General features: G+C 63.6%; 54 protein-coding genes and 2 tRNA genes (2 of these 56 cut by a window edge). 29 read left to right on the forward strand and 27 right to left on the reverse strand.

Annotated elements, in window-relative coordinates:
• On the reverse strand, positions 1–1613 hold the 5' portion of the coding sequence (locus KF757_08755) for a hypothetical protein (GenBank protein ID MBX3323064.1). Its footprint begins 430 nt before the window's first position; the window shows 1613 of its 2043 coding nt (coding positions 1–1613); its start codon is at positions 1611–1613; its stop codon lies beyond the left edge, outside the window.
• 91 nt (positions 1614–1704) lie between these two features.
• On the opposite strand from KF757_08755, the gene KF757_08760 reads away from it, so the two are divergent.
• Positions 1705–2745, forward strand: coding sequence for an endonuclease/exonuclease/phosphatase family protein (locus KF757_08760; GenBank protein MBX3323065.1), 1041 nt, complete (start codon positions 1705–1707; stop codon positions 2743–2745).
• Positions 2746–2787: 42 nt separating this feature from the next.
• Positions 2788–3507 carry a fumarylacetoacetate hydrolase family protein gene (locus KF757_08765; GenBank protein ID MBX3323066.1) on the forward strand — a complete coding sequence of 240 codons (720 nt, stop codon included), beginning with the start codon at positions 2788–2790 and terminating at the stop codon, positions 3505–3507.
• A 35-nt stretch (positions 3508–3542) separates the two neighbouring features.
• Here the strand turns inward: KF757_08765 and KF757_08770 are convergent, their stop codons facing one another.
• Positions 3543–4688: an amidohydrolase family protein gene (locus tag KF757_08770; protein MBX3323067.1), complete on the reverse strand. Its 1146-nt coding sequence runs from the start codon at positions 4686–4688 to the stop codon at positions 3543–3545.
• A gap of 19 nt (positions 4689–4707) precedes the next feature.
• Here KF757_08770 and KF757_08775 point away from each other — a divergent pair, with 19 nt between their 5' ends.
• Complete coding sequence (locus KF757_08775) at positions 4708–5964, forward strand: glycosyltransferase (GenBank protein ID MBX3323068.1); 1257 nt, start codon at positions 4708–4710, stop codon at positions 5962–5964.
• Here KF757_08775 and KF757_08780 read toward each other — a convergent pair.
• Both KF757_08780 and KF757_08785 read right to left on the reverse strand, forming a co-directional pair.
• Positions 5961–6368, reverse strand: coding sequence for a hypothetical protein (locus KF757_08780; GenBank protein MBX3323069.1), 408 nt, complete (start codon positions 6366–6368; stop codon positions 5961–5963). The genes KF757_08775 and KF757_08780 overlap by 4 nt on opposite strands.
• Positions 6369–6431: 63 nt before the next feature.
• Positions 6432–7217: a hypothetical protein gene (locus KF757_08785; protein MBX3323070.1), complete on the reverse strand. Its 786-nt coding sequence runs from the start codon at positions 7215–7217 to the stop codon at positions 6432–6434.
• 112 nt (positions 7218–7329) lie between these two features.
• Here KF757_08785 and KF757_08790 point away from each other — a divergent pair, with 112 nt between their 5' ends.
• Positions 7330–9615, forward strand: a complete 2286-nt coding sequence (locus tag KF757_08790) for a choice-of-anchor B family protein (protein ID MBX3323071.1) — start codon at positions 7330–7332, stop codon at positions 9613–9615.
• A gap of 123 nt (positions 9616–9738) precedes the next feature.
• Entirely contained in the window at positions 9739–11643 is a 1905-nt protein-coding gene (locus KF757_08795; GenBank protein ID MBX3323072.1) for a redoxin domain-containing protein, read from the forward strand.
• Positions 11644–11648: 5 nt separating this feature from the next.
• Here KF757_08795 and KF757_08800 read toward each other — a convergent pair whose 3' ends face one another.
• From KF757_08800 to KF757_08820, 5 genes are all read right to left on the reverse strand, one after another.
• A complete protein-coding gene (locus KF757_08800; GenBank protein MBX3323073.1) occupies positions 11649–12668 on the reverse strand; it encodes a polyprenyl synthetase family protein in 1020 nt (339 codons plus the stop codon).
• Between the two features lie 6 nt (positions 12669–12674).
• Positions 12675–13541 (reverse strand): class I SAM-dependent methyltransferase, encoded by an 867-nt coding sequence (locus KF757_08805; GenBank protein MBX3323074.1) that lies wholly within the window; start codon positions 13539–13541, stop codon positions 12675–12677.
• Between the two features lie 67 nt (positions 13542–13608).
• A tRNA-Leu gene (locus KF757_08810) sits at positions 13609–13694 on the reverse strand.
• A gap of 48 nt (positions 13695–13742) precedes the next feature.
• The gene (gene kdsB, locus KF757_08815; GenBank protein MBX3323075.1) at positions 13743–14495 is read right to left on the reverse strand and encodes a 3-deoxy-manno-octulosonate cytidylyltransferase; all 753 of its coding nucleotides are present in this window, start codon (positions 14493–14495) and stop codon (positions 13743–13745) included.
• A gap of 6 nt (positions 14496–14501) precedes the next feature.
• Positions 14502–16022: a hypothetical protein gene (locus tag KF757_08820; GenBank protein ID MBX3323076.1), complete on the reverse strand. Its 1521-nt coding sequence runs from the start codon at positions 16020–16022 to the stop codon at positions 14502–14504.
• A gap of 104 nt (positions 16023–16126) precedes the next feature.
• On the opposite strand from KF757_08820, the gene def reads away from it, so the two are divergent.
• From def to KF757_08835, 3 genes are read left to right on the forward strand one after another with little or no spacing between them, the layout of a single operon-like run.
• Complete coding sequence (def, locus tag KF757_08825; protein ID MBX3323077.1) at positions 16127–16684, forward strand: peptide deformylase; 558 nt, start codon at positions 16127–16129, stop codon at positions 16682–16684.
• Positions 16685–16702: 18 nt separating this feature from the next.
• A complete protein-coding gene (gene fmt / locus KF757_08830; protein MBX3323078.1) occupies positions 16703–17683 on the forward strand; it encodes a methionyl-tRNA formyltransferase in 981 nt (326 codons plus the stop codon).
• Positions 17680–18252, forward strand: a complete 573-nt coding sequence (locus KF757_08835) for a hypothetical protein (GenBank protein MBX3323079.1) — start codon at positions 17680–17682, stop codon at positions 18250–18252. The genes fmt and KF757_08835 overlap by 4 nt, the downstream gene beginning before the upstream one ends.
• On the opposite strand, the gene KF757_08840 is transcribed toward KF757_08835, so the two are convergent.
• The 3 genes from KF757_08840 to KF757_08850 form a co-directional block, all read right to left on the reverse strand.
• Positions 18183–18839 (reverse strand): hypothetical protein, encoded by a 657-nt coding sequence (locus KF757_08840; protein MBX3323080.1) that lies wholly within the window; start codon positions 18837–18839, stop codon positions 18183–18185. The two genes, KF757_08835 and KF757_08840, sit on opposite strands and share 70 nt — an antisense overlap.
• A gap of 130 nt (positions 18840–18969) precedes the next feature.
• Positions 18970–20214, reverse strand: a complete 1245-nt coding sequence (locus tag KF757_08845) for a serine/threonine protein kinase (GenBank protein MBX3323081.1) — start codon at positions 20212–20214, stop codon at positions 18970–18972.
• A gap of 32 nt (positions 20215–20246) precedes the next feature.
• The gene (locus KF757_08850) at positions 20247–20783 is read right to left on the reverse strand and encodes a sigma-70 family RNA polymerase sigma factor (protein ID MBX3323082.1); all 537 of its coding nucleotides are present in this window, start codon (positions 20781–20783) and stop codon (positions 20247–20249) included.
• A 317-nt stretch (positions 20784–21100) separates the two neighbouring features.
• On the opposite strand from KF757_08850, the gene mutS reads away from it, so the two are divergent.
• Positions 21101–23806, forward strand: coding sequence for a DNA mismatch repair protein MutS (gene mutS / locus KF757_08855; protein MBX3323083.1), 2706 nt, complete (start codon positions 21101–21103; stop codon positions 23804–23806).
• 96 nt (positions 23807–23902) lie between these two features.
• Here the strand turns inward: mutS and KF757_08860 are convergent, their stop codons facing one another.
• Positions 23903–24436: a hypothetical protein gene (locus tag KF757_08860; protein ID MBX3323084.1), complete on the reverse strand. Its 534-nt coding sequence runs from the start codon at positions 24434–24436 to the stop codon at positions 23903–23905.
• 60 nt (positions 24437–24496) lie between these two features.
• Between KF757_08860 and KF757_08865 the strand changes: the two genes are divergently transcribed.
• The 3 genes from KF757_08865 to KF757_08875 all read left to right on the forward strand — a co-directional run bounded on the left by KF757_08865 (position 24497) and on the right by KF757_08875 (position 27714).
• Positions 24497–25585, forward strand: coding sequence for an aldo/keto reductase (locus tag KF757_08865; protein MBX3323085.1), 1089 nt, complete (start codon positions 24497–24499; stop codon positions 25583–25585).
• Between the two features lie 599 nt (positions 25586–26184).
• Positions 26185–26844, forward strand: coding sequence for a PEP-CTERM sorting domain-containing protein (locus KF757_08870; protein ID MBX3323086.1), 660 nt, complete (start codon positions 26185–26187; stop codon positions 26842–26844).
• A 219-nt stretch (positions 26845–27063) separates the two neighbouring features.
• Entirely contained in the window at positions 27064–27714 is a 651-nt protein-coding gene (locus tag KF757_08875; protein MBX3323087.1) for a PEP-CTERM sorting domain-containing protein, read from the forward strand.
• A gap of 78 nt (positions 27715–27792) precedes the next feature.
• On the opposite strand, the gene KF757_08880 is transcribed toward KF757_08875, so the two are convergent.
• The 4 genes from KF757_08880 to KF757_08895 all read right to left on the reverse strand — a co-directional run bounded on the left by KF757_08880 (position 27793) and on the right by KF757_08895 (position 31813).
• Positions 27793–29274, reverse strand: coding sequence for an extracellular solute-binding protein (locus KF757_08880; GenBank protein MBX3323088.1), 1482 nt, complete (start codon positions 29272–29274; stop codon positions 27793–27795).
• A gap of 11 nt (positions 29275–29285) precedes the next feature.
• Positions 29286–30140, reverse strand: a complete 855-nt coding sequence (locus KF757_08885; GenBank protein MBX3323089.1) for a carbohydrate ABC transporter permease — start codon at positions 30138–30140, stop codon at positions 29286–29288.
• A 2-nt stretch (positions 30141–30142) separates the two neighbouring features.
• Positions 30143–31048: a sugar ABC transporter permease gene (locus tag KF757_08890; protein ID MBX3323090.1), complete on the reverse strand. Its 906-nt coding sequence runs from the start codon at positions 31046–31048 to the stop codon at positions 30143–30145.
• Positions 31049–31123: 75 nt separating this feature from the next.
• A complete protein-coding gene (locus KF757_08895) occupies positions 31124–31813 on the reverse strand; it encodes a hypothetical protein (GenBank protein MBX3323091.1) in 690 nt (229 codons plus the stop codon).
• Between the two features lie 151 nt (positions 31814–31964).
• Between KF757_08895 and KF757_08900 the strand changes: the two genes are divergently transcribed.
• Together KF757_08900 and KF757_08905 are read left to right on the forward strand one after the other, a co-directional pair.
• Entirely contained in the window at positions 31965–33431 is a 1467-nt protein-coding gene (locus KF757_08900) for a POT family MFS transporter (protein ID MBX3323092.1), read from the forward strand.
• 130 nt (positions 33432–33561) lie between these two features.
• Positions 33562–33855: a PAAR domain-containing protein gene (locus KF757_08905; protein ID MBX3323093.1), complete on the forward strand. Its 294-nt coding sequence runs from the start codon at positions 33562–33564 to the stop codon at positions 33853–33855.
• Here the strand turns inward: KF757_08905 and KF757_08910 are convergent.
• A complete protein-coding gene (locus KF757_08910; GenBank protein MBX3323094.1) occupies positions 33842–34348 on the reverse strand; it encodes a GNAT family N-acetyltransferase in 507 nt (168 codons plus the stop codon). The genes KF757_08905 and KF757_08910 overlap by 14 nt on opposite strands.
• A gap of 32 nt (positions 34349–34380) precedes the next feature.
• Positions 34381–34872, reverse strand: coding sequence for a zinc ribbon domain-containing protein (locus KF757_08915; protein MBX3323095.1), 492 nt, complete (start codon positions 34870–34872; stop codon positions 34381–34383).
• 281 nt (positions 34873–35153) lie between these two features.
• Here KF757_08915 and KF757_08920 point away from each other — a divergent pair, with 281 nt between their 5' ends.
• Both KF757_08920 and KF757_08925 read left to right on the forward strand, forming a co-directional pair.
• Entirely contained in the window at positions 35154–36554 is a 1401-nt protein-coding gene (locus KF757_08920; protein ID MBX3323096.1) for a hypothetical protein, read from the forward strand.
• Between the two features lie 279 nt (positions 36555–36833).
• A complete protein-coding gene (locus KF757_08925; GenBank protein ID MBX3323097.1) occupies positions 36834–37346 on the forward strand; it encodes a hypothetical protein in 513 nt (170 codons plus the stop codon).
• A gap of 41 nt (positions 37347–37387) precedes the next feature.
• Here KF757_08925 and KF757_08930 read toward each other — a convergent pair whose 3' ends face one another.
• The 3 genes from KF757_08930 to KF757_08940 all read right to left on the reverse strand — a co-directional run bounded on the left by KF757_08930 (position 37388) and on the right by KF757_08940 (position 38735).
• Positions 37388–37858 carry a DUF1801 domain-containing protein gene (locus KF757_08930; protein ID MBX3323098.1) on the reverse strand — a complete coding sequence of 157 codons (471 nt, stop codon included), beginning with the start codon at positions 37856–37858 and terminating at the stop codon, positions 37388–37390.
• Positions 37859–37960: 102 nt separating this feature from the next.
• Positions 37961–38629, reverse strand: coding sequence for a DNA alkylation repair protein (locus tag KF757_08935; protein ID MBX3323099.1), 669 nt, complete (start codon positions 38627–38629; stop codon positions 37961–37963).
• Between the two features lie 32 nt (positions 38630–38661).
• Positions 38662–38735, reverse strand: a tRNA-Pro gene (locus tag KF757_08940).
• A 285-nt stretch (positions 38736–39020) separates the two neighbouring features.
• On the opposite strand from KF757_08940, the gene KF757_08945 reads away from it, so the two are divergent.
• The 4 genes from KF757_08945 to KF757_08960 all read left to right on the forward strand — a co-directional run bounded on the left by KF757_08945 (position 39021) and on the right by KF757_08960 (position 43701).
• Entirely contained in the window at positions 39021–40286 is a 1266-nt protein-coding gene (locus KF757_08945; GenBank protein ID MBX3323100.1) for a hypothetical protein, read from the forward strand.
• A gap of 51 nt (positions 40287–40337) precedes the next feature.
• Complete coding sequence (locus tag KF757_08950) at positions 40338–41651, forward strand: dihydroorotase (protein MBX3323101.1); 1314 nt, start codon at positions 40338–40340, stop codon at positions 41649–41651.
• Between the two features lie 449 nt (positions 41652–42100).
• Positions 42101–43528 carry a S8 family serine peptidase gene (locus KF757_08955; GenBank protein ID MBX3323102.1) on the forward strand — a complete coding sequence of 476 codons (1428 nt, stop codon included), beginning with the start codon at positions 42101–42103 and terminating at the stop codon, positions 43526–43528.
• Between the two features lie 11 nt (positions 43529–43539).
• Positions 43540–43701, forward strand: a complete 162-nt coding sequence (locus KF757_08960) for a hypothetical protein (protein MBX3323103.1) — start codon at positions 43540–43542, stop codon at positions 43699–43701.
• Positions 43702–43855: 154 nt separating this feature from the next.
• Here the strand turns inward: KF757_08960 and KF757_08965 are convergent, their stop codons facing one another.
• Positions 43856–44203 (reverse strand): hypothetical protein, encoded by a 348-nt coding sequence (locus KF757_08965; protein MBX3323104.1) that lies wholly within the window; start codon positions 44201–44203, stop codon positions 43856–43858.
• 69 nt (positions 44204–44272) lie between these two features.
• Between KF757_08965 and KF757_08970 the strand changes: the two genes are divergently transcribed.
• Positions 44273–44902 (forward strand): DUF4011 domain-containing protein, encoded by a 630-nt coding sequence (locus tag KF757_08970; protein MBX3323105.1) that lies wholly within the window; start codon positions 44273–44275, stop codon positions 44900–44902.
• Here KF757_08970 and KF757_08975 read toward each other — a convergent pair.
• The gene (locus KF757_08975; GenBank protein ID MBX3323106.1) at positions 44866–46341 is read right to left on the reverse strand and encodes a nitronate monooxygenase; all 1476 of its coding nucleotides are present in this window, start codon (positions 46339–46341) and stop codon (positions 44866–44868) included. The genes KF757_08970 and KF757_08975 overlap by 37 nt on opposite strands.
• Positions 46342–46969: 628 nt before the next feature.
• Here KF757_08975 and KF757_08980 point away from each other — a divergent pair.
• Entirely contained in the window at positions 46970–47482 is a 513-nt protein-coding gene (locus KF757_08980) for a hemerythrin domain-containing protein (protein ID MBX3323107.1), read from the forward strand.
• A 13-nt stretch (positions 47483–47495) separates the two neighbouring features.
• Entirely contained in the window at positions 47496–49529 is a 2034-nt protein-coding gene (locus KF757_08985) for a tetratricopeptide repeat protein (GenBank protein ID MBX3323108.1), read from the forward strand.
• A 272-nt stretch (positions 49530–49801) separates the two neighbouring features.
• Here the strand turns inward: KF757_08985 and KF757_08990 are convergent, their stop codons facing one another.
• Positions 49802–49978, reverse strand: a complete 177-nt coding sequence (locus tag KF757_08990; protein ID MBX3323109.1) for a hypothetical protein — start codon at positions 49976–49978, stop codon at positions 49802–49804.
• Between the two features lie 140 nt (positions 49979–50118).
• Between KF757_08990 and KF757_08995 the strand changes: the two genes are divergently transcribed.
• Together KF757_08995 and KF757_09000 are read left to right on the forward strand one after the other, a co-directional pair.
• Positions 50119–51618, forward strand: coding sequence for a hypothetical protein (locus KF757_08995; GenBank protein ID MBX3323110.1), 1500 nt, complete (start codon positions 50119–50121; stop codon positions 51616–51618).
• Positions 51619–51656: 38 nt separating this feature from the next.
• Positions 51657–53012 carry an FAD-dependent oxidoreductase gene (locus KF757_09000; protein MBX3323111.1) on the forward strand — a complete coding sequence of 452 codons (1356 nt, stop codon included), beginning with the start codon at positions 51657–51659 and terminating at the stop codon, positions 53010–53012.
• Between the two features lie 238 nt (positions 53013–53250).
• Here KF757_09000 and KF757_09005 read toward each other — a convergent pair whose 3' ends face one another.
• Both KF757_09005 and KF757_09010 read right to left on the reverse strand, forming a co-directional pair.
• On the reverse strand, positions 53251–53787 hold the full coding sequence (locus KF757_09005) for a hemerythrin domain-containing protein (GenBank protein ID MBX3323112.1): 537 nt from the start codon (positions 53785–53787) through the stop codon (positions 53251–53253).
• Positions 53788–53806: 19 nt separating this feature from the next.
• The gene (locus KF757_09010) at positions 53807–54298 is read right to left on the reverse strand and encodes an Rrf2 family transcriptional regulator (GenBank protein ID MBX3323113.1); all 492 of its coding nucleotides are present in this window, start codon (positions 54296–54298) and stop codon (positions 53807–53809) included.
• 95 nt (positions 54299–54393) lie between these two features.
• On the opposite strand from KF757_09010, the gene ric reads away from it, so the two are divergent.
• The 4 genes in view from ric to KF757_09030 are tightly spaced (at most 15 nt apart) and all read left to right on the forward strand, a layout consistent with a single transcriptional unit that may run on beyond the window.
• Positions 54394–55122: an iron-sulfur cluster repair di-iron protein gene (gene ric / locus KF757_09015; GenBank protein MBX3323114.1), complete on the forward strand. Its 729-nt coding sequence runs from the start codon at positions 54394–54396 to the stop codon at positions 55120–55122.
• Complete coding sequence (locus KF757_09020; protein ID MBX3323115.1) at positions 55122–55724, forward strand: hemerythrin domain-containing protein; 603 nt, start codon at positions 55122–55124, stop codon at positions 55722–55724. The genes ric and KF757_09020 overlap by 1 nt, the downstream gene beginning before the upstream one ends.
• Complete coding sequence (locus KF757_09025; protein MBX3323116.1) at positions 55721–57157, forward strand: tyrosine phenol-lyase; 1437 nt, start codon at positions 55721–55723, stop codon at positions 57155–57157. Before KF757_09020 ends, KF757_09025 begins: the two co-directional genes overlap by 4 nt.
• A 15-nt stretch (positions 57158–57172) precedes the next feature.
• Positions 57173–57322: the beginning of a cytochrome c gene (locus KF757_09030; protein ID MBX3323117.1), read on the forward strand. 270 nt of this gene lie beyond the right edge of the window; only the first 150 of its 420 coding nucleotides appear in the window; it begins with the start codon at positions 57173–57175; the stop codon falls past the right edge of the window.

Consider the following 57322-nt stretch of genomic DNA (forward strand, 5'->3'; position numbering starts at 1 on the left):
CCGGCGAGCCGCGCCGCCACCGCCTCGAGCAGGCGCAGGCTCGTGAAAAGCACGAACGCCCCTCCGTCGGTCTCGACGACATGATCGTGGATGCGGCTGACCAGCTGGCGCAGGTATCCCTCTTCCAGTTCGCCCCTGCTGGGCATCGGCATCGTGCGATCGACGATCAACTCGACCTGCGAACCGTGATCGAACGGGCTGCCCAGCTGCAGCGCCATCGCGCCTTCGCACCCCAGGCGGCCGATGGTGTGCGCAAAGGCGGTCTCGGCGTGCTCGGTCGTCTCGTCGCGGCCCGCCGTGCGCGTGCTGAGCGTCGCGCTGGTGAGCGTGACGCTGCACTCTTTCCCGAACAGGTGCGCCCGCAGCAGCGGAGCCACATCGATCGGGCTGCATGCCAGTTCAACGCGCGAGAACTGGCTGCGCGTCTGGCCGGACTCGATCCAGTACACGCTGTCCGCCGCCGTCTGCGCCACGAGCGACTCGGCCGCACCGGCGATGGCCGCCGCCCGCATCGCGTAGGCGTTGAGTTCGTAGCGGTCGGCCTCATCGCTCACGTCTTCGCGCAGCCGTCGCAGACGCAGGGCCAGATCGTTCATTGCGGGCGTCAGCGCGTTGTCGATCGCGCCCGCGGTGCGCACGCGGCCGCTGCGCACCGCCGGTGTGCGTCGCAGCCGCTCCAGAGCATCGAAGAAATCCTGGCTCGCGCTGCCGGCCTCGGCGACGAGCTCGATCGCCCCGCTCAGCAGTTCGACATCCACGCCCAGACGCGAGAGCTGCGCCAGATACCCTTTGCGGCCCCGCCCGCCCCAGAGCGCCCCCAGCAGGTGAGAGACCTGCCCCGAGCTGACACTGAGGCCGAAATGATCGGCCGCGACGTCCTCCACCGCGTGCGCTTCGTCGAGCACGACGTGGTCATAAGTCGGCAGGAAGCCCACGTCAGCCGCCCGCAGCGCCAGGTCGCTGAAAAACAGCGCGTGGTTGCAGATCAGCAGGTTGCCGCGCTCCATCTCTCTGCGGGCGCGCTGGTAAAAGCACACCTCGTAGTGCGTGCATCTCCGGCCCATGCAGTTGCCCGAGTCCGAGCGGACGTGCTCGAAGACCCCGGGCCGTTCCAGCTCGGGCATGGTCGCCAGCGAGCCGTCGTCGGTGCTGCTCGCCCAGTCCTCGATGACGTGCAGCGAGCGCCGCGCGGCCGCATCGCCCAGCAGCACGTCCTGCCGCTGGCTGGCGAGCACCAGCCGCCGCACGCTGACGTAGTTCCCGCGCCCCTTGACGAGCACCGGCCGCAGAAGATTCTCCCCGTCGGCGCCATAAACGCGGTCCCCCAGCGCCTCGAAAAGCAGCGGGATGTCCTTGCCGATGAGCTGTTCCTGCAGCGCGATCGTGTTGGTCGCGACAACGACCGTCTCCTTGTGCGTGACGCAGCGCTCGATCGCCGGCAGCAGGTACGCAAAGCTCTTGCCCACGCCCGTCCCCGCCTCGACGAGCAGGGTGCTGCGGCTGGCCATCGCCCGCTCCACGGCGCTGGCCATGGCGATCTGCTCGGGCCGCGACTCGAAGCGGTCACCGAGGCGCGAGCGAACCGCGCCGCCGCTGCCGAGCAAACTGGCCACGCTGAGCCGCACGCAGTGAGTGTATCAGCTCGCGTGTCCGGGCCGCAAGTCTTTATCGCGCGGGCGCGGGGCGGCGTGGTAGACTTGATTCATGCACACGCCGCCCGCGCCTGCTTCGCCCCGCCTGCCCGGTCTTTCACAGCCAAAGCCCGGCCTGTCGCGGCGCGACGCCCTGCGCACCGGCGTGGGGGTTTCCATCGGGTTGCTGGCCCCCGCCGGCCTGCTTTCGGCCCGCCCCGCGCTCCCGCGCACGCCCGACCCGGCGAAACTGCGCTTTCTCTGCATGAATCTGTGGGTCGGCGGCCGCAAGGGGCTCGACACCGAAGAAGCGTCGATCGCCCGCACGCTGGCGGTCCTGCGCGAGGCCGACTGCGAGGTGCTCGCGCTGCAGGAGCAGAGCGACCTGGCCGAAACATACGCCGCCGAACTGGGCATGCACTGTCTCGTGCAGGACCGTTCGACCGCCATCCTCTCGCGCCACGAGATTCTTGAGACCACGCCCCACCGCTGGGGCGCGCGGCTCGACGCCCCCGGCCTGGGACCGCTGTGGGTCTTTAACGTGCACTTTCCCGCCGCGCCCTATCAGCCCTACCAGTTGGCCGGGATCGACTATCACGACGGGCGGCTGATCGCGACTCCCGCCGAGGCCATCACCGAAGCGAGGCTGGCGCGCGGAGAGCCGGCGCTGCGCTGCCTGCGCGAGCTCCGCCCGGCCCTGGCCACCGGAGCACCGGTCATCCTGGCCGGAGATTTCAACGAACCTTCGCACCTGGACTGGACCCCTGAGGCCGCGGCGGCCGCGGTGCGAACCCATGCGGTCGACTGGCCCACCACGCGGCTGTTTTCCGACGCCGGCCTGCTCGACGCCTTCAGAACGCTCTGGCCCGATCCGCTCGCGCGCCCCGGTCAGACCTGGACGCCCCGGCCCGAGGCACGCGAGGTGCACGACCGCATCGACCTGGTGCTTGCCTCCCCGGCCCTGCGTCCCACCGAGGCCCAGGTGCTGGGCGAAACCGGCCCGATGAGCGATGTCGCGCTCGACCCATGGCCCAGCGATCACCGGGCGGTGCGCGTGATCTTCGACCGGGCCGGCCCCCAGCACGCCGACCAGCCTACTTCGCCTGCGCGCTAGGCTTGCCACGCGACCGCGCCGCGGCGCACGGAGAACCTGCTCATGGACCTGATCCCCGCCGAGTTCGGCCTTGTTCTGGAAACTGACGACGAACTCCTCCCGCTGCGGGTCATCCTCGGCATTGGTCGCAACTACGCAGCCCATGCTCACGAACAGGGTGCCGCGGTGCCCGCTCATCCGATGGTGTTCATGAAAAACCCGGCCTCGGCGATCGCTCACGGCGTCGCGGTCGAGATCCCGCCCATCTGCCGCGACCCGGACACCGGGCGGGGGCAGGTCGATTTCGAGGCTGAGCTGGCCGTCATCATCGGCCGCCCCGCCCGCGACGTGCCGGAAGAGCGCGCCCTCGACCATGTCGTCGGCTACTGCTGTGCCAATGACGTCAGCGCCCGATGGTGGCAGAAGCACGGCTCCGAGGGCCAGTTCTGCCGGGGCAAGAGTTTCGACACCTTCTGCCCGCTCGGGCCCCACGTCACACCGGCCGCCGAGGTGCCCGATCCGCAGGCTCTGCGCGTCATCATGCGCCTCAACGGGCAGGTCATGCAGGACGCCCCCACCAGCCAGATGATGTTCCCGGTCGCGCGGCTCATCGCGGACCTGTCGCGCGGCACCACCCTCATGCCCGGCACGGTGATCCTCAGCGGCACCCCCAGCGGCGTGGGCATGGCCCGCACGCCCCCGCTCTGGATCAGGGACGGCGACGTGATGGAAGTCGAGATCCCCGGCCTCGGAATCCTGCGCAACCCCGTGCGCGACGTGTGAGCGCCGCGCGTCCCTCAACCCGACTGCTTCACGCGTCAGTTCCCTTCATACCAGGCGTCCAGCGTCGCCGCGCAGGCCCCGCGATACAGCACCTTCAGGAGCTCCGGCGGCACAGAGCGCCCGACCAGTCTCGAGGCCGACAGCGGCCCGGCTCCGGCAGGGTCCAGTTTCATCAGGTCAGGATCGGCAATGTTCGACGGGCCGTCGTGCGCGCTCTCAAACATCGTCCGCATGGCCCAGTAGCGGCTGGCATACAGGTCAAAGGCGTCGGCCTCGCTGGCCGCAAGGCTCGCCCCGTACCGTCCGTCGCCGCCCGAGCCCAGGTGATCTTCGCTCGCGACAATGTCTGAGCCGAACAGCACGCGCCCGCGATAGCGCTCAAAGAACGCGAGCAACTCGGCCCGCGGGTGGCGGCTCAGTTCGCGCACCATCCACCGCGTCGCGCTCGTGTCGATGATGAGGTTGGGCCAGCGGTCGAGCAGCCCGCTCAACCGCGACAGATCCTCGGGGCTCCCGGCCATGTGCGCCGCCAGGCAGCCATTGGGCCAGGCCCGCAGGACGCGCTCGAACGGCGCATAGTGGTCGCTCTTGCGCCCGTAGCGCCCCGCATCGGCGTAATCGGTGGCAAACCAGGTATCCGGGTCGGCCACATGCACCATCATCATCATGCCCAGCTGCTCCCCGCGCCGGGCCACCATCTGCCGCCAATGGCTGTCGATCGGAACGATCTCGCGGATCGGCAGCCCGGCCCGCTCGGCGTAGTCGCGAAAGCGCGGCGCGGCCCAGAGTTTGAACATCCGCGCCCCGAACTCGCCCGCCCACCGCTCAAGAGCATCGACAAACCCCGCGCGCAACGCGTGCCCCGGCTCGGCCGAGGTGTAATCGGGCACCGCGACGAAGCGCACCCGCTCGCCCAGCACCGCCCGCACCTCGGCCGCCCGATGGATCGGCGTCTGGGAGTAGAACCGCTCGATCCCGAAAGCGTCGGCAGCCGCAGCGAGGATCTCGGCCGAGCGCGGGCCGTTGATATGGACGTGGGCGTCGATGATCGGGCACACCGGCGGGCCCAGTCGCGCCGCCTCGGCGCGGTACTCGAGCCCGTGAAGATTGGCCTGCCGCCGGGCGAGGGCCGCCGGGTCGGTCGGCACGTCCTGCGCGGGTGTGGTACGCTTGTCAGGCATCGCCCATCGTAGACAACCCATGAGCACACCCCGCCCCTCCGCCAACGAACCGACGCCCGAGCAGGGGCAGGGTGCGTTCAAGTTCGATCGCCAGAAACGCGACGACAAAAAAACCGGCCGCCGCCGCATCGTCCTCGCCTGCGACTGGCTCGTGAGCCGCCGGGGCGGCGAAGCGGTGCTCGAACGGCTCGCTGCGTACGCCACCACCCATCACGCCCCCGCCGCCCTGCTCACCCTCTTCGCCCGCGACATGAGCTTCGGCCCCGCCATCGACGCGCTGCCCACGATCCGCGCCCGGCTCGGCCGCCTTCCCGGCGCCTCGGGCGCCCTGCGCCGCTGGCTACTCCCGCTGTACCCGACCATGATCGCCGACCTCAACGGCTGGGTCGCCAGCCTGCACGAAGACGCCCCCGTCGATCTGCTGTTGAGCAGTTCCTCGGGCCTCATCAAGAACCTGCGCCCGCCCCCGGGCGTCAACCACCTCTGCTATTGCCACACCCCGGCGCGCTACCTGTGGAGCCAGACCGCGGCCTATGGCCGAGGCGGGTCCAGGGGCGCCGCGCGCGGCCTCGGACTGACGCTCTTTGGCGAGCGCCTGCGGACCTTCGACCGCTCGGGCACGCGCCACGTCAGCGCATTCATCGCCAACAGCACGCACACGCGCGCCGAGATCGAACGCTGCTTCAACCGCGAAGCCCACATCGTGCCCCCGCCGGTGCGGACGGAGTTCTTCACGCCCGATGCGGCCGTCAACCGCGAAGATTTCTGGCTCATCGTCAGCGCGCTCGAACCCTACAAGCGCGTGGATCTGGCCATCGAGGCCGCGGCCCGCGCCCGCCAGAAACTGATCGTCGTCGGCGAGGGCTCGCAAGCCGGCTACCTGCGCGCCCACGCCCGCGCGATGAGCCGCAGGCACGCCGCCGGGGTCAAGGGACTTATCGAGTTCACCGGACGCATCGACGACGAGCCGCTGCGCAACCTCTACCGCCGGGCCGGTCTGTTCCTGTTCCCGCAGATCGAAGATTTCGGCATCACGGCGGTCGAAGCCCAGGCCTGCGGCTGCCCCGTCGTCGCGCGCGGGCTGGGCGGAGCCCTCGACACCGTCATCGAGGACACAACGGGAGCGCTCTTTGAAGATGATTCGGCCGAAGCACTGATCGAGGCGGCCCGCGGCATGAAGGCGAGCCACTCTGCCTGCCGCCGCAACGCCGAGCGGTTCAGCGAGCAACTCTTCGACCAGCGCATGGGCCTGCACATCGAGAGCGCGCTGGGCTAGGCACGCGACCGGGCGGACGTGGCGCCCACACAGCCAGGCCCTCGGCACCCCGAACAGAACGCTGGCGGCACAATGGAGGCGCACAAACTGGCATGGGCCGAGAAAAACCGCGTCCGGGCGCGAAGAACGCCGAGCGGACCGGGCGGTGCGCCGATCGTGCGCCTCGCCGCGTCCGGATATGTGCTCGCCGCGGTCATAATTCCTCTCGCCGAGTTCATAATTCCTCGCTCCGCGGCCATAATTCCGCGCGTCAAGTTGATGTTGACGCGCTCCCCGATGAAGTTGACGCGCGTCAAGTTCATAATTCCTCTCGCCGCGGTCATAATTCCGCGCGTCAAGTTGAAGTTGACGCGCTCCGCGATGAAGTTGACGCGCTCCCCGATGGCCGCGACGCCCGCCCGCATCGGCCGCAGGTCCGATCATGTGCCCGCGACTGAGCCTCCCCGGACCGGCCGCACCCGCTGCCCTCAATCGCTCGGCACCGCCTCAGGCCCGGCCGCCTCCAGCTCCAGCCCGACCGCCTCGGGCAGCACCTCGAACTCCAGATGGAAGTGCTGCGGCTCAAGAAAAGTGCCCGGAATCGCCCGCTGCCACGGATCGAGAATGTGCCTGAGCAGGGCGTAGGGCACCCGCGCCTTCATCGAGATCGACCCGTCCGCCTCGCGCACCAGTTCCGTCACGCCGTCGGTCGGCTTGCGGCCCGAGAGCGCCCCCAGCCGCGTGTCGTAGCCCGGCCGGATGCGCCCGTTGAGCGTATCGGACGCATCGGAGGTCAGAAAAAGATTGAACGCGTCCGACGAGATCTGGCACGACTTCATCGCCTCGAGCGCGTACTTGACATGCGCCACCACCGTGCCGCGCCGCGGCAGCGCGGGCTGGTTCATCACCACGCCGCTGAGCGTCACCTCGATCATCGAATCGGCCGCGATCTGGTCGAAAAACGCCCGCGTCGGGTCGAGTTTATAAAACCCCACACGCACCACCGCCCCCTGCGGATGCCCGGCCCCCTTGGCCAGTCGAGCGCCCCCCACCGCTACAAAACCCTCCACATTCGCGCCCATGGCGACACGCTCGGCGTCGGAGGCGTAGGGCAAATCCTTTTCGAACTTCACCATCCTGCCATCGGCCTTCGTCCACGCGATGCTGGCCTGCGGGACCTTCTCGGTGTCGACCAGCAGGAGCGGAGGTGAATCCTGCAACCCCAATGCAGACGCTGCGAACAAGAGCACGACGGCATAGACGGCGATCTTCATGAAGGGATCTTCTCAGGGTGGCCGCGCACAAGCAACCGGGTTGACACGCCGATCTGGTTTGTGGTATCTTCGTGAGGTCGGGCCGGGGGTTTCCAACGGAAGGGGAAAAGTCTTGAAAACGCGTTTTGTGTCCCGCGCCATCGTCGGCTGCGCCGCCGCCGCTCTTGCAGCCTCCACGCTCGCCCACGACGACGATATCCGCAAACTGATGTCGCTCGAACCGCCGGTGTACGGCCCCGTCTGGAGACTGGGCGACCCCCTGCCGCGCGGTGAGAACTTCGCCGCCACCGGCATCACGCTCCTGTCGTGGATCCCGCTCAACAACTTCGCGGGCAATCAGTCCTCGGGCAACGACTGCTGGGGCTACGTCTCGCCGTCGGGACGCGAGTACGCCATCATGGGCCTTCGCGCCGGCTTCGGCTTTGTCGAGATCACCGACCCGACCAACCCCGTCATCCTCACGACCATCCCCGGCCCCACAAGCCTCTGGCACGATGTCAAGGTCATCGGCCACATCGCCTATGGCGTCAGCGAGGGCGGCTCGGGCATCCAGGTCATGGACATGTCCAACATCGACAACGGACAGGTCACGCTCCTGCGCAATCAGATGACCGGCGGCCACACCACAACGCACAACATCGTCTCAAACCCCGACGCCGGCACGCTCTATCTCACGGGCGCCAACATCGGCAACGGCGGACTTGTCAACCTCAACCTCTCCGACCCCACCCGCCCCACCATCGGCAACGGCTGGACCAACATGTACGTCCACGATGCGTGCGTCGTGTCGTACCACGAGGGCCCCTACGCCGGACGTGAGATCGCCTTCTGCGCCAGCGGCCAGAACGGGGGCTGGAACAACACCGGCCTGCGCATCGTCGATGTCACCAACAAGAACAACATCTTCACCGTCTCCACGCTCCTCTACTCTTCCCCCGCCTACAGCCACCAGATCTGGGTCACGCCCGACAAAAAGTACGCCTATCTCAACGACGAACTCGACGAAGACAACGGCCTCGTCCCGACCACCACCACCCGCATCTTCGACATCTCCAACATCAACAGCCCGTTCGAGGTCGGCACCTTCACAAGCAACTCGCCCGCCATCGATCACAACCTCTACGTGCGCGATCAGTTCATCTTCGAAGCCAACTACACCAGCGGCCTGCGCGTCTTTGACGCCTCCGACCCCACAAGCCCCGTCCAGATCGCCTTCTTTGACACCTACCCCGGCAACGACGGCCGAACCTTCAACGGCGCGTGGAGTTCCTATCCATACTTCCCCTCCGGCACCGTCATCGTCAGCGACATCAACCGAGGACTCTTCGTCCTCCGCGTTGACGCCATCGACGGCGAGCGCCTGCAGCTGGCCTACGTCGGCGACCACCCACAAACACTCAACCCCAACGGCGGTACTCAAATCCTCGCCACCGTCACCGAAGTCGGCGCGACACTCATCCCGTCTTCGGTGCGACTCGTCATCCGCAATGAGCAGGGCGTCGAGACAACGATCACCGGCCAGCCCACCGGCCAGCCCGACGAGTACCGCTTCATCACCACCGCCCTCACCTGCGGCCAGCGCTACGAGTACTGGGTCATGGCCGAATCCACCACCACCACCTTCTACTTCGCCCCGCTCACCGCGCCCACGCGCGGCTACTTCGCCCTGGCCGTCGGCGACCAGACCACACCCTTCCACGACACCTTCGAAACCGACCTCGGCTGGACCACCAGCGGCACGGCGACCGACGGCCACTGGCAACGCGGCGTCCCGGTCGGAGGCGGCAATCGCGGCGACCCCGCGGCCGACTACGACGGCTCAGGTCAGTGCTACCTCACCGCCAACCGCGCCGGCGACTCGGACATCGACAACGGTTGGGTCCGCCTCACCTCACCCACGATGAACGCATCCGGCGGCATCGCCTACATCAACTACGCCCGCTGGTTCCACAACACCTTCGGCGCCAACCCCCAGTCCGACATCATGGAGGTCGAAGTCTCCAACAACGGCGGCTCGACCTGGACCATGCTCGAAGTCGTCGGACCAGCCGGGCCGGAAGTCTCCGGCGGCTGGATCTACAAGTCCTTGCGCATCAATGACACCTTCCCCGAGCCCTCCGATCAGTTCCGCATCCGCTTTACCGCCTACGACACCGGCGCTGGCTCCGTCGTCGAAGCCGCGATCGACGCCGTCTCGCTCGATGTCTACACCTGCCAGGATCCCATCCCCTGCGAGCCCGATCGCAACGGCGACGGCTCGCTCGACTTCTTCGACATCCAGCACTTCCTCGATGCATTCTCAAATCATCAGCCCTCTGCCGACATGAATGGCGACGGCCAGTACAACTTCTTCGACGTGCAGATCTACCTCTCGATCTTCAGCTTCGGCTGTCCTTAACCACCGCGGGCTCGCCCTGCTACATCTTCGCGTCACACTCCGCGAACCCGGACCACACGCCGGGTTCGCTTTCATTGTGCCATGGGGCACGCCACCACCGGCCCGTGTACACTGGCGCATCCCATGCCCCTCCCACTGGCACATCTCGACGCCTGCGATGGCTGGCTCAACATCGCTGCACAACCCCCCCGCGCGACCGACTTCCTCGGCCGCGCCGTCATCGTCCACTTCTGGGATCGCGCCAATCTCCAAAGCATCGACGACGCGCTCCAGATCTCCGCCCTCGCTCGCCATCACCACAGCCGCGGACTCGTCGTCATCGGCGTTCACGTCCCCTCACCAGGCGCGCCCGCCTCGCGCCGCATCGTGCGCGCCGCAACCCTCCAGGCCGGCATCACTCACCCCATCGCCCTCGACACCCAAGGCCGCATCGCACGCGCACTCAGCATCCGACGCCTGCCAACCACACTCTTCATTGACCCCGCTGGCAACATCACGGCCCAGCTCGCCGGCGAACACACACGCCAAGTCCTCGAACGAACACTCGGCCAACTCACAAACCCCGTCGCTCCTATAAACCCCGCCATTCAACCTGTGCCCGAAGACCCGTTCGCCTCACCTTCGGGCCTGCGCTGGCCCACAGCCGTGCTCGCCCAGACCCCCAGCATCGGTCGCGATGGCCGACTCTTCATTTCCGACACCAACTCCAGCCGCGTCATCATCGCCGACTGGCCAGACGATGCCGGCTCGTGTCGAGCCACGTGGATCATCAACCGCGAAGGCACCGCCTCGCTTGGCATCTCGCGCCCCCGAGGCCTCGCCTTCGACGCCCAGCGCGAAATCCTCTACATCGCCGATAGCGGCTCACACCGCATCCTTCGCGCAAATCTCCGCGATCACACCGTCAGCACGCTCCTGGGCGACGCCACCCCCGGAACCGATCGCATCGGCGGTTCCTCCGGCGAACATCAACCCATCAACACCCCCAGCGATCTCGCCCTCGACCCGACACGCAACAAACTCTTCATCGCCATGACCGGCCTGCATCAAATCTGGGCTCTGGACCTCTCCACCCTCGTCGCAAAACCAGTCATCGGCACCGGAGACTCCGGCGTCATCGATGGCCCCGCCAATGTCGCCCGCCTCGCGCGTCCTGCCGCAGTCCTTCTCACCCCCGATCGCAAGCGGATCATCATCGCAGACGCCCAAGGCCCCGCGATTCGCGAAGTCGAACTGGCTGACCGCACCGTGCGCACCATCATCGGCACCCCCGCCGAACAAGTCGGTACCACGCTCTCGATCATCGGCAACCGCGATGGCGTATTCCCCGACGCCCGCCTGGCCATGCCCACCGCTCTTGCCGACTGGATCGAGCCCAATCTCGCCGCCGTGCTCGACACCGACAACAACACTGTCCGCATCATCGATCCCAACGCCCGCAGCATTACCACCCTGCACACGCCAATGACCCTTCACCAGCCTCAGGGCATCGCCCTCGCCCAACGTCTGCCGAGTGCTACCACACCAACTCGCCTCTTCATTGCCGACACCGCTGCCCATCGCATCCTTCAGTTCGACCCCGCATCAAACACCGCACACGAACTGCGCATCTCAGGCCTCGCCGCTCCGGGTGATACCGTCGCCCGCATCCCTCCGCACGCCGAACGCGCAGCCATGAACACGCCCCTTGGTCGCCCGCTCGACCTCGAAGTCGGTTGGACACTACCCGAAGGTTTCTCACTCAGCGATCAGGAACCCGTAGTAATCCGCATCACCGCCGCTCACCGCGATGACACGCTCGATCAGGTGCTCGTTCAGCGGACATGCGCCGGACTGCCAGGCACACTGACCGTCCCGATCGTGCAGCACGACACCGTACTGCTCGTCGAGCTCGCGCTTGCCGTCGAGCACCGCACATCGCCGCGCTGCAACGTCCTCGCCCACGCCTGGCGCGTCCGCTTCGGCACCGATGGCGGCGAGCCACGCCTGATCGCTCACTTCAGCCCGCTTGCCCCTGTCCCGGCTTGAACCGTTCAATACGCCCGATTCACCGCCGCACGCGCCAGATGCTCCAGAAGATCCCGCGCCTTGCTCGGCTCGATCGCGCTCAACATCGCGCACGCCTCCGCAACCAGTCTCTCCGCCTCACCCTTCGCGTGCGCAATCGATCCGGTCGACTCGAGCACCGTCGCGAGTTCCACCGCCGCGCCAGGCCCATGCCTCGCCACATCTTCCAGTACGCCCAGCGTCCGCGCCCGCTGATCCACCGTCGCTGCCAGCAAATGATGAATCATCGGCAGCGTGAGTTTCCCCTTCTCCGGATCCTTGCCCGTGTCCTTCCCGACCACCGCAGCACGCCCAGTCAGATCGAGCAGATCATCCTGAATCTGAAACGCCGTCCCCAGACTCATCCCGAACTGCTCGAACAGATCGCACACCTCCGCGCGCGCCCCCGACGCAATCGCCCCAAGTCGGCACGCAGCTCCGATCAACGCGCCAGTCTTGCGCCGCACGATCTCGTAGTACGTCCGTTCGTCGATCGAAAAATTCTCCCGGTTATGCAGCTGCAGCAGTTCACCGGCACACATGTCCATGCTCGCCTGCCCCACCACCAGCGAAGCCTCGCGCTGCGAAACCTGACTGCACAGGTGAAACGCACCCGCGATCAGGTAATCGCCCAGAATGACCGCCGCCTCATTGCCTCGCAATCGGTTGACGGTCTGCCCGCGCCGCCGCGTCTCCGCTTCATCCAGCACGTCGTCGTGCACCAGCGTCGCCATATGCACCATCTCGCTCACCGCTGCCAGCGTGATGTGCTCTTCGCTCACTCGCAGGCCATCGGGTTCGGCCGAACTCGCAACCCCGCACAGCAGCACCAGCGTCGGACGCAGCATCTTCCCCCGATATCGCTCCACATGCGCGCACAACTCCGACACCGGCGGCAACTCGCACCGCAAGTGCTCATCAAAACGCACCGACACTCGCTCCAGCTGGCTCGCGAGAAACAGCGCCAGAGGCTCAAGGTCCGAACTCAGATCCTTCAGTGCCTGCATCGAACCTCAGCGTAGGACACGCTTGTCCCGCTCGGCGACAACATAGCACACAAACGTCTGGCACGCCTCACCCTTCATCGTCGGCCTGAACACCCCGTTCCCGCCGCCCTTCCCGTCATCCCCTTCCCAGTACACCGTCACCTCCCCAAACCCCGCCTCGGCAAGCAACTCCCGAATCTCCGGCAGCGACCACACCCGCCAGTCATACCGAAACGCCCTCTCCATCTTCGTTCCATCCGGAAACTCAAAGTGGATATAGCACCGGACCTTGTTCGTGATCGGGTTGAACGTCGCCTGCTCCCAGACATACGTATAACCCTTCATTGCACGCTTCTCTTCAACCTCCAGAATCGACTCGCTCCCCCCATAAAAATCCAGAAAGAACACGCCACCCTTCCCCAGCGAGCGATGCACCGACCGAAAGTACTCCTTCATCAAAGCACGCGTGTCGAAGATCCAGTAACTGAAGTTCATCGCCAGAATGCAATCCATCCGCTTCGCATTCCCCGGCTTCAGCACATTCCGATTGATCAACTGCACACGCTCCTGCTCCTCGGGCGACAGCGACGCAACATGCCGCGCTGCGCCCCAATCCAGCGTCTTCTGATCGATGTCCAGCCCCACCGCCACATTCGTAAGCCTTCGACGCACCCACTCCACAGAACTGTTTCCCGTTCCGCAAAAATCCTCGCGCAGCCTCGAAGCATGCCGCCCGCGCAACTTCTTGTACACTCGATCAATGAAATCGATTTCCGCCACCACGTTCTGCACCGTGCGCTCATACAGCACATGCCGGTCAGCCGTCGCCGCGGTCAATGTCACAGCCTTCTTCTTGCCCGGTTTCGTCTGGCGCTTCGCAGTCGTTTTGCTCATGGGGCCGAGAGTGTAGCGAACCCGGCACACCTTCGCGCATAAAAAAAGCCCGCCAGACGGCAGGCAATGCGGATGAGAGGGCTCGAACCTCCACGGGATTTTACTCCCACTAGGACCTGAACCTAGCGCGTCTGCCAATTCCGCCACATCCGCGAACATTGGGCCCTAAGCCTAGACCACAACCACCCGGTCGGCAACGTCTCATAGGCCAACCTGGCCCGCCTTGTATCTCGACACAAACCGCTCATAGTCCGCCGGTGTATCCACACCCACCGAGTTCACCCTCTCAATCGCCACCGCAATCTCATACCCATGCTCCAGCACCCGCAACTGCTCAAGGGCTTCAGCCACTTCCAGAGGCGTCGGTTCCAACTCCACATACTGCCGCAGAAACTTCACCCGATACGTGTAAATCCCCACATGCCTCAGACGCCGCACCTCCCCACCATCGCGTGAGCAAGGTATCGGAGATCGCGAAAAATACATCGCTCGCTCGATCGCATCAAAACCAGTCCGCGTCACCACCTTCACCACATGCCGACTCACAAAATCCGACTCTTCCTCGATCGGCGTGGCCACCGTCCCCATGTCCGCCCCCGACATCTCCAGCACCCGGATCGCTGCATCCACCACCGCAGGCTCAAGCTCCGGCTCGTCCCCCTGCACATTCACCACCACCTGCTCATCCCCCAGACCAAGCACCTGCGCAGCCTCCGCAAGTCGGCTCGAACCATTCGGATGCGCCTCCGAAGTCAGCACCGCCTCCCCACCAAACCCCCGCACGCGCTCCGCCACCACCTCGGCGTCCGTCGCCACCACCACGCGCGTCGCCCGGCTCGCACGCGCAGCCTCATACACATGCTGAATCAGAGGCTTGCCCGTCTTGTCCGCAAGCACCTTCGCAGGAAACCGCGTCGATCCCAGACGGGCCGGAATAATGACCACCGCGTCCATCGCGTGTCAGTCCTTCAGTTCATCGAGCAACTTCTTGATCTCCGCCCGCTTCTCGCGAATGTCGCGATAACTGAACCTCTCCATCGCGATCCCCGCTGCCAGCTCATCCGCCTCTTCCGCAGAGTTCCGCTCACGCTCGCGCGACGCCTTGACCATCAGCGCCGCCATCAGGTAATACCGAAGCTCCAGCGCCAGTTCGCCGCGATCGTCAACCAATTCCGTAATCGCTCGCCGAAGCGTCGTGATGGCCTCCGACTCCCACCCACTCAGGTTCGAGAACGCACGGCCCATGTAGTACAGCACCATTGCCCGATTCTTCGAATCGCCTTGCGCTTCCTGAAAGTACTGGATCGAATCATCAAAACGACCAAGTTCAAACAGTTTCTTGCCCAGCAGAAACTTCAACTGTAGATCAGTCGGATAGTTCTGCACCCGCAACTCGAGCTCCGCCAGTTCAACCCGGTCCAGTTCCTTGTGCAACGATTCCACCCGCGCCTGCGCATCAACGTCATCGGGCTTCTTCTCCGCAATCTGCTTCGCATGCGCCAGACTCCGGCGCGCAAGTTGAATCTGAATATCTCCCGACTTCTGCCTGAATCGAAACTGCCTCGTCGTCTCATACGCAGAGTTGTACACCGTCATCGCCCGAAGATGGTCCCCAGCCTTCCCACGCTCCAGAAGGCGCTTGGCGTAATTGTCGATCGCAATGACATCTCCCGGCTTGTCCTGATATTCCTTTTCCGCCGCAACAACCAGCCGGTCCTTCTCGTCATCAGTCCGGACCATGCGGTCACCCGCCTCCAGATCCGCCTGCTTGGCCGCGTTGCGAATGTTCTTGCGAAATCCACCCTCCTGCCCGATCTGATCGAACCCCCCGCTCGCCATCGTCTGCTGCGCCATCATGTTTCGCACTTCAGCCTGCAGCGCCCCGTCCGACTGGTCCAACTGCTGGGCAATCACGCCCGCCTCCACCGCCAGCTTGAAGTTCTTGGCCGCGTTGAACACATCCATAAGACGCACAAACACGTCCTTGCGAGGCTTCTTTTCCCGCTTGGCCAGCGTAAACGCCCGCTCTCCGAAGAACCCCGCGATCTCTTCAGCGTTCACGCCCCCCGCAGCTTCCCCAGCCTTCAAATTCGCAATCATGTCCGCAGGCTTGAACGCCACCACGGTCAGTTCCGACAAATACCGCCGCACCGCGCCCTTGGCATCCGACGCAACCTTCGCAATATCCTTGCTCGGCACCTTCTTGCCGCTCGCATTCATGTACTCACCCGCAGCCTGCATCAGATTCTTAACCGCAGAGAGATCCATCGGATCCCATCGCAACCCCCGAAGCCACAACTGCACCGAGTACTCGAAGTTCGATGACTCGTACGTCGTCCGCGCGTGCCCGAAGAAGTTCGCCGCCTTGTCTGGCGAGAACTCATCCCCACTTTCGCCCGAACTCGAAGCGTCGCCCGCGTCATCGCCCTGCAGCGGCTTCTTTTCGTCTTCGTCCTGAGTCTTTTTGCCGAACAATGCCACGCCAAGCCCTCAAGCCAGTTAGGAACCCATTCTGCCGAGCGTCAGTCTAGGTCGCACATGCCCCCGGTGCCCCCGCCGAACCCTCTCCAGCGTACCATCGGGCCATGAACCCCGATCCGGCAACACTTCGCATCCGGCTCTACCCGGATCCCATTCTGCGGCAAAAGGCACAGCCCATCGACCTCTCCCCAGGCATTGCCGCCATTGCCAACCGCATGCTCGAACTCATGCGCGAAGCAAACGGTATCGGACTTGCCGCTCCTCAGGTCGGACTCCCCTGGAGACTCTTCGTCATCGACATCCCCGAAGGCGAAGACCGCGACCCGGGCGCCTCACCCCCGACCGCCACTCAAGGACCCATCGTCTACATCAACCCCGAACTCTCCCAACCCGCCCGCACCGTCGAGATTCATGAAGAAGGTTGCCTCAGCCTCCCCGACATCCATGGCGATGTCATCCGCCCCAGCGAAATCACCGTCACCGCAACCGACCTCCAAGGCAACCGTTTTTCACATCGCGCCACCGGGCTTTTCGCCCGCTGCGTGCAGCACGAGTTCGACCATATCGATGGCGTCCTCTTCCTCGATCGCATGGTACAGGCATCTCGCGCCAGCGTGCGCGCGCAGGTGCGAGAACTCGAACGACGCGCCGGTCTCCGCTGATCTCGCATATCCTGCATCATGCGACTCGTGTTCTTCGGCTCAGGTGCTTTTGGCCAACCCTCCTTCGAGTTTCTCGCCAGGCAGCACACCGTCCTCGCCGTAGTCACCCAACCCGACCGCCCCGCAGGACGGGGCTCTCACCTCTCTCCAACTCCGATCGCCACTTGGGCTGCGGACGCTCTGCCCGATGTCCCGCTGCTTCGCCCACCCTCAATCGCCGACCCCGATGTCGTAGCCCGCCTCCGCACGCTCGAAGCCGACGCTTTCATCGTTATCGCTTTTGGCCAAAAACTCGGGCCAAACCTGCTCGCCGATCGCTTCGCCATCAACCTGCACGCTTCACTCCTGCCTCGCTGGCGCGGTGCAGCACCAATCAACGCTGCCATCCTCGCTGGCGACGCCGAAACCGGAAATTCCGTCATCACACTCGCCAGTCGCATGGATGCGGGCCTTATTCTCAGCCAGTCCACCCGCCCCATCGAGCCTCATCTCACCGCTGGCGAACTTCACGATCTCCTCGCCAGCGACGGCCCCGCCCTCATCGCCCGCGTCCTCGACGCCCACGCTTCGGGCACTCTGCACCCGCGCGAGCAGGATGAATCCATCATCACCCTTGCTCCCAAACTCCGTCGCGAAGACGCATGGGTCGATTTCAATGCCCATGCCCGACAGGTCCGCAGCCGCATCCACGCGCTCACCCCCTGGCCCGGGGTCGCCATTTCCATCAATTCAGCCCAACTCAAGATCCTCCGTGCGAAATCGCACGACACCCATACCGATCAATCAATCGAAACCGCGCCCGGCATCCTCCTCGACCCCGACCATGGCCTCATCGCCTGCGCACATCGCTCCGCTCTCGAACTGCTCGAAGTTCAGCCCGCCGGAAAGAAACCCATGACCTGGCAACAATTCCGACTCGGCAAACAATCCCTCACGAGAGGCGTTCAGGTCGCCTCGGTCGTTCCACCCGCCCCGATCACCCCCTCAACATCGCCATGACCACTCTCTGGGATCTTCTTCGCCATCCGATTGCGCCCAGGGCCAAACTCAAGCCCCTTGCGCCATCGCTGCGCCCAGCATCGCGCCAGATCTCACGCGCACGCCCCGCACAACTTCGCTATGAAACAATGCAGCGCGAAATGCTCTCGCGTTATCAGATTCGCGTGCGCAAATGGCGCAACAGCACCTCCGGCGTCGCGTGGCAGGTCACCTATCGCGATGGCACAGTCGCACGACTCATCGAGTCCCCACGCCCCTGTGGACCGGTCTCCGCAGCCGTATTTCTCCACGAAATCGGACACCACGCAATCGGGTTCAATGTCTTCTCTCCACGCTGCCTCGAAGAACGCCAGGCCTGGTGCTTCGCACTCGATCAGATGGAAGCCTGGAACCTGACGATCACCGATGCCGTGCGCAAACGCGTCCACCAATCACTCGTCTACGCTGTTGCAAAAGCACGTCGCCGCGGGCTCAAAAGCCTGCCCGCAGTCCTCGTGCCTTATCTGCGCGAAACCGAAGGCGGAACCTTCCTCGATCCGCGTTCCAGCGACGCCAATGGACCTTCCTGACCAAGCCTGACCACACCCACAGAACTGCTCAGACGCATCGCGTGATCGCGCGCCCACGAACCCAGACTCAACATCACGATCAAGTTCCACAGCACCACCGCCGCGCCGAGCAGATACATCGGGTTGCCGGGCGCCAGCGGACACACACTCGCAATCAACCCCGCCAGTGCAGTCTGCGCCCCAACCGCCGCACTACTCGTAGCAGCACACAGCGACAACCCCATCACTCCGCTCGCCGCCGCGATCGACAACGGCAGCACAAACCGATCAAGCAGATGCGCATCAGTGAACCCCGCCACATCAACCAGCCCCACGATCAGATGCCCGATCAGACCTTCCAGAGGCTCGAACCAGAATCCAACCAATCCCGCCAGCCCGGCTGCAAGCAGCACAGCCCCGTTGAACACCCGCCCAGAAAGTAGAAAAATCCCAAGAAAAACGCACGAAAAAACAAAACCGACCCCAAACGCCGTTTCGACGAGCCCACGCTCCCACGATGCCAGCGCCACCAGCCCCAACACCCCCAGACTGCCCGCCCAGACCACCGCTCCGATGGCATTCAATCGTCGTATCAATTTGTGATCCATCGCGAGAGTTCTCCATTGTCGCCTCGCAACGTATCGACACAATCGATCTTCGATTTCATATGCACCGCCCGCACCATTCGCCCAGGCCGCACCAGACGCACACTTTCTGCTTCTCTGCGTCCGAGAACAGTCAATCCGTACCCACAATGACCGGTTCGCCATTCCCGCGCAAACGCTCGATCTCGCGTTCTGCCTCCTCAAGCCGTTCGATCAGTTTGGAGCGTTCGCCAGCGAAGTGATCGCGCTCCGATGCCGCGGCACCCAGCAGCTTGCTCTGCACGTTGAACATCAACGTCATCGTCACCGCAAACGCCAGCACAAGCACAAGAAACCCGCTCGCGACCAGTGACTGCAACCAGTACCGCTGCATCGACTTCTGAAGCAGATACCACGCACTGTCTCGCTTGGCCTCGATTGCTTCCCCAGCCAGGAATCGCCGCACATCGCGCCCCAGTTCACCCGCCGTCTGATATCGGCCCGCCCGACTCTTGCTCAGTGCTTTGAGCACGATCGCATCCACCTCCGAGTGAATCCCCTTGGCCCGCAGACTCGGGCGCACCGGCTCCACTTTGGCGATCGAATCGAGCACATCACGCAAAGACCCATCCACCTTGTACGGAAACTCCCCGACCAGCAACTGATACAGAATCACACCCAGCGAATACACATCCGTCCGCACATCAATTTTGTTCGACTCCCCCAAGGCCTGCTCCGGGCTGGCCCAAGGGATCGAACCCACGAACTGGCCCGTCATCGTCATCTGCGTCACCGTGGACTCTTCAGACCCGTTTTCATCACCCGTCAGTTTGGCAAGTCCAAAATCAAGCACCTTCGGCACGCCTTGCGGATCCACCCGGATGTTCCCCGGCTTGAGATCGCGATGAATTACGCCTTGCAGGTGCGCCGTATTCACCGCTTCACACACCGTCGCAAACAGCCCCAGACGATCCAGCACCGTCAGCTCCATCAACTTCACATGCTGATCGAGCGGCAAGCCCGCCACATAGTCCATCACAAAATAGCAGCACCCCCCGCAACTCCCGCTGTCATGAATCGTCACGATGTGCGGGTCGTTCAACTGCGCAAGCACCTGCACCTCGCGCTCGAAGCGCGCCAGGTCGTGCTCGCCGGCGAACGGCCCCTCGCGCATGACCTTGATCGCGACCTTCCGCCGCGTCGCTTCCTGAATCGCAAGGTACACAACCCCTTGCCCCCCGCGATGGATCTCCTTGAGCAGGCGATAGCCCGGAATCGACCCGCCACCAGGCCCACGCGTCCCTCCCACCACGCCGTGCTGCGCCTGAATTCGGGCGGCTTCAATCAGATCCGTCTCTAACGAGCGCGGAGGAGTCGGAGAACTCGGGCTCGTTGACATCGAAATCCTCTCTCACACGCGACTCTTGCCAATCAACCCGCATCCGTGAAGAACCGCGATGCCGCGCCCATCGACTCCTTGAGCCTCTCGTGCGCCCGCGCCCGAAGCATGTAGATCGCCCCCGCAGAGCGTCCCAACTGCTCGGCAACTTCTGCCGCGCCAAGACACTCCAGATCGTAAAGCCTTACCACGCGCTCATAATCAGGAGGCAAGGTGCCGAGCGCCGCCTCCAGAAACTGCTTGGCCTCATCCTTTGCAGCATGCCGACTCGGTGTCGTATCCGACGACCCCAACATCTCAACCAGCGCCACAAATGAATCCGAGTTGCCCTTGGGCTGTACTTGCCGCCTCGGGTCCGGCCTCTTGGCAGCCTGCAACCCACGCACCGCATCGCGCAGATTGTTCTCCGCCACATGCCCCAGCCATGCCATAAACGAACCAGGCCCACGAGACTGAAACTGATTGATCAGCAGGAACGCCTCCAGGTAGGTCACCTGCATCACGTCGTCCTCATCGAGCGCGGTTCGCCACTGAGCCCCGATGCGGCCCTTGACCCGGTCACGGACCATGGGTCCGAAAATCCTCAGCAGATCACACAGAGCCTCCTCGTCCCCCGCCACCGCGCGCGAAACCAGTTGCTCCTCATTCATGTCCGATTGAAGCGGATTCGACACGTTCACCCCACCAGTTCTGCACATCCGTGCGACACCCATAAACCCAGCACCAGACAGTGTACAAATATCCCGGGCCGCGTCAAAGCCCACTTTCACGTCCTGATCAAAATTCCACGCACCCCTCCCAAAGTCCCCACACCCTCAACAAGCGGTTTCCGAACCTCCCGCTCACACCTTTCCCTCCTCCCACACACTTTCCTACGCTCTCAACCGTGTCCAGAGACCCACGCGACTCCCCAGCCATGCGCCAGTACCTGGCCATGAAGCAGCAGTACCCCGGCTGCATCCTCTTCATGCGCGTCGGGGACTTCTACGAACTTTTCTTTGACGACGCCGTCCTCATGAGCCGCGCCCTGGGCCTCACCCTCACCGAACGCCCCGCCGGTGTCCCCATGGCCGGAGTTCCACACCACCAACTCAACACCTACCTCAAGCGAGCCGTCGATCAGGGCCTTCGCATCGCCGTCGCCGACCAGATCGAAGACCCCGCCGAAGCCAAAGGCCTCGTCGAACGCGCCGTCACCTCCGTCATCACGCCCGGCACGCTGGTCGATGAATCCCTCGTCCGCGACGATCGCACCGCCCACCTCGCAGCCGTCGCCTATGTCGATGACCTCACCATCGCGGCTGCTCTTGTCGATCTCTCGACGGGCGTCTTCCGCGTGCTCGACTCACGCACCATGGGCGCGCGCACAACGATCGACTCTCTGGCACGCTTCGGCATCGGCGAACTTCTCTACGCCGAAACCGCCGACGGCCGACTCCCCCCACGCATCGCCGAACTCGCCGAACCACTCGGTGCCGCACCCACGCCTCGCCCCGCATGGCACTTTCGCACCGACGAAGCCATGCAGGCCATTCGCCAGCACTTCCACGTTGCCGGAGTAGAAGGTTTCGGCCTCGCACCCGACGACCCCACCATCCCCGCCATCGGCGTCATCCTTCGATATCTCGAAGAAACCCAGAGCCTCGGCCGATCGCCCTCCGATGCACGTTCAGGGTCTGAGTTCCAGAATCAATCGCGCTCGCTTCTCCACCTTCGCCCACCTCAGCGCGAAACCAACGACCACATCTGCTGCATCGACGCAGCCTCTCTCCGCTCACTCGAAATCGAACGCACCATCCGCAGCGAACTCATCGAAGGCTCGCTGCTTGGCATCTTCCTTCGTCCCGCACACACCAAACGCTCGCTCTTCCGCACGCCCATGGGCAAGCGACTCATCAGAGACTGGCTCTGCGCGCCGAGCCGCGACCTTGACGAAATTCACACGCGCCAACGGTGTGTGCAGGTCTGCGCGACCGACACTCACACCGCTGACGATCTGGCCACTGCCCTGGCAGGCATGCAGGACATCGCACGCATCGCCGGTCGCATCGCACTCGGACGCGCTACCCCCCGCGATCTTGTCGCACTCGCGCGCTCCGTCTTGTGCATCGAGCCCGTCATCGACGCCATCCGCCTCGCTCCAGCCTTCAAAGCCCAGTTCGACGCGCTCACCGCCCTCCTCGACACCATCGCCCCCGTCGCTGCCGAAATCACCCGCACATGCGTCGAAACTCCCCCTCACCACCTGCGCGAAGGCGGGCTCATTCGCGATGGCATCGACCCTGCCCTCGACGAAGCACGCACCCTCGCCAACGACGCCAGCACCTGGCTCGCCGACTATCAGGCCCGTCTCATCGCCGAGCACGATCTGCCAAGCCTCAAAGTCGGTTTCAACCGTGTCTTCGGCTACTACATCGAACTTCCCTCCGCACAGGCACGCCGCGCCCCCGACGCCTTCAGCCGCAAACAAACCCTCAAAAACGCCGAGCGCTACATCACACCCGAACTTCGCGAGTTCGAGCACAAGGTCACCACAGCCGAATCCCGTGCGCTCGAGCGCGAACGCGCCCTCTTCGCATCACTCTGCACCCAGGCCATGGCCATCGTCAACCCTCTCGGTCACTACGCCGACATCATCGCCTACCTCGACACCGTACTCGCCCTCGGCCAGAAGGCTCAACTTCTCAACTGGACCTGCCCCGAAGTCGTCGCCCAGCCCGGCATCGACATTCGCGACGGACGCCATCCCGTCCTGGCCGAAACTCTCGAAACCCCCTTCGTCCCCAATGACCTCACACTCGCAACCGACGGCGAAGCGCCTCTCGCACTCATCACCGGCCCGAACATGGCCGGCAAAAGCACATTCATCCGCCAGACCGCCCTCCTCGTCCTCCTGGCTCAAACCGGCAGTTTCATTCCCGCTTCGAGCGCCCGCGTCGGCATCGTTGACCGCATCTTCACCCGCGTCGGTGCCGACGACGCCCTCCATCGCGGGCAGTCCACATTCATGGTCGAAATGATCGAAACTGCCAACATCCTCAACAACGCCACCAGCCAAAGCCTCGTCATTCTCGATGAAATCGGCCGCGGCACCAGCACACTCGATGGCCTGAGTCTCGCGTGGGCGATCACCGAACACCTCGCCGCCCTCGGCCCGCTCACACTCTTCGCCACGCATTACCACGAACTGACCGACCTCGAAGAACGCATGGGCGGAAAGGTTCGCAATCTCCACGTCGCGGTGCGCGAATGGGAAACAACCCCAGGACGCCCCGAAATCGTGTTCCTGCACGAAATCCGACCGGGCAGAGCCGATCAGTCCTATGGCGTTCACGTCGCGCGCCTCGCCGGCGTCCCCACGCCAGTCACCGACCGCGCCCGCGAAATTCTCGATTCACTCGCTGTTGAGCACAACGCCGCACCTGTCGCCCGTTCACGCAAGAAAGCGGATACACGCCCGCAACTCTCGCTCTTTACGCCGTCCGAGCCACACCCGGTGGTTGACGATCTACGCGAAGTCAAGATCGAATCGCTCACCCCGCTCGCAGCCTTCGATCTCCTGCGCGAACTGGTCCACCGCGCCAACTCCTAAAAGAGGCCCAAGCGCAAGCGCGGTCGCATACCAATACGCAAACGCAAGCGCACGCCCAATCGCAATCACCCCACCCCCTCGCATCCCTCTCCCCCTTCAAGTTCTCAACTCCGCAAACATCCCCTCCACTCTCCACGCTCCGCCGCACTCCGGGCACACGGTGCATCCATCGTGCTCAGCCGCCAATCCCACCAGTTCATACCCGCACACCAGACACGCCGGCTCCGCCTTCGTAAACCGCGCAAACTCGCGCCGAAGCTGCCAACGATCGATGCGGCTTGATAAAAGCACGCTGGTGATCAGCACAATTGCAACACATACTGCCATTGCCATCTGCCACCACGCCGTGTTCCCATTGACATGCTCCTCTACCCCAAGAGCGCAAATCAAGGCGCTCAGACTCACAATGACCACAACCAGACTCAGCCAGAAAAACTTCTGCATCCGACGCCCCCACATCGTCCGCTGGATCAGCCGCCGACCCGAGCACACATACGCCTGCGCGGGTGAAAGCCCGTCCCGACCGCTCGACAGTACAAATGATCGAAACGCAGCCTCAACCTCACGCGGCTTCTGTCGCTTCCCTCGATCATCCTCATACTTCCCGCTGATCCAGATCTGTCGCGCCATCAGGCCCTCACTGTCTAAACTCCCGCACATCCCCACACCAAACCCCACAGAGGAACCCCCATGTCACTCGCCCACTATGTCACCCTCGGTCGATCCGGCCTCCGCGTCAGCCCGTTCTGCCTCGGTGCCATGACCTTTGGCAATGAGTGGAGCATCGGCGTTGGGCCCGAAGAATCCTTCGCCCTCATCAAAGCCTACATCGACGCCGGCGGAAACTTCATCGACACCGCCAACATTTATAACAACGGACACTCCGAAAAGATCCTTGGCGATTACTTCACCAAAGGCCCAGGCAAGGGAAAACGCGACCGCATCGTCATCGCCACAAAATTCATGGGCAACCTCTACGCTGGCGACCCCAACGGCGGCGGCGCGAATCGCAAGAGCATCATCGCAGCCTGCGAACAATCGCTCCGTCGCCTCCAGACCGACTACATCGACCTCTACCTCGCACACTTCTGGGACCAGAACACGCCCATCGACGAAACCATGAAAGCCCTCGATGTCCTCGTCCAGCAGGGCAAAGTCCGCTACCTCGGATTCAGCGATCATCCCGCGTGGGTCTGCGCTCAGGCCCAGTACGAAGCCATCTTCCGCGACTGGACGCCCCTCGTCGCCCTCCAGATCGAATACTCCCTTCTTGAGCGCACCGTCGAAGCCGAACTCATTCCCATGGCCCGCGCACTCGGACTCGGCGTCACCCCTTGGAGCCCACTTCGCGGCGGCGTTCTCTCGGGGAAATTCCGCCGCGATGCCAGGCCCTCTGATCAGACCCGCGTCAAGGAAGACAGCAAGCACCTCACCGATCGCGCCTACGACGTCATCGACGCCCTCGTCGCAATCGGGAGCCAGATCGGTGCTTCGCCGGCTCAGGTAGCGCTGCGGTGGGTGCAGGATCGCCCGGGGGTAGCCAGTACGATCATCGGTGCTCGCCGCCTCGACCAACTCGCCGACAACATCGCTGCACTGTCGATCACGCTTTCTCCCGAGCACACACGCCGACTGACTGAACTGACTGAACCAACCCTGCCCTTCCCCTGCGATTTTCTCAACATGGTCAAATCCGGCATCCATGGCGGGATCACCATCAACGGCGAAACTCCCGACCCTTGGCCTCTGCAGCCAAAGACCGACGGCGAGCGGTGGTGAAACAACCAGAACTAAGTGAAATTGCCCCAGTCCTAACGCCTCGCCTGTACGAGAAACCAGCATCAAACGTGATTATCGGTCCATTTCTCTTGGCCCATTGTGCTTTTCCCTCTTGAAACGCTCACAACCACCTGTTTCGGTGCCTGTCCGCCAAGTTTGGAGGAACCGGCGTGTCGGCTTGTCAGGATCGCACTCCTATCTATAGATCCTGTATGCAGTTGTGATATCACTCCATTCCCGCCGCATCATTTCTCTGGCTATGCGACTGCTGAGCCGACTGGGCAGGATGGGCAAGAATTTGACTCACCGATAAGATTTTTTCGCGCTTTTGCTGGCAGAATTCAAAACAAGGGTTGACACCGGTACATGGGGTCTGGTATTACTACTCTCTGTCAGGAAACCGGAGGCTTGTGTTTTCCGCCATAAGCCAACCGAGTCGTAGGACGAGTCATAGGGAAAGTTGAGAGAGACAAGGCTTCCCCAAGACATTCAGGATTCAAGCCGTGCATCCGCGCCCGGCTGGATGGAGATGGGAGTGACGTCGGATAAGTGTTCGGCGTCGAGAGTAGAGGATAGTTCGTTTTTTAGGAGATTGAGACATGACGAAGCTTGCTGTTCTTGCTGTTGCTGGTCTGGCTGCCGCCGCCAGCGCGAATCCGCACCTGAGCGCGACCAATGGCAACGCCATTGCTCCGACCCAGGTCGTCAACCTGCTCGACGTTGCTGATGTCAGCCTGTCGAACAGCCGTTCCAACGAGTGGAACATCCAACTCACGTTCAATCAGGACATCAACTACACCTTCGGGTTCCCGAACGCCACCGTGTTCGTGATCGATCTGGCTGCAGTCGTCGGCAAGCCCGCCGGCGCCGAAGCCTACATCCACGCGATCGGTTGGAACACGACTCACACCGCGTTCAGCCCGTCGTGGCTCAGCGAGTTCCGCATTGAGTTCACCGACGCTGGTGCCACAACCGGCGTCGGCCTGAGCCCGAGCGGCACGGCTGGCTCCGGTGGCCCCGAGAACAACAACTCGGGCGGCTCGAAGGTTGACCTCGTCGGTCTCGGCCTCGACTTCACCCTCAACCCGGGTCTCCTCCACCTGACCCTCTGGGACACCTTCAACGACTTCGGCGGCGGCAACGAAGGCGTGCTCCTCGCGGGCAGCTGGGTTTCCATCGGCACCAAGATCGTTCCGGCCCCCGGCGCTCTGGCCCTCCTCGGCCTCGGCGGCTTGGCCAGCATCCGTCGTCGCCGCTAATCCGGCTTGACGGGTCACCACTCATCTGAGTGATTCACAGCCCCCGTCCTCGTGGCGGGGGCTGTTCATTTTGTCCCATTCCATCTCTTCTCATTGACAACGACGCCATATCTCGGTATAAACAAATTATTGAGGATATAGATGTCGCAATTCAGGCCCGGCTCAATGCGTGATATTGATCGTCAATCGCCAGTTTTGCCTGTCCCAGGAGAAAAAATCATGATGAAGCGCGTTGCTCTCGCTGTTGCTGCCCTGGTAACTGCCGCCCATGCAGATCCGAACACTCAGCCCAATACTGCTGCCACTCCTCATACTCAGGTCGTCAACGCAGACAATCTGTTCAGCATATCGGTGTCCAATACCCGCAATGGAACTCCCGCAAATATCCGTATCACGTTCTTGCAAGACATCAACTACACCTACGGCTTTCCAAACGCCGTCGCCTTCAATATTGATCTCGCTGCTGCTGCGGGATGGATACCGGAACCGGCTCACATTTATGGCCTCGAATGGGACTTGACTCACACTGCCTTGAGCCCCTCATGGCTCAGCGAGTTTCGCATCGAGTTCACAGACAAGGACATGACCACAGGGTTCTCGATCAACCCCAGCTCCACCAACACGCCGGGAACCGAGACCAATACCTCGGGGGGTCTGGTTGACCTGATCAGCCTCGGTCACGACTTCTACGTTCAGCCGCCCCACATTCTTCTGACGCTATGGGACACAGTCGATGACTTCGGAGGCGGCGTGGAAGGCATTCTGCATGCCGGAAGCACCATGACACTTGCTGTCAAGTTCATCCCTGCTCCGAGTACACTGACGTTACTCTGTATTGGCAGTGTCGCAGCGATGCGCCGTCGCCGCTGAGGTCGGACTGGCCAATGGATCCGGTGTCTCGTGCGAGCCCGCCGTCGTTTCCTTCTTGACGACGAGTGTTGTTGCGGTTCACCGCTTCGCCGGAGGCAGTCCTTTGGCTGCACGATCTGCGTCGATGTGCGCATGCACCGCCGAGGCCGCCCGTCTGAGCACCACTTGCGGATCCACCCCGTTCCCCCCGCCCACCGTACCAGGCTGACGCAGGTATTCCTGAAGAAGGCTGTGAATCTCGGACTGCAACTTGTCCTGGTAGAGCCCGGTCGCGATCCACCCGGGTGCGCGGCCGATCTGCTCATCAATCTCCCATGTGTACAGCGTCCACGCTGCCCGATCCTCGAACTTCGATTCAGGCATCGGCTGAATTTCGTATGTCCCCGGCCGCGTCTCACTCTCAAGCCCTCGCGTCGACCGATACGCCGAAGAGTGCAGCACATTCAGGTTGGCAGGCGGGGCAACCCGCAGGCGATCCCAATAGGCTTCGGCCTGTGCATCCTCGACAAGCCACGAGATCATCGACCAACCCGCTGTCTTGTTCTTCGCGTTCGTGCTCATCCCCCAAAGCACCGCCCCCGTCACCACCGCAGGCACACGCCCCCGCGGCACGGGCACCACGACAAAATCGAAGTTGGGGTTGTCGTTCTCGAACTTCGGCACGAGCCACGACCCACCATAGAGCATCGCCACGCGCCCGGCGGGGAAGAACACGGTCGGACCGGTCCCGCCCTCCTGTCCGAACGAAGGCCTCCACGAGCCATCCACAATCAAATCGCGCAGGAACAGCAGCGCATCAACTCCGGCTTGCTGGTCAATGTACGTCGTGAGTTGATCTTCGCTCCAGAGTTGGCCTCCGGCTTGTGCGAAGAAGTTGAAGAACGGCCATGACCAGATTTCGAGGTCAAAGCCCGCAATCACAGCATCCGGGTTTGATGTGCTCGGACCAAAGAGAGTGCGCCGCGGGCCTGTAAGTTTGCGTGCTGCGTCGCGTACATCCTGCCAAGTCCAGTGTTCGCTTGGATAGGTGAGGGGGCTGTCGGGGTTTGCAGCGTTGTACTCGTCGAAGAGGGTGCGGTTGAAGTACAGGCCGTACATCGCGTTATCCTCGGGCAGCGCATAGAGCACTCCATCGACCATAAGTTCGTCGATGAGCCTCTGTGGAAAGCGATCGAGGCTGGGCAGCCCGAAGCGGCCGTCGTTGATGTAAGGGGTGAGGGGTTCGAGCATGCGCCGCTCGACGAACTGGCGGTAGTAGTCGATGCCGAGGCGCATGACCTCAATGCCTTCGCCCTTGGCGTGCCATGCGTTGTACTTGGCGAAGATGTCGGGGTGGCGTTGATAGTCAACCTGCACCGGCGCGATGCGCTCGTAGCCGCGGGCGTACTGGTCGCGAAACAGGCGATCTTCAAACGGCATGCCCCAGACCGCCATAGTGATCGGCGTGCGCCCCGCTGCGGCGCGCCCGCCTCGCACGCCTGTGTCGGTGACGAGGCCTGGAAGTATCGTCGCGGCAGTTCCTGCTGCCAGGCCGAACAGGACGACCAATGATGTGCGCACGAATCGATCTCCTATTCCTTGAGCCCGGTCATTGCGACGCCCTGCACGAAGGCCCGCTGTGCGAGGAAGAACACCAGAACGAGCGGAACAACAAGCATGGTCCCCGCGGCCATAGTCACAGGCCACGCGCTGAAATACATGTTGTTCGACAGATCCGCAATCGCCAGCGGCAGAGTCTTGTTCTTCAGAGAGTCAATGACGATCAGGGGCCAGAAGAAACTGTTCCATGAGTTGACGAAACTGAAGATTCCCAGCGCCGCGATCGAAGGCCACACGATTGGGCGCACGACCATCCACACGATATCGAACTCGCCCATGCCGTCCATTCGGGCAGCGTCGATCAGATCATCGGGCACCGATGAGATCGCCTGCCTCATATAAAAAATGCCGAACCCGCTGACAAGGAACGGAACGACGAGCGCCTGAAAGTTGTCGACATATCCCAACCAAGAGCAGATGACATACGCAAAGATAAAGAAGACCTGAATGGGCAGCATCATCGTGGCGAGCGTCATGCCAAAGAGAATGCGTTTTCCACGAAAGCGCAGCTTGGCGAACGCATACCCCGCAAGCAAGTTGTGCGCCACTGCAAGAACCGTCGTGACAACCGCAACGCTTGTACTCATCCAATAAAAATCGCCAAGTTGGGCGGTTTCGAGTGCCTTGCGATAGTTTTCCCATTGCCAGCCGTGCTGCGGCAGGATAGTGGCCAGCGTAGGCATCTGCCCGGCTTCGAGGTCGGTCTTGAGGCTGGTGAGCACCATCCAGACGAACGGGATGAGCATGCTCAGCGCAAAGGCGTACACCACCACGTGAGCGATCGCCCGCCACACCACCCCCGGCCGACTGAACGCGCGACTATCCATGGTCAGCGTGTCCCCCTTCTGCGGCCGAACCACGCCAGTTGCCCAGCTGTCGCCAGGAGCGTCATGGCAAAGATCAACACTCCGATGGCGGCTGCATACCCATACGCGCCATACGTGAACTGTCGGTAGATTTCGAGATTCAGAACGGTGGTGTAGGGAGTTTCTGATCGCCCGGTCATGATGAACACGAGGTCGAAGACCTGAAGCGCGCCGATGACGCCAGTGACCAGCAGAAAAGTGGTCATCGGACCAACCATCGGCCATGTGATGCTGCGCACGACTTCGAAGCGAGATGCACCGTCGAGAGCAGCGGCTTCGTACAGGCTTCGCGGGACACTCTGGAGCGACGCGAGATAGAGCACCGCGCAGAACCCGATGCTGCGCCAGATCTGCACAACCACGATCCAGAACAACGGCCAGTACCCATCGATAAGCCATCGCGGCGTCGCCGAAATTCCCAACCCACTCAGCGCCCAGTTGAGAAGCCCCGCTTCGTCGTTGAGCACCCACCGCCACACGAATCCGATCGCAACAATCGAGACAATCGTGGGCATGAAGATCATTGTGCGCACAAGGGTGCGGCCTCGAAACCACGGCGCATCGAGCAACACCGCAATGACAAACGCGATCAACACCGACACAGGAACCGTCGCAGCGACGAAGACAATCGTGTTGAAGATGCCGGCAGAGATGTTGGGATCGACCATCAGTCGGCGGAAGTTGGCAAGCCCCACCCATGTCGGCAGTTGCCAGCCGGTCTCACTGGTCCACAATGCCCCGCCGCTCCACTGAAAAAACCCGAGCAGCAACCCCGCAACAGTCGGCAAAAGCACAAACGTGGTCAGCACAATCACGGGAAGTGTGAGAAACCCGTAAGCGGGCACGTTGTGTTCGTTGACGCGAGCCACGATGCGGACAGTCCCTTTCGCCTGCGAGGACAAGAAACGGTGCGAACGATGAACGCTCGCTTGCACACCTCGACTTCAAGAACGACGAGCGCTCCCCACAAGCGCCATCCAACCTTCGTAATGCTGCCCGACGCTTTCCTGAGGCCCGACGAGTTTGATGAAGACATTGCCGCGCCCGGTTTGGACAATCGCCCCGAGCACAACCCACCCAGCACGCGGCGTGGCGACACCAGAACCCGGCATGCCATCCATGTAAGTGCCTCGAAGTTCAACCATTGTGACGGCAAGGCCATTGATCGTTTGCTGTTCTATCTTTGGCTGAGCGGTACGCCCGGTTGTGTCTGTGACCTGTGCTGCCCATCGGTTGATGTTCGCGTCGATCGAACCCCCAGCGACGCTGAATGTCGTCAGGCAGTCCCCGACGTGCAGTTCAGCAGCCCGCATCGCGTTAGCCGGTTCTACCGAACGCCAACCGTTCGGGATCGCGAACGCAACGCCGCCGACTTCAACAGTGTCCGAACCCGCGAGCCGACCCGCGGCTGCTGTGGTCGAGGCATCGCGATTGCGAACCGAATCCGCCAGATCCCGCCCCGCTGCTGCGGACTTGCCGAGCGAGGACTGGGGCTGATCGATCAGACTCGCGCCCGGTTGAGCATTTGAACTTGACGACTCCTCGCACCCGCCCAGGAGTGCGATCGCACCGCTGGCGGAGATCAACATGGCCACACTCGCTGCCAACCTCTTGGGGGACTGTTCAGGTTTCATGCCCACAGCGTAGCGAAGATTGGCGGCCGGTGCATGCGGTTTCTGCTAGGGGACGTGACTTATTCGGCGCGCGTTCAGGATCGGCCAAGCACTTGTGCGGGAGCGCGCGGGCCTCTATCCTGCTGCCTGCCCCACACATCGAGGAGTGCGCATGACCAAGTATCGCTCCACCCCGGACCAGAACCTCAAAGGCATGCCATCGGGTGTGCCATTCATCATCGGCAACGAACTGGCCGAGCGATTTTCGTTCTATGGGATGAAGGGGATACTTGTCACCTTTATGACTCTGCACATGCTCAACGCAATGGGCGAATCTGCGAACATGACTGAGTCTGAAGCCAAAGCCTGGTACCACGCATTCACCGGGCTTGCGTATACGTTTCCGATTCTGGGGGCACTTGTTGCGGACGTGTTCTGGGGAAAGTACAAGACAATCTTGATCATCAGTTTGATGTATTGCGTCGGTCATGCGTGTCTGGCGGTGATGGACTATGCCCCGGCAATGGGAATGGGCATGAAGCCGTGGCTGCTCGCAGGCATGCTCTTTATCGCGATCGGAGCAGGCGCAATCAAGTCGTGTGTGTCGGCGCATGTCGGCGACCAGTTTGGATCTGGCAACAAGCGTCTGCTTGCGATCGTCTTCAACTGGTTCTACTTCTCGATCAATGTCGGCGCAGCGGTCTCCAACCTGCTGACCCCAAAGCTCCTTGAAGGAATCAAGATCGGCACGGACACTCAAACCGGCGAGGCGATCGTCTTTGGAGGGCCATGGATCGCCTTTGGATTGCCTGGAGTTCTCATGGCACTCGCAACGTTCGTGTTCTGGCTTGGACGCAACAAGTTCATTCATGTGCCACCCGCAGGTTGGCAAAAATTCAAGCAGGAAACCTTCAGCCCAGAAGGGATTCAGGCGCTCAAGTCTCTGGCGCCCTTGTTTGTCGTATTCGTGATGATGTTCTGGGCGATTTTCGACCAGACTGGCTCCGCTTGGGTGCTGCAAGCGCGACAGATGGACAGAAACTTTCTCGGGGTCGAGTGGCTCGAAGCTCAGATTCAGTTCGTCAACCCCATACTCATTCTGACCGGCATTCCGTTCTTCGCCTATGTTGTGTATCCGCTGATGGGAAAGTTTTTTGACCCAACCCCACTACGCAAGATCGGAATCGGGTTCGTGCTCGCTGCACTCGCATTCGCAATCAGCGCCTGGATCGAATCACAGATTCAGTCGGGCAAGACACCGAACATCGGATGGCAGTTTGTGGCATACCTTGTGCTGACGGCGGCAGAAATTCTCGTGTCGATCGTCTGCCTGGAGTTCGCATACACACAAAGTCCTCCCAAGATGAAAAGCTTCGTCATGGGCATATATTTTCTCGGCGTCGCGGTGGGAAACTACTTCGCAATGGGAGTCAACTGGGTACTTGAGAGCACCAAAAACGCCGAGGGACAGACGCTGCTTGAAGGCGCAAACTACTACTGGTTCTTCGCAGCGATGATGATGATCACCTTTTTCGCCTATCTTGTCTTCGCCAAGTATTTCTACAAAGGCCGCGTCTACATCCAGGGCGAGGCAACCATCACCGCACGCGCCGAAGCCGAAGCACCCGACGCCCGATAGAACCGGTCCATCACCTGACCGACTTTCCCCGCGTGAGTTCCGCCGCGTTCTCTCGCTTGAACACATCGGACTTGAACTCGATGGACACGCCGCGCGACCGTACCTGACTTCCTCCCCGGAGACCTCACCCATGGGAACCCCAGCTGCACGTGTGACTGACATGACCGCCACCGGCGACCCCATCACCGGACCAGGCGTGGCCACCGTCATGATCGGCAAAATGCCCGCCTCGGTCATGGGCGATGTCGTGTCCGGAGGTGTCTGCGTTGGTGCGGTAGTGATGGGAAGTGCGACGGTCCTGATCGGCGGCCGGCCTGCGACCAAACTCGGCTCGTCGGTTGCTGGTGCCAACCCCACCAGCGGCGTCCCCGTGTCCACCAGCGTCCTGACCCCGTGCTGCCCAACCGTCCTCATCGGGGGCTGATCGCGCTGGCCGCGCACCGCCTGGTCGCCGTTTCGTCGAGCCTGTAGCGCACCGTACCGCTCGTGCGCTGCGCCCCGAGGCGGTCATAGAACCGCAGCGCCCCCTCGTTGGCCTCGACCGCCGACCACTCCATGCCCATGAATCCCTCGCGGACAGCCAGCCCCGCCAGCAGCGCCATCGCTGCCCGTCCAAAGCCGCGACCGCGAAACTCGGACGCGATGACAATGTCGTCGATATAGAGCCGGGCGGTGCCCGCAAATGTGGACACGACCGCGCTCACCCACGCATGCCCGACGCGCTCAGCCCCGCGCCCATCGCGCTCCACGAGCACAAAGCACCGCCCCATCGGCCTGGGCCCGAAGAGCAACCGCGCCAGATCCGCCTCGCTCGCTGTCACCGCCTCGGGCCGCCCCTCGACCGCAGCCAGATCGCGCGTCAGCGCCAGCACGAATGGCAAATCTGTCGCAGCAGCAGGACGCAGTTCAAGGCTCATGGACAAGCGTAGAACCACTCTCGCCCGCGCCGTTACTGCCACAACCACATGGCCAGAGCAAACAGCCCCAGCGCCATGACATGAATCCCCCAGATCCCGATCGCAAACAGCGCCTGCCGCCGCGTCGTCCACGCCATGATCCGCTGGCGATGCCGATACATCACGACCACCATCGCCGCACTGAAAAACCCGAACACATCGGCACCCAACACCGGCCACGGCAGCGTCTGCGACGACCGCTGCTGCCACAGAGTCGCGCCAACCGGAATCAGCACAAACACCGCCGCAACCCCCGAGAAACACCCCGGCGCCATCGCCAGCACCAGCCATCCAAACATGGCTCGCGGAGAACCGATCTTGAGCACCAGTTTCTCGCCGCACTCTGGACACACTGCGGCCTTGGCATCGCGCAGGTCATAGCCGCAGCGCGGACACCCGACCGATCGCCCGCGCAGAAACGCAACCACCTCAGCCTGCGCTTGCCCCGCATCCTGCCCCGCCGCCATGCCTGTGCCGTCGTCCAAACCCCAACCCTCCAGCCGATCGCGCCACACTTCAACGCACCGCACCGGCACCAGGTTCGATTGTACAGAGACCACCAGACAAGGGTCCTGCCCCGGCACCCGGCAGGGGGCCGCCCTGACGCCCTCAATAAACGGGATGGGCGCACACCGATGCCCACCCTGCTTTCCAGAGCCGCTCCCCATGCAAAGAATTCTCATCCCCCTGCCGCGCATCGGGCGTTTTCCGGTATCATGAATCGTGCCGGGTCGCTGGCGCACCATGGGCTGGGAAGGAGTTGGTCATGCTCAGCACAAATCAGACAAATGTATCCAACGCCTCAGCCTATCTGATAATCTTGCTGCGGCTGGCCTGTGCCTTGCCCCTGGCACTGCTCTCCGTACCCGCAGCACACGCAGGTGATGAGTGCCAGCCGCAGTGGGTGACCGACTCCGCGTGCCTGCCGGGTCTCAATGGCACCGTCTACACCGCCGCAGTCTGGGATGACGGCACCGGCAAGGCTCTGTATGTCGGCGGATCCTTCACCATCGCCGGTTGCACTCAGGCCTCCAACATCGCCCGCTGGGACGGCTCATCGTGGCAGGCGCTCGGTGCCGGCATCAACTACGCCGTGGTCACCCTGAGCGTCTTCGACGATGGCTCAGGCTCGGCGCTCTACGCCGGTGGCGGCTTCTGGCAGGCAGGCCCGAGCACCGCAAACCGCATCGCCCGCTGGGACGGCTCAACATGGTCGCCCCTCGGCTCAGGCATGAACGACTGGGTCCGCTCCCTCGCGGTCTTCGACGACGGCTCGGGCCCGGCGCTCTACGCCGGCGGCAGCTTCACGCACGCAGGCGGGAGCGCGGCCAACCGCATCGCTCGCTGGGACGGCTCAACATGGTCGCCCCTCGGCTCGGGCATCAACGGCGATGTCTACGCCCTCACAGCCTTTAGCGACACCCCGACCGGCGAGCCCGCGCTGTATGCCGGCGGCTTCTTCACTCAAGCGGGCGGCACACCGGCCAACGCCATCGCACGCTGGAACGGCTCGGCTTGGTCGCCGCTAGGGTCGGGCATGAGCAACGGCTTCGTCCTCACCCTGACAGCCTTCGACGATGGCAGCGGCGGGGGTCCGGTGCTGCATGCCGGTGGCTTCTTCACGCACGCGGGCGGAACCACAGCCAACTCCATCGCGCGCTGGAACGGCTCAGCATGGTCGCCCCTGGCTTCGGGTATGAACGAACGGGTCCGCAGCCTGAGCGTCTTCGACGATGGCTCGGGCCCGGCGCTCTACGCAGGCGGACAGTTCACCCTCGCAGGCGGCAGCCCGGCCAACACCATCGCACGCTGGGACGGCTCGGCATGGTCGCCGCTGGGCTCAGGGTTCAGCGGCAGCGTCAATGGAATTTTGCCCTCCGTCCGCACCCTGAGCATCTTCGACACCGGCCAAGGCCCGACGCTCTACGCAGGCGGCACGTTTACGCAGACTGGTCAAAGCCCGGCCTACCACTTCGCCCACTGGCTGCCGCGCCCGCCCTGCCCGGCTGATCTGAACAATGACTGCGCCCTCGACTTCTTCGACGTCTCCGCTTTCCTGGCCGCATTTTCAGCTTCCGATCCGATCGCGGACTTCAACAGCGATGGCAACTTCGACTTCTTTGATGCGCTCGCATACCTCACAGCCTTCGGTGCCGGATGCCCGTGAGCGTAATCTTGTTCTGAGTCAACGGATATGGACCCTTTGATACAGACACTGACCGTCCTCACAGAGCGGCTGTTCAGGCCAGTGCAACCAGACGGTGCAGCTTGCCCAGCGTGCGCCTACCCCGATGGTGTGCCTTGCCCCGAATGCGGGCTCGGGGTCGAATGGCAAGAGCACCTCGCAGCCGAGTGGCGCACAGTGGCGCGGCGGGTCAAACTGACCGGCTGGGCGTGGTACGCAGGCCTGGCTGCGCTCGCATGCCTTGCCTTTGGATTGTCGCCGATGACGCCGCAGTCCAACATCGTCTTTGAACTGAGCCTGGCAGTGATCGTCGCTGGGGTCTGGCTGATGCATGTCTGGCAGGCCGCACTGATCATCCGTCAGCCGGTGCCGCTCGTGCGCGGAAAGACCCTCTTCGCGCTGGCGACCTTCCTGGCAATGCCATCAGCGTGGGCAATCATTCAGTTCCTCTCCCACACTCAGACCTACCGCTACACTGCTTCCATGGCGATAGGCGGGTTGGTTCTTGTTGCGCTCTGGACGGGGTCCGCGTGTCATCGAATTGTCGAACTCCGATCAGCAAAGAGCATCAACGACCGTGGCCCCTTGCTGTTCGTGGCCGCTCTGGCCTTGGGCTTCATCCTGATTGCCACCCGGCAGGATGGACTCGCGGCTGTGGTCAACTTCATCCTGATTCTTGCCTTGGCAGAGTTTCCCATGCGCCGTGCCGATCGCGTACTCAAGCATAAAAATGTCGATCAAGAGCGCCAGAACGAGCAGCCTTCAGTCGTGTGAGTACCTGAATGCATAAGCCGGCGTTCAACTCCCTCGCCCGCTCAAAAGCAGTGTTCACCCGGCAACGCCGACGCCTGCCCAATCCATTGCGTCAACAGCGCATCATCGATCGGATCACGTTCGTAGATGTGGTGGTAGCGCACGTGATTGATCTTCGACTCAACAGATGGCACAGGATCGAGCGATGTGCCGCGGAAGAACGTCACCTTCACATACTTCGTGCAGCAGTGGAACGCGATGAACCAGCCCTCGCCCTCGACGCCATAAAACGGCGTATTCCAGCGCACCGCCTTGCGCACATCGGGCACTCTCCGCACAATCAGCTCATCAAGGCGGCGCCCGACAGCCTTCTTCCAGCCCGGCATCGCCGCGATATACGCCTGCACCGGCGCATCGCCGTCGGCCTTGGCAATCTGCGGATTGCCGCCGGTTAGTAGTTTCGGCCCGCGCTCGGCCCGCGCGTGCGGCGGCTTGGTTGCCTGCTTTGACTTTTGCTGTGATCGCTTGGCCATCGGGAGCACTCGGTCACTTCAGCGTAGGCCGACCCGACCTCAGACTGTTGCACTCGCTGCTTGCACGACAGACCGCCACAGTTCGACCGCGGCTGACCCCCGCTACTTGACCATCGCTTTGACCCAGACCGGCACATACGGCGGCGTGCAGCCCTTCGAGACCGGCCAATCGCGATAGAGGCCGATCGCCTCGCCGATCGCGATCGCGCGCTCGCGGTGCTCGGGGTGCCTGATGCCGATCGCGCCGAGGGTGTTGTTCATCGTCCACTGCACTTCGGGCCTGGCTTTGGGCATTTCCTTTTCGATCCGGTCGAGCAGCGCGACAAGGTCGAGGCCTGCGGCGTCCTTGTTCACGCGGGCAGCCGTCAGATGCCACCCGGCGCGGGAAGCCCAGCGATCCTTGTCCTTCATCCACTTCACACGCAGCGTTTCTTTCTCCGGGTGCTGAGCGACGACATAGGTGTTGAGCCATTCGGCGACCTGCGCACACGTCGTCGATCGCGTCAGCGTGTCGATCTCACCAGCGGACAAGGCCGCGGGTTTGACAATGAGCGCAGCCAGAAGCTGAGCCTCGAGGTTGCCGGTGCTCCAGAGTTCAAACGCGAGCCGCTGATCTGACTTGATGGTCTTGGCAATCGCACGAATATCGCCAAGTTTCACGCCGAACTGGTTGTCGGGCGCCCCAGCCTTGGTGTTGTGCCTGCGGCGAGCGTCGTCGCCAAGAGTCGCAAACCGGGCGAAAATGTCCTTGACAGTCATGGCGGAAGACATAAAAGGATTATTGACCCGCTCAGGCTTTTCAATCGGGGTGACAGGATTTGAACCTGCGACCTTTTGACCCCCAGTCAAACGCGCTACCAAGCTGCGCTACACCCCGCACAGCCTCTTTTACTCGAGGCCGGTGGGGACGATAGGCGCATCGGACCCGGTGTGACGCCCTTGGCCTCTCAGGCACCCAGCTCGCAACCGCAACCGTCCAATCACCCACGGTGCCAGGCCAACACCCGCTCTTCATCCCTCGTGTGCTGGCGGGTGCCGCGATTCCTAGGCCGTCGATACCGCAAAGTTCGTCATTGACACAACCCCCCGGTTCATGGTAGAATTCCTCAGTTCGCATGCGAAGCCTGCGACGCATCGGATAGAGAGTGTGAGGAGAGAAATCATGTTATCCGTCATCCGCGATCGCGCTGTGGTCGCGGTGCCTTGTGTTCTGGCGCTCGTGGCCGGTTGCGCCTCGGCCGGAGGCCCGGTGGTCAGTGTTCATTCCGTCCTCATCACCGGCAACGGCGAGACCTTCATCGCCGGCGGCCCGCTCAGCGATGCCGACGAGTTCGACCTGCTGGGCACCCAGCTCAATGCCTACGCCACTGGCTTCGCTGGCGCACTCGTCAGCAACTGCCCCGGCTGCCCCGACAACCTCCTCGGGCTTGCATCTTCCTACGCCCAAGGCATCGCGCGCAGCCCCTTGCTCCTGCCCGATCAACTGACATGGCGACTTCTTGCTTCGCTCTCCAGCGATGCGGCCAGCGATGCCGTGCCGTACAACTCGGGCACGCCCGATTTCCAGACCGCGCCGGCTCAGGTCTCGGCCGCGGTCAGCGCTTCGCTCACGCTCACGTTCGACCTTCACCGTCCAGTCAGGACGCACCTCGGTTCATTTTCTGCTGCTTGCGAATCCGTCAAGGTGCTCACCGCAGGCACCGCCAGCAGCAACGCCGTGCTCACCCTGCTCAATGAACACGGCACCGCCATCGCGCGCGTCGATACACAGGCCAGCGCCACGCAGGCTGGTGCCACCGTCCGCGACGACGAATCGGCTGCGGGCGCGGCGTTCATTCTCAACGCCGGCCGCTACACACTTATGGCGACGCACTCAATCCTCACCGGGGGCGTCGCGTCGGGCGCTTTGCATGTCGGGCTGACCAGCCTTGCCGAGACTGCAGCCTCGATCGACTTCACTCCCTGCCCGCTGATTGACAAGCAGCCCGAATCGATCGAGGCTCACCACGGCGCGCAGATCGAGTTTCTCGCGCAGATCGATGTCTGGATTCCCGGCGGCGGCGGGCGCTGGACATGGCGTCGCAACGGCGTGCCGCTCACGGGCAACGAGCCGGGCATCACGATTCTCTTTCCGACGTTGCCCACGTCGATCCTGTTCATTGCCAGTGCCAACGTCTCGCATTTGGGCGAATATGACGCGATCTGGTCAGGCGCGTGCGGCCCGGTGCCCAGCGACCCGGCCCAGCTCACCTTCAAGCCCTGCACGGCCGATCTCAACGGCGACTACATCGCCGACATCTTCGACGTGACCGCGTTCCTCAACGCCTACTCGGCCCACAACCCGATCGCGGACTGGATCCCCGACGGCATCATCGACTTCTTCGACGTGCAGGCGTACCTGCTCGACTTTGCGCGCGGCTGTCACTGATCGCGTGCACTCATCAGGGCGGTCGTGCGGGGGGCGACCTATTCTCTGGGCGTGAGCACGATTCTCATCCGCAGCGCGCGTGTTATTGATCCGGCCAGTCACTTTGACGCCGTGGCCGACATCGCCATCGGCGAGGGCCGCATCATCGCCATCGGGCCCGATCTGCCGACCGGTCCGGCCGAGCGCGTCATCGACGCTGCGGGGCTGATCGCATCTCCGGGCCTCATCGACCCGCATGTACACCTGCGCGAGCCCGGGCAGACGGGCAAGGAAGACATCGCCTCGGGCGCCCGCGCGGCGGTCAGCGGCGGCTTTACCACCGTCTGCTGCATGCCCAACACCTCACCCGCACTCGACACGCCGGAGATGATCGAGTACATCGTCCTCAAGGCCGCTGGCGCCGCCTGCCGCGTGTTTCCGGTGGCTGCGGCGACGAAGGGGAGAAAGGGCGAAGCGCTGGCCGAGATCGGCCTGTGCGCGCAGGCCGGGGCGGTTGGCGTAAGTGACGATGGCGATGTGATCGCGTCGGCGGCGATGATGCGCTCGGTGCTGCTGGCTGCGCGCGAGGCGGGGCTGGCGGTGATGCAGCACTGCCAGGATCCGACGCTGACCGTCGGCGCGGCGATGCACGATGGGTACGTCGCGGCGCGGCTCGGGCTCATCGGCTGGCCACGCGAGGCTGAAGAGATCATCATCGAGCGCGACGTGCGCCTGGCTGCGAGCGCCGGAGCGCGTTATCACGTCCAGCATCTGTCCAGCGGCGGCAGCGTCGAGATCATCCGTCGAGCGCGGGCCGCGCATGGCGCGCTGATCAGCGCCGAAGCCAGCCCCCACCACCTGCTGCTGACGCACGAAGCCTGTGCCGGGGGCGGGAGCCCGGACGGCGAGGCCTACGACACGAACGCCAAGATGAACCCACCGCTGCGCGAGCAGGCCGACATCGACGCGATCATCGCCGGGCTTATCGACGGCACCATCACGGTGCTCGCGACCGATCACGCGCCGCACACCGCCGAAGAAAAGGCCCGGCCGTTCGAGGATGCGCCCTTCGGCATCATCGGGCTCGAGTCGTCGCTGGGGCTGTATGCGCGGGCGCTGATCGAGCCGGGCCACCTCGACTGGCCGAGGATGCTGGCGCTGATGACGATCGAGCCCGCGCGGCTGTGTAACCTCGACCGCCTGGGTCTGGGTATGCTGGCGGTAGACGGCCCGGCGGACATCACGCTCATCGACCCGGCCGCCCGATGGGTGTTCGGGCCTGAGCACTGCAGCGGCAAGAGCCGCAACTCGCCGTTCTTCGGCGCTACGCTGCACGGCCGCGCGGTGATGACGATTGTGGAGGGGGTTGTGCGCTTCGAGGTATGAACGTGCGGGAGCGGAGGCGGCGCGCGAATGGGCGGGGGCGCATTAGGATGGAGCAAGAGCGCTCTGGAGTGACACAAGCGCGTGCCCGACCTGCCCGATTCAGGCTGTTCATTCTTGCGCAATCTTTGTTTGCGACCCGGAATCGCTAATTGAAATCCTAAAACCCAGTCCCAGCTCTCCGATGCCGGATGCCGCTTCGCACGCGGGGGAAGACGCTGAGCCCCGAATGCCCCGCATGCCCCGCATGTAAAAAAATCATCGACGGCCCGACACCACTTCACACGCTCGTATCTCTCTGCACCCAGCCGAGATACGCCCACGATGAACACCCGACCCCCCGCGACGGGGCCTTGAGCACCCTTGACGCACCTGGGCCACATCGGTACATTGGGGAATATGCTCTAGCGAAGCACGACACCAGGCATGGACCACCGAGAAGGAGCGAAAACTTGTCCAGCGAAAACTTGTTCAAGAGGTTGAGCGGGATCGTGGCCACCATCGTGACTGTCGCACTGAGTGCGAGCAGTGCGCTCGGGCAGGCGTTTGTGCCCGGTGAAATTCTGGTCAGGGCGCGACCTGGCGCGATGGTGGAGGCGCACATGCATCTGTCGACGCGCGGGCTTGTGGTGGCGCAGGTGGATCCGTGGTCGGGGGTCAAGCGCGTGCTGGTGCCCATCGGAGCCGAACGCGGCATGGCGGACGTCCTGTCAAGGCTCGGTGCGATCGAGTATGCGGAACTCAACGGCATCGGCAGCGGGGGTCTGGCTCCTGATGACACGTTTTATGCCATTCAATGGCATCTGAAAAACACCGGGCAGTCCGGCGGGCTCGCGGGGGCCGATGTTGATGCCGAGGCGGCATGGGAGATCACGACGGGTTCGGCCTCGATCGGCATCGCGGTGCTCGATTCAGGGATCCGCGCTGCCCATCCCGAGTTCGCCGGGCGCCTGGCCAGCAACGGGTGGGATTTTGTCAACAACGACGACGACCCTGAAGACGACCACGGGCACGGCACGTGGGTCACGGGTGTGATCGCGGCCAATGCGAACAACACCTTTGCGGTCGCGGGGCTGGACTGGTCGTGCACGATTGTGCCGATCAAGGTGCTCAATCAATCGAACGCCGGCACGACCTTCAACCTCGCGCAGGGTCTCAACTATGCCGCGGCGCAGGCGAACGTCCACATCATCAACCTGAGCCTGATCAACTATCCGGGAAACGCGACGATGACCAACGCGCTGCAGGGGGCACGCAACGCGGGAAAGATTCTCATCGCGTGCGCCGGAAACAACGGGATCGGCAATGCGGACGTCAGTTTCCCCGGAGCATCGCCATTGACCATCTCGATCGGCGCGACCACGCGATCTGATGCACGCTGGGCATCGTCGGGAACCGGACAAGCACTCGATTTCGTCGCTCCAGGAGCCAGCATCGCCACGGTGTCGGCGGCCCAGCCGATCACTAATACCAGATCGGTCGTGTCGGGATGTTCCTTCGCGACGCCGATCGCATCGGCGATCGCCAGTCTGGTGCTGGCACGGTCGCAGGAGTTGTCGCAGGCGATGCCGGATCAGGCGGCACTGTACCTGTTGTTTCTTGCCGGAGCCGACGATCAGGTGGGCCAGCCGGCCGAGGACACCCCCGGGTGGGATGAGTTCCACGGCTGGGGCAGGCTCAATGCCCGACGGATCCTGCGCGCGATTGAGCCGTGTATCGCGGATTTCAATGGCGACTCAAACGTGGATTTCTTCGACGTGCAGGAGTTTCTTTCGGCGTTCGCGCTCCAGGATCCGCGTGCGGACCTCAACGGTGATGGCGCGTTGAACTTCTTTGATGTGCAGATCTTCCTGGGGGCCTTTGCCGTCGGATGCCCTTAGACCAGGGCGCGGTGACCCCGAAGGTCGTGCAGATGCTGGCGCGGTACGCTGATATTTCGACCACGATGCGGGTGTACGGGCAGCTGGGCTACAGCGAGGCGATCGAGGGGATCGCGGCGCTCGATCGGGCGGCGCGGCGGGCGGGCCGGGAAGCGCCGAAACCCCCGCCGTGACGGGACTTTCCGCCACCTGGGACGGGGGCGGCAGGAGGGGCCGACCCGTAAACCAAAACACCCCCGCGTTTCCGCGAGGGCGTCAGCAACTCCGCGATCGGAACGGTTTCAAATTGAGATCTTGGCCGGCCGAGGGTTCGAGCGGACGGCGCTCTCAGGGGCCTTCGGTTAACGCAAACTGCTGAGTCTTCGCCCAGTCTCTCCAAGATTCGTCGCCGCGCATCGCGATGAGTTCGAGCAACTTGGGCAGGGCGTCGGTACTCCCGTGCCCCCCCGAATGGTGGAACCGGAGCACCGGCGGCAGGTGCGGGTTGTAGGCGTACTCGGCCTTGGGGATCGCCGGGACGACGCCCTCGGCCGCGATCTTCGCGGGCGGGATGTTCTTGCGGCTGGCCGCGGGGTGGCGGATGTCGCCCATCCGAATGTCCCGCGTTTCAGCGTTTGCGGATGGCCGGACGCCCGGAGTGGCTGCTTTGTTCGATCGCTTCTTCGCCAAACGCATGCCTCAGGGTACGGGTCAGGTGCCTGCCCGCATGAGTCAGCTGCGGACCCCGAAGGTGGAGCCACATGAATGTTCCAGTTTCGGGCAGATTCTCGGGCCAGAGTGTACCCGAGGCTCGCGTTTCCTGCGCGAGGCTGGCTCGGCCGCGAGAGCCCGGAGCGAGGGTCCACCAGCACGAGAGGTAGGCGAATCGCGGATCTGGATGCGAAGCGAACTCCGCCTCTTGTTCTTCCGCCGACCGATCATGGGGGGGCTCAGGAGCCTCGTCGTGCCTTCGCCCAAGAGGGAATTCGCTATGAGTCGTTTGATGTCACCACCGATGAGCCTGACAGGAGTCCCAAGCCACGAACTGTCGCGGACGCATTTGTGGGCGAGACATCGGATGCGCTGCGGCGAAAGCTGCTCGACCTGACCATCCGCAATCCGCTGCTCTCGTTTAAGCACAGCACACGCGGGCAGCGGTATGTGCGGGTCATTGATGAGCTGCCCAACCAGCTCTTTGAGCGGCTGGAAGGCGAGCGATTTCTTCGGTTCAAGTCGATTGGCATCGAACAGGACGAGCGGAGGATTGTGGGGGGTGAATCGCCGGATGTCCGTCTCGTGGCCATGAAAGGAAGGTCCACACGGCATCGGCGGCATGGGCTCGCAGCGTGCGGGTGCCGTCAGAGAATTGCCTCGATCACATCCCGCGCGCTGTAGGTGGGGTGATCGGCTGAGATGAATTGCCGGAGGCAGTCGAGGTCGTCGCCGGCGGTGAGGAGGGGCGGCTCCTCGTAACCATCGGCGCGGCGCTGGGCAAGGCCGATGTTGGCCAGCAATGCATTGCAGAGGCACTTGCGGCCGACAGTGTCCGCAGCGTCGCCGTCTTTACGCACATAGTCGTCGACCGGCTCGGCGGGGCAGCGGTAGCCAATGGTTCCGTCGGGCTTGAGGTACGCGCGCCGGAGGTAGCCGAGATCGCAGACGCGGGGGCGGCCGTCATACACCTCTTCGGTGGAGAGTGTCTCGGGGAGCTCGACGACCTTGAAGGGGAATCGCGTGGGCGAGGCCGCGGGGTCGGTGAAGACATGGGCGTCATTCCTGAGCACCGCATCGAGGCACTTTGCGCGGAGCGGCGGGTCGAGGCCTGATTCATTGCAGAACGCGAAGGCGGTGCCGATCTGGACGCCGCGCGCACCTGCGGCTACTGCGGCGTGGAACTGTTTGCGGGTTGCGTAACCGCCGGCAAGCCAGAAGGGCACGCCGAGTGGCGTGAGGTCAGCGGGGTTGACCTCGTCGCGCGGGCCGTAGATGGGTTCGCCCTCGCGGGAGAGCTGCATCGGTCCGCGCGGGGGGGCGTTGTGGCCTCCGGCGGTGGACCTCTCGACAACGAGCCCGTCGATGCCGCCCGGCGCCTTCTTCAGCAACGCGCGGCTGAGCGTCACGGAGGACACGATCGCGAGGAACTCGGGGCGTTGCATCGGGGGCGGGCGACGGCCTGAGGCTTCTTCGCTCCACAGCGCGCCGGGGTCAAAGGACAACTCGCGGCGTTCGGCGCCGGCGTCGAGCAGTTCGAGAGTGAGGCTCGCCGGTCGGTGCTCGACGAATCGGTCGAGCGTCTCGGGGATGTCGCCTGGAATGCCGGCGCCGATGAGGACGGCGTCAACGCCGGCGAGCATGGCACCGTAGAGGCTGGGCAGAATCGGCAACTGGATCTTGTGCAGGTAGTTGATCCCGACCACGCCGTCGTGGCCGGCCTTGGCGAGCCGTACCTCAACGAAGTTGGCGAGCATGAGCAGTAGTGCGCGATCGCGCGTCAGTTTCGTGCGAGGAAGCGGCAGGAGGGGGTGCCGGGGTCGCGCGGAATCAAGCGATTCTGAAGGGGGCGGAACGCCGTTCCTGTGGTCATGTTCGGTGCCGATCGGAGTCGCCGTCTCCCCGTATGTGTCGAGGCCGGTTCGGAAGTAGCGTTGCAGAAAACGCTGCGAAAAGGCGCGGAACGGGAACGCGCTGATTGCGCGGCGCATGTGTCCGCCGAGATCACCGCAGGCGAGGCGCCGGATGAGGATCGTGTCCAGCGCGGTTCCCGAGACGACGCCGAGTTGCCCGTGCAGGGCGACCTCGCGCGCCAGCGTCCATGAAGAAACCCCCACACCCATTCCGCCCTGTATCAGTCGTGGCAACATCTGGAGTCGCTCAGTGTTCGTATGCGCACCTGGCGGGTGCCGCAAGGGGGACATTGCAGTCCGCTGTTCTGTCGCTACTCGCGCGTGAACATGCGAAGGTGCTCGACCATCGTGAGTTTGTTAGGCGCGGCCCCGTCCGATGCTCGGTCACCTGCGAGCCTCTCTCAGTCGGCACCCTCCGCCCGCCCGCGTTCCCGGGTCGGAGTTTTCCCCCTCCTGCGGTGGCCCGAGTCGAAGTCGCCTGGGAGTCGGACCCACCTCGCCCGCGCGCTCCACGCAAGTGCTCGTAAGCCGTTCTGGAAACCGCGAAAAGTGGATAAGCGGATACATTTGACTTATGTATATTCGCTTGGTACCTTGAAGTCTACTCGGCGGCAAAAGGCCGAACTGTGATCGCATTGTGTTCGGCCTGGAGTGGCCCGGGCAAATCGCTCTGCTCCGTCAGTGATAGCATTATGTGCGGGTTGGCCTACTCAGGTATCGGTTCACCGGGTTTCCGCGGCCTCCGGATGGCCCCCTTGGAGAGCCAGGGGCCTGCTTGCCGGGCTCTGACCGCAAGCTTCTTTTCGGTTTCCCGCTCACCCATTGAAGGAACAGCACGATGCCCGATTTCGTGAACGCTCCGCTCCGACGCCACGAGGCCCTCGTCCCGTTCAGCCGCGACCACTTCACCGGGCTCGTCCACGCCTATCGCCTCATCCGCTCGGCCACCCAGGATCGGGCGACCCGGCGTAAGGCCCTGGCCGGGATCCTTGACGACTGGAACGGCGAAATCGAGCAGCACTTCGAGGATGAGGAGAGACTGCTGATCCCCGTGCTCGATCTCGACGACGCGAGCAGGCTCGTCCTCGAGCATCGCGAGCTCGTCGCGCTCTTCGACCGAATCCGCGCGCAGCGGTCGGTTCTCGACCCCGACCCCGAGCCCCTCAAGACCATGGGACACGCACTCGACGCACACATCCGGTGGGAAGAGCGCGACTTGTTCAATCGTGTGCAGAACTCGCTCACCCCCGCGCAACTGGGACTGCTCGCCGTCGAGACCGTTCGTATCGAGGCGACGCGCCCGCGCAACAACCCGGCTTCTCCTCCGCCGCCTCTCGGGCGTAGGCCGTGACGGAGTTTGTGCCATGCGGTGGAGACTCACGATACCTACGCGGGTGCAAACCTCCCGTTCTCGAACGGATCCCGCGATCGCCACGGACAACCCAGTTCCTCGTTCGATTTCCCTGCCCGTCATTTCGCGGCCTCACCCGCTGCGGTTCACTCGCGCACGCATCGGACGGGTACGACGCCGGCGCACCCTGGCACTCGTCTTCCTGCATGTGCTCATCGCCATTCACCTGTTGCACTGGCTTGCCTTCGGCAAGACCGCGGGAAGGTTTGTGCTCTCCGACGCGATGGAGGCGCTGGAACTGGGTCGATTGAATCCCGGGTTCCTCCTGTTTGCTGTCGCCGCCATCGTGACGCTCGTGGGCGGCCGCTGGCTTTGCGGATGGGCTTGCCACATGGGGGCGCTTCAGGAGGCGTGCGCCTGGTTGCTCCGCAAGTGCGGTGTTCGACCACGCCTCCTGCGGGTGCGGGTGCTCGGGTATGTGCCGATCGTGCTCGCCGCCTACATGTTCATCTGGCCGACGCTTCGGCGGGACATCCTCGTCCCGCTCCTCATCCGCACTTGGCCCGATGCCGCCTCTTGGCTTGGACCCGCCTCGCGGTTTCCCGGCTTCTCCGTGGCGCTCACCAGTAACGACCTCTGGCGCGGGATGCCCAGCGCCTGGATCGCAATCCCGTTCCTCCTCGTGTGCGGCGGCGCGACCGTCTTCTTCCTCGGGGCCCGTGGATTCTGCCGCTACGGCTGTCCCTATGGCGGCATCTTCAAGCCTCTCGAACACCTTGCGCCCGCACGCATCACCGTGGACCTGGACTCATGTGATGGGTGCGGACAATGCACGGCCGCGTGCAGTTCTGGAATCAGAGTCCATGAGGAGGTCCGCGCTTTCGGGCGGGTCGTTTCGAGCGATTGCGTCAAAACGCTCGATTGCGTCGCCGCTTGCCCTCGCGACGCGTTGGCGTTCCGCTTCTCCGCTCCGTCGATCATCCGCGGCAAACCAGTTCACCAGGCTCCTGCGCCTCGCTACGACACGACCCTCGGCGAGGAACTGCTTGTCCTGGCTGTTTTCATCTTCTCCTTCATGGTGTTGCGGGGTCTCTACGACCTCGTTCCCATGCTCATGGCTGTCGGACTCGCCCTCTGCGCGGCCGGCATCGCGTGGTTCGCCTGGCGATGCGTGCGGCGTCCCGATGTCAGACTTGCCGGGGTTCAACTTCGCCGAGCAGGCGCGGTGAGACCCGCCGGCACACTCTTCATGCTGCTCTTGCTCGTCAGCGCCGTGTTTCTGACGCACTCCGCTACGGTTCGGGCCTTGCACTTGCGGGCGCGAGTGATCGACGACCGCGTGCTCGTTCGAGCCGAAGACATGTTCACGCAGCCACAGCCGGCCCTTCCTCCCGCCACGCGCGCTGACGCCGAGCACGCTCTGCGCCTCTATCGCACCGGCTCCTCATGGCGACACGGAGGCATCGGACTACTTGATACCTCCCGCGTCCAGGTTCGTATCGCTTGGCTCGAACTGGTCCTGGGCAACATAACCGCGGCGGAGGAGGCATTGCGCAGATCTTTCCATGTCGGCGCCGCCACCGACGCCCTGAGCGTCGACCTCGCCCGCCTCCATCTCATGAGGCGGGATCTGGAAGGTGCTGAAGATGCGATGCGGGAGAGCCTCGCGAACAACGGTTCCTTCATCCAAACCCGGGACATGCTCGCCCGATTGCTCGCCTCTCGTGGCAGGATCGCCGAGGCTGAACATCTTTTTCAAGCACGCGTCGCGAGCCATCCGGACGACGCCGCTTGTCGTGCCGCGTACGGCTCATTTCTTCTCGTCCAAGGAAACACCGAGCACGCACAAAGCCAACTTCGAGAAGCGCTCCGGATCGATTCCACAATAGTCCGCGCCTATGTCGATCTTGCAGCCTCGCTCGCGATGGATGGATCGTCGGTCCAAGCACTCGCGGTGCTGGAAGCTGGTGCAAGTCGAGTGCCTGCGCAAGCCGAGCACTTCGACGCTCTGGCTCGGCATATCCGAGGGCTGACACCCGGCGAGTAGTCCCGACCATGCGGCCGCAGAACTCGAGAAGGGCCCTCGCCATTCGGTATATATACGGCACATGACAGGCTTCCATGCGAACGGGCATTGTCCGATAACGAAACAGGAAGCCCGGCTTATCAGTTTTGCGGATGTGGATATCCGGTTTTGATTGGCCATCGACCCGCTCTGCCGATATAGTGCAATACTGGACTCATCGATCCAGAACTCCAGTATCAGAATCACGGGGCATCGTTCGTAATGAGGAGTCCGGCATGACAACCCGCGAAGCATCAGTCAGCCGCAAGAGCGCAATCCTTGTCGGCGTCCTCTCCACCCTGCTGATCGCCGGGTTCGCTGCGGCGGTCTTCTTCGACATGACTCTCGAGGACTTCGCGGTCCCCGGTACGAATGTGGGCGATGTGAGTCAGGCCTATTTCATGACGTCGGACAACTGCGCCGGTTGCCACGGCGAATTCGACCAAGACCATGAACCCTACGACACCTGGCGAGGGAGCAAGATGGCGCTGGCGGCGAAGAACCCGCTGTTCTTCGCCCAGATGTCACTGGCGAATCAGGATGTGGCCAACGCTGGCAACTACTGCCTGCGATGCCATGTTCCCAACTCCATCATCTCCGGGTCGGCGCTGGTGGCGGATGGCAGCGGCTTACGCATCAGGACCTCGACGGCGTCAGTTGCCACTTCTGCCACTCGATGGTGGACCCGATCTACAAGCCCGGCATCAGTCCGATCGAGGACCTCGCCGTGCTCGCGGGGCTCGAAGAGGTGCCCGAGTTCTACGGGAACGCGATGTTCGTGCTCGATCCCCAGGGGCGTCGCCGGGGCCCGCGTCCCGACGCCGTGCCGGCGCACGAACTGATCCAGTCCCCGTTCCACATGACCGGTTCGATGTGCGGCACCTGTCACGATGTCGGGAATGTCGCGATCACGAAACTTCCCAACGGCACATATCGCTATAACGCCCTGGATCAGGCGTCGCCGACCCAGGACCCGTGGGAGATGTTCCCCCTCGAGCGAACCTACACCGAATGGAAACTCAGCGCTTTCGCGGACGGCGGCGTGGACATGGGAGGGCGATTCGGCGGCGTGAACGCGTCGACCGTCTCGAGTTGCCAGGACTGCCACATGCCGCGCGCCGTCGGGCAAGCCTGCTTCTTCGGGCCCGAACGGCAGGACCTCCGCAGGCACGAGTTTGCCGGCAGCGGCGCACAATCTCTCGACATCATCGCCGCCTTTACGGCGGAAGACCCGGATGTCGATCAGGCGGCGATCATCCGCTCGCGTGCGGCCGCCGTTTCGATGCTCGAGCGTGCGGCGACGCTGGAAGTCGACCGCATCGGTGGCCAGGCTCGCGTGCGCGTGATCAATGAATCCGGACACAAGATCCCATCCGGTCATATCGAAGGGCGTCGGATCTGGGTCAATGTGCAGTTCCTGGACGATCAGGACACCGTCCTCGCGGAGGTCGGAGGCTACGACGACACCGAGGCTCGCCTTGACAAGAGCGGGACCACCATCTTTGAAATGCAGGTCGGCCTGAGCGACGACGCGGCCGCGGCCACCGGTCTCGAACCCGGGCACTCCATGCACATGGCGATCGCCGACACCATCACCAAGGATACGCGCATTCCGCCGCGTGGATGGAACAACACCACATACGAAGCCGGTGGCGCGCCCGCGGTCGGGACGGCGTATCCGGACGGTCAACACTGGAGCGACAGTTGGTACTCCGTTCCCGCCGGTGCCGCGCGCGTGCGCACACGGCTGTACTACCAGAGCACCCCGCGCTTCTACATCGACCACCTCCGCGATGCCAATGTCACGGACTCGTGGGGCCAGACGCTCCATGACCTCTGGGTCCGCACCGGTCGTGGACAGCCCATTCTCATGGCCGAACTGCATCATGACATAGGCTGCATCTCGAACTTCGCCCCGCCAGACGATTCGCTTGACTTCTTCGATGTCGCCGCGTTCCTTGCCGCGTTCTCGGCGCAGGATCCGGCCGCCGATTTCGCAACTCCCTTCGGAGCATGGGACTTCTTTGACATTCTCCGGTATCTCGACGCGTTCTCGACCGGTTGTCCTTGAGCGGTTCCCCTGCACACTCGTCAGGTCGGTGTCCAGGCATGATCGCCACCCAGCGCACCGTAAGCAGCAGTCGGGACTCGGGCGCGGGAGTCGAGCCCGCGCCGCCCTTTCCCATGGCCGAACCTCATCGTCGGCCCGCGCCCCCGCCGGACTCGACGGATGTTGCGGTCATCGGGGCCGGGGTTGTCGGACTCGCGTGCGCGATCGAACTCGCCGAGCGTGGCGCTCGCGTCGTGGTGCTCGAAGCCGGCCAGGCGGGACGCGGCGCGTCCTTCGGCAACGCGGGGTGGCTCACGCCGTCGCTCGCGCTGCCCCTCGCCCAGCCCGGCGTGGCGTGCAAGGCCCTGCTGTGGATGCTCGATCCCGAGAGCCCGTTTTACATCCGCCCTTCGCTCGACCCCGCGTTGTTGAAGTGGCTGTTCGGGTTCGTCATGGCGGGCCGCGCGAGTCGGTTTTATCCCGGTGCCCGCGCATTGGTCGAACTGTGCCTGTGGAGCGTCGATTCGTGGAGTGCATTGTCGTTCGACGGTGATGATGACTTTGGATTCGCGCGCAACGGACTCCTGCTCGTGCCCGAGTCCGTCAAAGGGCTGTCCGACGCCTGCAAGGCCGCAACGCTCGTCGAGAAGTTCGGCGTGCGGTGGGAATCATGGGAGCCGGAGCGCGTGCGCTTCGAGGAACCATTCATCACTGGCTCGTGCCCAGGAGCGATCTTCTACCCGAACGATGCTCACTGCGAGCCGGATAGGGCCGTCGCGGCGCTTCGGCAGAGGGCCGAGCAAGTCGGCGTCCTCGTGTGCGAGCACGCGCCGGTCATACAGGCCGACAGAAAGTCCGACCACATCGAGGCGCTGCACACCGCTGCGGGTTCCCTCCGAGCGGCCGAGTTTGTGCTGGCCGCCGGCGCCTGGTCCAGTTCTGTTGCCCGCGTGCTCGGGATCAACCTGCCGATGCGATCCGCCAAGGGCTATGCGCTGGTCTATCCCAGGGGTTTGCGGCATCCCCGGCGTCCGATCTATCTGGTCGAGCGCAAGGTCACGGTCACGCCTCACCTATCCACCCTGCGCCTCGCGGGGACGCTCGAGATCGTCGGCCAGGACTTGTGCATCAATCCGCGGCGTGTGGCAGCGATCGCCCGCAACGCGCGAGCCATGCTCGCCATCGACCCCGAACTTGCAGATCCCGAGCCTTGGGCCGGCCTTCGCCCATGCCTTCCCGATGGAATGCCCGCCATCGGTCGGTCGAAGCCGGTCCAGAATCTCTGGCTTGCCACCGGACATCAGATGACCGGACTCAAGTGCTCCCTCGGCTCCGCGCGTCTGCTTGCGGACCTCATGACCAACCGGCCGCCCACCTTCGATCCCGCGCCCTTCGACCCGGCGCGCTTTGCCTGAAATGGGTCGGACGCGACCGAAGGACTTACTCACCCGAGATGGTCGAATCGCAGTTTCCCCACATGATCTGGAGCGCATCCATCGCGGTGCTCCCGCATCGCGCCAGCAGCGCGGGAACGGCTGATCCGTCCGGGACGCCGGCTCGGGCGGGCGTCCACCGAACTCATCTCGATCGTCCGGCCCGAGACCATCCGGCGGTGGGTGCGCGAATGCCTCGGAATTGGGATGGGGATGTCACTCAGGAATCATCACTCGGGTCGGTTTGGGTCGATGCGTCGAGATCGGTCTCGCGGCCATCGCGGCCGCGGTTGCGCGAGCGTTCGAGCTGCGCGGTTGCTTCGGTCAGGGCTTCGAGCTGGCCAGGACTCGCGTTCTCCTGGACGAGGTTGAACACCACACGCTCCTCCCAACGGATGTGCTCCTCAAGATCGAGGCCGAGGCGTTCTACAAACTCTGGATCGGGATCGACGGCTCGGCGCTTGACCATGGCTTCTTCGGCGGCCCGCGTGATCGCGGCGTGGTCATCGATCAGTCGGCGACGATCGGCTTGAGCAGGAATCAACGGCGGCAGCAGACGCTCCTCATCGCGGAAGTGCGGCTCGATCTCGGTCCTCCATGCCTCGAGGAAGTCGGCCAGGGCCTTGTGCCGCGCGACGCGATCTTTGGAGGCGGCCTTCATCAGCCGGTGGGCATGGACCAGGCCGACATAGTGATCGCGGCTGAGCGGGATAAGCGCCTCATGACGCTTGTTCGGGGGCGTGTCGGACTCGGACATCGCAGCGTCCTTCCTGCTGTCACTTCTGCTTAGGTTGCGTGATCCGATCGCACGGGGGGGATTTGCACGGAGCGGACAGCGATAGCGCCGTGCATACACGGTCTGATGATGACCGATCGATTGCAAGCTCCGCGATGGTCGTACGCGCGAAGTCACGCTCGATCGATGCCAGTGAGTCGTCGATGCGTCGATGCAGGGGGCACAGGCTGCTCGCGTGCGCGGGGAGCCCCAGCGGGCACGCCCGGATGCGCTCGATCGGGTCGATCGCGGAGATCACCTCGAGTACGGTCAGTGTCTCGGGATCCCGAGCCATGGCATAGCCCCCGGTGGTGCCCCGGTGCGCCGAGACGATGCCCGCCTTCGCCAGCGTCTGGAGGACCTTGATGAGGTAACCCGATGCCGCGTCGGTCGCCTCGGCGATCGTCTGCACCTTGTGCGGCTCCCGGGGCTGGTTCGAGAGCCACACAATCGCCCGCAGGCCGTACTCGGTGGCGTCGCTGAGCAATTTCATGCGTCCGAACTCCTTGCTGGGTTGCCAGAGTGTAGACGCGTGGATAGCATCCGTCCAAGCGTGCACACTTGCTTGGTATTGGAAGGAGCTTCACGATGACCAGCCCGCAGCTGACTCAGACCGTTGGCGAACTCGTCCGGGAAAACCCTGCGCGGTCCCGCGTGTTCGAGCGGTTCTCCATCGACTATTGCTGCGGCGGGAAGCTGCCGTTCCAGGAGGCGTGCCGCAACCAAGGGCTCGATCCCGAGCGGATCGCGGCCGAACTCGCAGCCGTGGATGCCCAGCCTGCCGACAAGACTGGCGACCCTGCGACCATGGGGCTTGCGGATCTGGCCGACCACATCGAAGCCACGCACCACGCGTACCTCCGCGAGGAGCTGCCCCGGCTGGACTTCATCACCGAGAAGGTCGCCAAAGTGCACGGCGAGGCCGAGCCGAGGCTGCGCGAGATCCGGCAGGTCTTCGTTGCCTGCCGCCAGGAGCTCGAAGCGCACATGCTTAAGGAGGAGCGTGTGCTGTTCCCGATGATCCGCGAACTCGAGCAGGCCGACGGCCCGGTGAACTTCCACTGCGGCTCGCTGGCCAACCCCATCCGGATGATGGAGCACGAGCACGACCAGGCCGGCGACGCGATGTCGCGCTTCAAGGAACTGACCGACGGATACCTCCCGCCCGACTGGGCCTGCAACACCTACCGGGCGATGGTGGACGGGCTGGCGGCGTTCGAGCGCGACATGCACCAGCACGTGCACAAGGAGAACAATGTGCTGTTCCCGAGGGCTCTTGAGCTCGAAACATCCCGGTCGGCAATGGGCGGCGCCTGATGCCCGTCTCACTCGGACAACAAGGTCAGCCTGGCTTCGACAGCCCGCTTGAGTTGATGAGCGACTGCCACCGCCGGATCGAGAGCTTCCTTGCGGTCTTCGGCCGCGTCCTGGACCGGTACGCATCGCGTGATCTGGACGAGGAGGGCGTGAACGCGCTGCGCACGGCCCAGCGCTACTTCCGCGAGGGCGCGCCCCGGCACACAGAGGACGAGGAGCACTCGCTGTTCCCCCGTCTGCGCCAGTTGGAACGCGACGACCTGGGAGAGTTGCTTGAAGCCGCCGATCGGCTGGAGCGGCAGCACGACGAAGCCGAACGCCTGCACGCCTCGGTCGATGCAAGGGTGGACCGCTGGCTGGACGCAAGGCGTCTGTCGGCCGCTGACGCCAAGGCGATGGCGGCCGACCTCGAAACGCTCGATCGCCTGTACGCCGAGCACATCGCCTTCGAGGACAACGTGCTCTTCCCGGCCGCGGCGCGAGTGCTCGATGAGCCCGCGCTGCGGAGCATCGGCGAGGAGATGGCCGCCCGACGAGGGCGGAACACCGATGGAACCACGGCCCGCGAGGCCGGCGACGACACACGAAGGACACAGCGATGAAGCGCAGGAGTTGGGCCGAGCCCTACAAGATCAAAATGGTGGAGCCGATCCGCATGACCTCTCCCGAGCACCGCGAGCGGGCCATCGCCGAGGCCGGGTACAACACCTTCCTCCTGCGCAGCGAGGACGTGTACATCGACCTGCTGACGGATTCGGGTACGAGCGCTATGAGCGACCGCCAGTGGGCGGGCCTGATGCTCGGCGACGAGGCCTACGCCGGATCACGCAACTACTACAACCTCGAATCGGCAGTCCACGAGCACTACGGCTACAAGCACCTCATCCCCACGCACCAGGGACGCGGGGCGGAGCATCTGCTCTCGCAGTTGTGCATCAAGCCTGGCGACTATGTGCCCGGGAACATGTATTTTACAACGACGCGACATCATCAGGAGGCCGCGGGCGGGCGATTTGTGGATGTCATTGTCGACGAGGCGCACAACCCTTCCAGCAGCCATCCGTTCAAGGGCAATGTGGACATCGAGAAGATGGGCGCGTTGATCGCACGCGTCGGCGCCGAGAGCATCTCGTACCTTTCCCTGGAAACAAATGTCAACATGGCGGGAGGGCAACCGTGCTCAATGGCGAACATCCGCCAGGTCTGCGCGTTCTGCCACGAGCATGGAATCGCGGTCTATCTCGATGCGACGCGCGCCGTCGAGAACGCGTACTTCATCAGGCTCCGCGAGGCGGGATTCGAGAACCGGAGCATCAAGTCGATCCTGCTGGAGATCTGCTCGCACACCGACGGCTGCACCATGTCCGCCAAGAAGGACTCGCTCGCGAACATCGGCGGCTTCCTGGCGGTGAACGACGACGCACTGGCCGAGCGAGCGCGGAACATGGTCGTGGTGTACGAGGGCCTGCACACCTACGGGGGCCTCGCGGGCCGCGACATGGAAGCGATGGCGATCGGCATCGCCGAGTCGGTCGACGACGACTATATCCGGTCGCGGATCGGACAGGTCCACTATCTCGGCGCCAGGCTTGCGGTTGGAGGAGTCCCGATCGTAAGGCCCTTTGGTGGTCACGGCATTTTCATAGACGCCTCGGCGTTTCTCCCGCATATCCCGCGGGAGCAGTTTCCTGCCCAGAGTCTTGCGGCCGCGCTGTACATCGACTCGGGTGTGCGTTCCATGGAGCGCGGCGGGGTATCCGCGGGACGAGATCCGAGGACGGGTCACAACATCTTTCCGCCCCTCGAGTTGGTGCGCCTGACGATCCCGCGCAGGGTGTACACGCAGGCGCATATGGATGTCGTTGCCGAATCGGTGCTGGAGTTGTTCGAGCATCGGCACGATCTGGGCGGACTGGAAATGACATACGAGCCCGAACACCTGAGGTTCTTCCGCGCGAAGTTCGAGCCGCTCTGTCCCTCGGAGGTGGTGAACGAATCGCCTATTCAGGTTCGGCCCAAGGTCGCGCAGGACTGAGTATGGAGTGTGCCTGTGGCGCCCGATCTGGCTGTGAGATTGCGAACTGGGGTTGCGGTCGCGCTCTTCGGCGTCTACGCGGCTGCGGTCGCTTTGATGCCCGTGGATCGGCGCGATCCGCCGGCGGTGCAGGCGGGTGTAGAGACCATGCCCGCGGCGATCGAG

The sequence above is a fragment of the Phycisphaeraceae bacterium genome (assembly GCA_019636795.1).
Taxonomy (GTDB): Bacteria; Planctomycetota; Phycisphaerae; order Phycisphaerales; family UBA1924; genus JAHBWW01.

What these genes read in the sequence shown, in the direction of transcription:
- KF757_08760 (MBX3323065.1), top strand. Translation starts at nt 1,705, where the DNA reads ATGCACACGCCGCCCGCGCCTGCTTCGCCCCGCCTGCCCGGTCTTTCA.
- KF757_08765 (MBX3323066.1), top strand. Translation starts at nt 2,788, where the DNA reads ATGGACCTGATCCCCGCCGAGTTCGGCCTTGTTCTGGAAACTGACGAC.
- KF757_08770 (MBX3323067.1), bottom strand. Translation starts at nt 4,688, where the DNA reads ATGCCTGACAAGCGTACCACACCCGCGCAGGACGTGCCGACCGACCCG.
- KF757_08775 (MBX3323068.1), top strand. Translation starts at nt 4,708, where the DNA reads ATGAGCACACCCCGCCCCTCCGCCAACGAACCGACGCCCGAGCAGGGG.
- KF757_08780 (MBX3323069.1), bottom strand. Translation starts at nt 6,368, where the DNA reads ATGCGGGCGGGCGTCGCGGCCATCGGGGAGCGCGTCAACTTCATCGCG.
- KF757_08785 (MBX3323070.1), bottom strand. Translation starts at nt 7,217, where the DNA reads ATGAAGATCGCCGTCTATGCCGTCGTGCTCTTGTTCGCAGCGTCTGCA.
- KF757_08795 (MBX3323072.1), top strand. Translation starts at nt 9,739, where the DNA reads ATGCCCCTCCCACTGGCACATCTCGACGCCTGCGATGGCTGGCTCAAC.
- KF757_08800 (MBX3323073.1), bottom strand. Translation starts at nt 12,668, where the DNA reads ATGCAGGCACTGAAGGATCTGAGTTCGGACCTTGAGCCTCTGGCGCTG.
- KF757_08805 (MBX3323074.1), bottom strand. Translation starts at nt 13,541, where the DNA reads ATGAGCAAAACGACTGCGAAGCGCCAGACGAAACCGGGCAAGAAGAAG.
- kdsB (MBX3323075.1), bottom strand. Translation starts at nt 14,495, where the DNA reads ATGGACGCGGTGGTCATTATTCCGGCCCGTCTGGGATCGACGCGGTTT.
- def (MBX3323077.1), top strand. Translation starts at nt 16,127, where the DNA reads ATGAACCCCGATCCGGCAACACTTCGCATCCGGCTCTACCCGGATCCC.
- fmt (MBX3323078.1), top strand. Translation starts at nt 16,703, where the DNA reads ATGCGACTCGTGTTCTTCGGCTCAGGTGCTTTTGGCCAACCCTCCTTC.
- KF757_08835 (MBX3323079.1), top strand. Translation starts at nt 17,680, where the DNA reads ATGACCACTCTCTGGGATCTTCTTCGCCATCCGATTGCGCCCAGGGCC.
- KF757_08840 (MBX3323080.1), bottom strand. Translation starts at nt 18,839, where the DNA reads ATGGATCACAAATTGATACGACGATTGAATGCCATCGGAGCGGTGGTC.
- KF757_08845 (MBX3323081.1), bottom strand. Translation starts at nt 20,214, where the DNA reads ATGTCAACGAGCCCGAGTTCTCCGACTCCTCCGCGCTCGTTAGAGACG.
- KF757_08850 (MBX3323082.1), bottom strand. Translation starts at nt 20,783, where the DNA reads ATGGTCCGTGACCGGGTCAAGGGCCGCATCGGGGCTCAGTGGCGAACC.
- KF757_08860 (MBX3323084.1), bottom strand. Translation starts at nt 24,436, where the DNA reads ATGGCGCGACAGATCTGGATCAGCGGGAAGTATGAGGATGATCGAGGG.
- KF757_08865 (MBX3323085.1), top strand. Translation starts at nt 24,497, where the DNA reads ATGTCACTCGCCCACTATGTCACCCTCGGTCGATCCGGCCTCCGCGTC.
- KF757_08870 (MBX3323086.1), top strand. Translation starts at nt 26,185, where the DNA reads ATGACGAAGCTTGCTGTTCTTGCTGTTGCTGGTCTGGCTGCCGCCGCC.
- KF757_08875 (MBX3323087.1), top strand. Translation starts at nt 27,064, where the DNA reads ATGATGAAGCGCGTTGCTCTCGCTGTTGCTGCCCTGGTAACTGCCGCC.
- KF757_08885 (MBX3323089.1), bottom strand. Translation starts at nt 30,140, where the DNA reads ATGGATAGTCGCGCGTTCAGTCGGCCGGGGGTGGTGTGGCGGGCGATC.
- KF757_08895 (MBX3323091.1), bottom strand. Translation starts at nt 31,813, where the DNA reads ATGAAACCTGAACAGTCCCCCAAGAGGTTGGCAGCGAGTGTGGCCATG.
- KF757_08900 (MBX3323092.1), top strand. Translation starts at nt 31,965, where the DNA reads ATGACCAAGTATCGCTCCACCCCGGACCAGAACCTCAAAGGCATGCCA.
- KF757_08905 (MBX3323093.1), top strand. Translation starts at nt 33,562, where the DNA reads ATGGGAACCCCAGCTGCACGTGTGACTGACATGACCGCCACCGGCGAC.
- KF757_08910 (MBX3323094.1), bottom strand. Translation starts at nt 34,348, where the DNA reads ATGAGCCTTGAACTGCGTCCTGCTGCTGCGACAGATTTGCCATTCGTG.
- KF757_08920 (MBX3323096.1), top strand. Translation starts at nt 35,154, where the DNA reads ATGCTCAGCACAAATCAGACAAATGTATCCAACGCCTCAGCCTATCTG.
- KF757_08925 (MBX3323097.1), top strand. Translation starts at nt 36,834, where the DNA reads ATGACGCCGCAGTCCAACATCGTCTTTGAACTGAGCCTGGCAGTGATC.
- KF757_08930 (MBX3323098.1), bottom strand. Translation starts at nt 37,858, where the DNA reads ATGGCCAAGCGATCACAGCAAAAGTCAAAGCAGGCAACCAAGCCGCCG.
- KF757_08935 (MBX3323099.1), bottom strand. Translation starts at nt 38,629, where the DNA reads ATGTCTTCCGCCATGACTGTCAAGGACATTTTCGCCCGGTTTGCGACT.
- KF757_08945 (MBX3323100.1), top strand. Translation starts at nt 39,021, where the DNA reads ATGTTATCCGTCATCCGCGATCGCGCTGTGGTCGCGGTGCCTTGTGTT.
- KF757_08965 (MBX3323104.1), bottom strand. Translation starts at nt 44,203, where the DNA reads ATGCGTTTGGCGAAGAAGCGATCGAACAAAGCAGCCACTCCGGGCGTC.
- KF757_08970 (MBX3323105.1), top strand. Translation starts at nt 44,273, where the DNA reads ATGTTCCAGTTTCGGGCAGATTCTCGGGCCAGAGTGTACCCGAGGCTC.
- KF757_08975 (MBX3323106.1), bottom strand. Translation starts at nt 46,341, where the DNA reads ATGGGTGTGGGGGTTTCTTCATGGACGCTGGCGCGCGAGGTCGCCCTG.
- KF757_08980 (MBX3323107.1), top strand. Translation starts at nt 46,970, where the DNA reads ATGCCCGATTTCGTGAACGCTCCGCTCCGACGCCACGAGGCCCTCGTC.
- KF757_08985 (MBX3323108.1), top strand. Translation starts at nt 47,496, where the DNA reads ATGCGGTGGAGACTCACGATACCTACGCGGGTGCAAACCTCCCGTTCT.
- KF757_08995 (MBX3323110.1), top strand. Translation starts at nt 50,119, where the DNA reads ATGCCATGTTCCCAACTCCATCATCTCCGGGTCGGCGCTGGTGGCGGA.
- KF757_09000 (MBX3323111.1), top strand. Translation starts at nt 51,657, where the DNA reads ATGATCGCCACCCAGCGCACCGTAAGCAGCAGTCGGGACTCGGGCGCG.
- KF757_09005 (MBX3323112.1), bottom strand. Translation starts at nt 53,787, where the DNA reads ATGTCCGAGTCCGACACGCCCCCGAACAAGCGTCATGAGGCGCTTATC.
- KF757_09010 (MBX3323113.1), bottom strand. Translation starts at nt 54,298, where the DNA reads ATGAAATTGCTCAGCGACGCCACCGAGTACGGCCTGCGGGCGATTGTG.
- ric (MBX3323114.1), top strand. Translation starts at nt 54,394, where the DNA reads ATGACCAGCCCGCAGCTGACTCAGACCGTTGGCGAACTCGTCCGGGAA.
- KF757_09020 (MBX3323115.1), top strand. Translation starts at nt 55,122, where the DNA reads ATGCCCGTCTCACTCGGACAACAAGGTCAGCCTGGCTTCGACAGCCCG.
- KF757_09025 (MBX3323116.1), top strand. Translation starts at nt 55,721, where the DNA reads ATGAAGCGCAGGAGTTGGGCCGAGCCCTACAAGATCAAAATGGTGGAG.